This window comes from Amycolatopsis sp. 3B14 (assembly GCF_050958625.1).
Lineage (GTDB): Bacteria > Actinomycetota > Actinomycetes > Mycobacteriales > Pseudonocardiaceae > Amycolatopsis_E > Amycolatopsis_E thermoflava.
The window spans coordinates 1-55,313 of sequence record NZ_JBHZEN010000070.1 but is presented as its reverse complement, the minus strand read 5'-3'; the positions used below and the strand labels follow the sequence as shown (position 1 = coordinate 55,313).

At 72.0% G+C, this 55,313-nt stretch carries 55 protein-coding genes and 1 pseudogene (1 of these 56 running past the window's edge); 34 read left to right on the top strand and 22 right to left on the bottom strand.

Translation table 11 applies throughout. The features are described 5' to 3' along the window. Together ACCP09_RS34285 and ACCP09_RS34280 are read left to right on the top strand one after the other, a co-directional pair. Positions 1-1,323 carry the 3' portion of an AMP-binding protein gene (locus ACCP09_RS34285; protein WP_433752939.1) on the top strand. 309 nt of this gene lie to the left of the window's left edge, so the window shows 1,323 of its 1,632 coding nt (coding positions 310-1,632); its start codon lies off the left edge, out of view; the stop codon is at positions 1,321-1,323. A 10-nt stretch (positions 1,324-1,333) separates the two neighbouring features. Then, positions 1,334-3,703, top strand: coding sequence for a bifunctional salicylyl-CoA 5-hydroxylase/oxidoreductase (locus ACCP09_RS34280; RefSeq protein WP_433752937.1), 2,370 nt, complete (start codon positions 1,334-1,336; stop codon positions 3,701-3,703). 11 nt (positions 3,704-3,714) lie between these two features. On the opposite strand, the gene ACCP09_RS34275 is transcribed toward ACCP09_RS34280, so the two are convergent. Next, positions 3,715-4,890, bottom strand: a complete 1,176-nt coding sequence (locus ACCP09_RS34275; RefSeq protein WP_123686557.1) for a PucR family transcriptional regulator — start codon at positions 4,888-4,890, stop codon at positions 3,715-3,717. 222 nt (positions 4,891-5,112) lie between these two features. Between ACCP09_RS34275 and ACCP09_RS34270 the strand changes: the two genes are divergently transcribed. The 6 genes from ACCP09_RS34270 to ACCP09_RS34245 are packed head-to-tail and all read left to right on the top strand — an operon-like array spanning position 5,113 to position 11,289. Next, the gene (locus ACCP09_RS34270) at positions 5,113-6,459 is read left to right on the top strand and encodes an MFS transporter (protein ID WP_433752934.1); all 1,347 of its coding nucleotides are present in this window, start codon (positions 5,113-5,115) and stop codon (positions 6,457-6,459) included. Beyond that, positions 6,456-7,625, top strand: coding sequence for a CaiB/BaiF CoA transferase family protein (locus ACCP09_RS34265; protein WP_123686559.1), 1,170 nt, complete (start codon positions 6,456-6,458; stop codon positions 7,623-7,625). Before ACCP09_RS34270 ends, ACCP09_RS34265 begins: the two co-directional genes overlap by 4 nt. A 3-nt stretch (positions 7,626-7,628) precedes the next feature. After that, on the top strand, positions 7,629-8,771 hold the full coding sequence (locus ACCP09_RS34260; protein WP_037322312.1) for an acyl-CoA dehydrogenase family protein: 1,143 nt from the start codon (positions 7,629-7,631) through the stop codon (positions 8,769-8,771). Beyond that, positions 8,768-9,985 carry a CaiB/BaiF CoA transferase family protein gene (locus ACCP09_RS34255; protein WP_433752931.1) on the top strand — a complete coding sequence of 406 codons (1,218 nt, stop codon included), beginning with the start codon at positions 8,768-8,770 and terminating at the stop codon, positions 9,983-9,985. The genes ACCP09_RS34260 and ACCP09_RS34255 overlap by 4 nt, the downstream gene beginning before the upstream one ends. After that, positions 9,982-11,124 carry a glycoside hydrolase family 88 protein gene (locus tag ACCP09_RS34250; protein ID WP_433752929.1) on the top strand — a complete coding sequence of 381 codons (1,143 nt, stop codon included), beginning with the start codon at positions 9,982-9,984 and terminating at the stop codon, positions 11,122-11,124. The genes ACCP09_RS34255 and ACCP09_RS34250 overlap by 4 nt, the downstream gene beginning before the upstream one ends. Before the next feature lie 3 nt (positions 11,125-11,127). Beyond that, positions 11,128-11,289, top strand: a complete 162-nt coding sequence (locus ACCP09_RS34245; protein ID WP_157360541.1) for a hypothetical protein — start codon at positions 11,128-11,130, stop codon at positions 11,287-11,289. On the opposite strand, the gene ACCP09_RS34240 is transcribed toward ACCP09_RS34245, so the two are convergent. Then, a complete protein-coding gene (locus tag ACCP09_RS34240) occupies positions 11,259-12,152 on the bottom strand; it encodes an AraC family transcriptional regulator (protein WP_433752927.1) in 894 nt (297 codons plus the stop codon). The genes ACCP09_RS34245 and ACCP09_RS34240 overlap by 31 nt on opposite strands. A gap of 96 nt (positions 12,153-12,248) precedes the next feature. Here ACCP09_RS34240 and ACCP09_RS34235 point away from each other — a divergent pair, with 96 nt between their 5' ends. Beyond that, positions 12,249-13,196 carry an MBL fold metallo-hydrolase gene (locus tag ACCP09_RS34235; RefSeq protein WP_433752925.1) on the top strand — a complete coding sequence of 316 codons (948 nt, stop codon included), beginning with the start codon at positions 12,249-12,251 and terminating at the stop codon, positions 13,194-13,196. Between the two features lie 16 nt (positions 13,197-13,212). Here ACCP09_RS34235 and ACCP09_RS34230 read toward each other — a convergent pair whose 3' ends face one another. Genes ACCP09_RS34230 through ACCP09_RS34190 form a run of 9 tightly spaced genes read right to left on the bottom strand, consistent with a single transcriptional unit; the run spans position 13,213 to position 22,098 of the window. Continuing rightward, the gene (locus ACCP09_RS34230; protein ID WP_123686563.1) at positions 13,213-13,827 is read right to left on the bottom strand and encodes an NIPSNAP family protein; all 615 of its coding nucleotides are present in this window, start codon (positions 13,825-13,827) and stop codon (positions 13,213-13,215) included. Beyond that, the gene (tcuA, locus tag ACCP09_RS34225) at positions 13,817-15,262 is read right to left on the bottom strand and encodes an FAD-dependent tricarballylate dehydrogenase TcuA (protein ID WP_433752923.1); all 1,446 of its coding nucleotides are present in this window, start codon (positions 15,260-15,262) and stop codon (positions 13,817-13,819) included. Before tcuA ends, ACCP09_RS34230 begins: the two co-directional genes overlap by 11 nt. A gap of 13 nt (positions 15,263-15,275) precedes the next feature. Then, positions 15,276-16,205 carry a pyruvate carboxyltransferase gene (locus ACCP09_RS34220; RefSeq protein ID WP_378363487.1) on the bottom strand — a complete coding sequence of 310 codons (930 nt, stop codon included), beginning with the start codon at positions 16,203-16,205 and terminating at the stop codon, positions 15,276-15,278. Further along, positions 16,198-17,820 (bottom strand): AMP-binding protein, encoded by a 1,623-nt coding sequence (locus tag ACCP09_RS34215; protein ID WP_433752921.1) that lies wholly within the window; start codon positions 17,818-17,820, stop codon positions 16,198-16,200. Before ACCP09_RS34215 ends, ACCP09_RS34220 begins: the two co-directional genes overlap by 8 nt. Then, positions 17,817-18,839, bottom strand: a complete 1,023-nt coding sequence (locus tag ACCP09_RS34210) for an LLM class flavin-dependent oxidoreductase (protein ID WP_433752919.1) — start codon at positions 18,837-18,839, stop codon at positions 17,817-17,819. The genes ACCP09_RS34215 and ACCP09_RS34210 overlap by 4 nt, the downstream gene beginning before the upstream one ends. Before the next feature lie 8 nt (positions 18,840-18,847). Then, positions 18,848-19,306, bottom strand: a complete 459-nt coding sequence (locus ACCP09_RS34205; protein ID WP_433752917.1) for a PaaI family thioesterase — start codon at positions 19,304-19,306, stop codon at positions 18,848-18,850. Next, entirely contained in the window at positions 19,296-20,291 is a 996-nt protein-coding gene (locus ACCP09_RS34200) for an Ldh family oxidoreductase (RefSeq protein ID WP_433752915.1), read from the bottom strand. The genes ACCP09_RS34205 and ACCP09_RS34200 overlap by 11 nt, the downstream gene beginning before the upstream one ends. Beyond that, positions 20,288-21,574 (bottom strand): MFS transporter, encoded by a 1,287-nt coding sequence (locus tag ACCP09_RS34195; RefSeq protein WP_433752913.1) that lies wholly within the window; start codon positions 21,572-21,574, stop codon positions 20,288-20,290. Before ACCP09_RS34195 ends, ACCP09_RS34200 begins: the two co-directional genes overlap by 4 nt. A gap of 35 nt (positions 21,575-21,609) precedes the next feature. Continuing rightward, the gene (locus ACCP09_RS34190) at positions 21,610-22,098 is read right to left on the bottom strand and encodes a flavin reductase family protein (protein WP_433752911.1); all 489 of its coding nucleotides are present in this window, start codon (positions 22,096-22,098) and stop codon (positions 21,610-21,612) included. A gap of 78 nt (positions 22,099-22,176) precedes the next feature. Here ACCP09_RS34190 and ACCP09_RS34185 point away from each other — a divergent pair, with 78 nt between their 5' ends. The 14 genes from ACCP09_RS34185 (at position 22,177) to ACCP09_RS34120 (ending at position 36,289) form a co-directional block, all read left to right on the top strand. After that, positions 22,177-22,698 (top strand): MarR family winged helix-turn-helix transcriptional regulator, encoded by a 522-nt coding sequence (locus ACCP09_RS34185; RefSeq protein ID WP_433752909.1) that lies wholly within the window; start codon positions 22,177-22,179, stop codon positions 22,696-22,698. 830 nt (positions 22,699-23,528) lie between these two features. Further along, complete coding sequence (locus ACCP09_RS34180; RefSeq protein WP_378363479.1) at positions 23,529-23,813, top strand: hypothetical protein; 285 nt, start codon at positions 23,529-23,531, stop codon at positions 23,811-23,813. Continuing rightward, positions 23,810-24,574, top strand: a complete 765-nt coding sequence (locus tag ACCP09_RS34175; RefSeq protein WP_433752907.1) for an SDR family oxidoreductase — start codon at positions 23,810-23,812, stop codon at positions 24,572-24,574. The genes ACCP09_RS34180 and ACCP09_RS34175 overlap by 4 nt, the downstream gene beginning before the upstream one ends. Then, on the top strand, positions 24,571-25,344 hold the full coding sequence (locus ACCP09_RS34170) for an SDR family NAD(P)-dependent oxidoreductase (RefSeq protein WP_027929480.1): 774 nt from the start codon (positions 24,571-24,573) through the stop codon (positions 25,342-25,344). The genes ACCP09_RS34175 and ACCP09_RS34170 overlap by 4 nt, the downstream gene beginning before the upstream one ends. Further along, the gene (locus ACCP09_RS34165; protein WP_433752904.1) at positions 25,341-26,345 is read left to right on the top strand and encodes a phosphotransferase family protein; all 1,005 of its coding nucleotides are present in this window, start codon (positions 25,341-25,343) and stop codon (positions 26,343-26,345) included. Before ACCP09_RS34170 ends, ACCP09_RS34165 begins: the two co-directional genes overlap by 4 nt. Next, entirely contained in the window at positions 26,345-27,589 is a 1,245-nt protein-coding gene (locus ACCP09_RS34160) for an acyl-CoA dehydrogenase family protein (protein ID WP_378334207.1), read from the top strand. Before ACCP09_RS34165 ends, ACCP09_RS34160 begins: the two co-directional genes overlap by 1 nt. A gap of 100 nt (positions 27,590-27,689) precedes the next feature. Next, on the top strand, positions 27,690-28,481 hold the full coding sequence (locus tag ACCP09_RS34155; protein ID WP_123686575.1) for an alpha/beta fold hydrolase: 792 nt from the start codon (positions 27,690-27,692) through the stop codon (positions 28,479-28,481). A gap of 30 nt (positions 28,482-28,511) precedes the next feature. Further along, positions 28,512-29,705, top strand: a complete 1,194-nt coding sequence (locus ACCP09_RS34150) for an LLM class flavin-dependent oxidoreductase (RefSeq protein ID WP_433752901.1) — start codon at positions 28,512-28,514, stop codon at positions 29,703-29,705. A 23-nt stretch (positions 29,706-29,728) separates the two neighbouring features. Next, complete coding sequence (locus ACCP09_RS34145) at positions 29,729-31,057, top strand: MFS transporter (protein WP_433752899.1); 1,329 nt, start codon at positions 29,729-29,731, stop codon at positions 31,055-31,057. A 2-nt stretch (positions 31,058-31,059) separates the two neighbouring features. After that, positions 31,060-31,872 carry an SDR family NAD(P)-dependent oxidoreductase gene (locus ACCP09_RS34140; RefSeq protein ID WP_433752897.1) on the top strand — a complete coding sequence of 271 codons (813 nt, stop codon included), beginning with the start codon at positions 31,060-31,062 and terminating at the stop codon, positions 31,870-31,872. 10 nt (positions 31,873-31,882) lie between these two features. Then, positions 31,883-32,845 (top strand): NAD-dependent epimerase/dehydratase family protein, encoded by a 963-nt coding sequence (locus ACCP09_RS34135; protein WP_431908123.1) that lies wholly within the window; start codon positions 31,883-31,885, stop codon positions 32,843-32,845. Positions 32,846-32,864: 19 nt separating this feature from the next. Continuing rightward, positions 32,865-33,842, top strand: coding sequence for an NADPH:quinone reductase (locus tag ACCP09_RS34130; protein ID WP_433752894.1), 978 nt, complete (start codon positions 32,865-32,867; stop codon positions 33,840-33,842). Between the two features lie 13 nt (positions 33,843-33,855). Next, on the top strand, positions 33,856-35,472 hold the full coding sequence (locus tag ACCP09_RS34125; protein WP_433752893.1) for a long-chain-fatty-acid--CoA ligase: 1,617 nt from the start codon (positions 33,856-33,858) through the stop codon (positions 35,470-35,472). Between the two features lie 22 nt (positions 35,473-35,494). Next, positions 35,495-36,289: an MBL fold metallo-hydrolase gene (locus tag ACCP09_RS34120; RefSeq protein ID WP_400988066.1), complete on the top strand. Its 795-nt coding sequence runs from the start codon at positions 35,495-35,497 to the stop codon at positions 36,287-36,289. 65 nt (positions 36,290-36,354) lie between these two features. Here ACCP09_RS34120 and ACCP09_RS34115 read toward each other — a convergent pair whose 3' ends face one another. The 6 genes from ACCP09_RS34115 to ACCP09_RS34090 are packed head-to-tail and all read right to left on the bottom strand — an operon-like array spanning position 36,355 to position 41,661. Beyond that, positions 36,355-37,158 carry an SDR family oxidoreductase gene (locus ACCP09_RS34115; protein WP_433752890.1) on the bottom strand — a complete coding sequence of 268 codons (804 nt, stop codon included), beginning with the start codon at positions 37,156-37,158 and terminating at the stop codon, positions 36,355-36,357. 11 nt (positions 37,159-37,169) lie between these two features. Then, entirely contained in the window at positions 37,170-37,823 is a 654-nt protein-coding gene (locus ACCP09_RS34110; RefSeq protein WP_433752888.1) for an enoyl-CoA hydratase/isomerase family protein, read from the bottom strand. 2 nt (positions 37,824-37,825) lie between these two features. Then, on the bottom strand, positions 37,826-39,055 hold the full coding sequence (locus tag ACCP09_RS34105; RefSeq protein ID WP_433752887.1) for a CaiB/BaiF CoA transferase family protein: 1,230 nt from the start codon (positions 39,053-39,055) through the stop codon (positions 37,826-37,828). Then, the gene (locus ACCP09_RS34100) at positions 39,048-40,022 is read right to left on the bottom strand and encodes an alpha/beta hydrolase (RefSeq protein ID WP_433752885.1); all 975 of its coding nucleotides are present in this window, start codon (positions 40,020-40,022) and stop codon (positions 39,048-39,050) included. Before ACCP09_RS34100 ends, ACCP09_RS34105 begins: the two co-directional genes overlap by 8 nt. Then, positions 40,019-40,741: a Crp/Fnr family transcriptional regulator gene (locus ACCP09_RS34095; protein WP_378363462.1), complete on the bottom strand. Its 723-nt coding sequence runs from the start codon at positions 40,739-40,741 to the stop codon at positions 40,019-40,021. Before ACCP09_RS34095 ends, ACCP09_RS34100 begins: the two co-directional genes overlap by 4 nt. After that, a complete protein-coding gene (locus tag ACCP09_RS34090; RefSeq protein ID WP_433752883.1) occupies positions 40,738-41,661 on the bottom strand; it encodes an alpha/beta fold hydrolase in 924 nt (307 codons plus the stop codon). Before ACCP09_RS34090 ends, ACCP09_RS34095 begins: the two co-directional genes overlap by 4 nt. Before the next feature lie 197 nt (positions 41,662-41,858). Here ACCP09_RS34090 and ACCP09_RS34085 point away from each other — a divergent pair, with 197 nt between their 5' ends. Continuing rightward, positions 41,859-42,374, top strand: coding sequence for a flavin reductase family protein (locus tag ACCP09_RS34085; RefSeq protein WP_433752881.1), 516 nt, complete (start codon positions 41,859-41,861; stop codon positions 42,372-42,374). Then, complete coding sequence (locus tag ACCP09_RS34080; protein WP_433752879.1) at positions 42,371-42,964, top strand: 3,4-dihydroxy-2-butanone-4-phosphate synthase; 594 nt, start codon at positions 42,371-42,373, stop codon at positions 42,962-42,964. Before ACCP09_RS34085 ends, ACCP09_RS34080 begins: the two co-directional genes overlap by 4 nt. A 36-nt stretch (positions 42,965-43,000) precedes the next feature. On the opposite strand, the gene ACCP09_RS34075 is transcribed toward ACCP09_RS34080, so the two are convergent. The 3 genes from ACCP09_RS34075 to ACCP09_RS34065 form a co-directional block, all read right to left on the bottom strand. Then, complete coding sequence (locus tag ACCP09_RS34075) at positions 43,001-44,671, bottom strand: enoyl-CoA hydratase-related protein (protein ID WP_433752877.1); 1,671 nt, start codon at positions 44,669-44,671, stop codon at positions 43,001-43,003. 805 nt (positions 44,672-45,476) lie between these two features. Further along, positions 45,477-46,073 carry a hypothetical protein gene (locus tag ACCP09_RS34070; RefSeq protein ID WP_433752876.1) on the bottom strand — a complete coding sequence of 199 codons (597 nt, stop codon included), beginning with the start codon at positions 46,071-46,073 and terminating at the stop codon, positions 45,477-45,479. Positions 46,074-46,317: 244 nt separating this feature from the next. Continuing rightward, positions 46,318-47,178, bottom strand: a complete 861-nt coding sequence (locus ACCP09_RS34065) for an NAD(P)-dependent oxidoreductase (RefSeq protein WP_433752874.1) — start codon at positions 47,176-47,178, stop codon at positions 46,318-46,320. Positions 47,179-47,244: 66 nt separating this feature from the next. Between ACCP09_RS34065 and ACCP09_RS34060 the strand changes: the two genes are divergently transcribed. The 5 genes and pseudogenes from ACCP09_RS34060 (at position 47,245) to ACCP09_RS34040 (ending at position 50,604) form a co-directional block, all read left to right on the top strand. Beyond that, positions 47,245-47,397 carry a hypothetical protein gene (locus ACCP09_RS34060; RefSeq protein ID WP_433752872.1) on the top strand — a complete coding sequence of 51 codons (153 nt, stop codon included), beginning with the start codon at positions 47,245-47,247 and terminating at the stop codon, positions 47,395-47,397. A gap of 27 nt (positions 47,398-47,424) precedes the next feature. Beyond that, positions 47,425-47,643 (top strand): annotated as a pseudogene (locus ACCP09_RS34055) (SulP family inorganic anion transporter); the annotation flags it as partial. 170 nt (positions 47,644-47,813) lie between these two features. Then, entirely contained in the window at positions 47,814-48,944 is a 1,131-nt protein-coding gene (locus ACCP09_RS34050; protein ID WP_433752870.1) for a sensor histidine kinase, read from the top strand. Next, positions 48,941-49,591, top strand: coding sequence for a response regulator (locus ACCP09_RS34045; RefSeq protein ID WP_027929501.1), 651 nt, complete (start codon positions 48,941-48,943; stop codon positions 49,589-49,591). The genes ACCP09_RS34050 and ACCP09_RS34045 overlap by 4 nt, the downstream gene beginning before the upstream one ends. A 110-nt stretch (positions 49,592-49,701) precedes the next feature. Then, positions 49,702-50,604: an alpha/beta fold hydrolase gene (locus ACCP09_RS34040; protein ID WP_433752867.1), complete on the top strand. Its 903-nt coding sequence runs from the start codon at positions 49,702-49,704 to the stop codon at positions 50,602-50,604. Here the strand turns inward: ACCP09_RS34040 and ACCP09_RS34035 are convergent. Together ACCP09_RS34035 and ACCP09_RS34030 are read right to left on the bottom strand one after the other, a co-directional pair. Next, positions 50,601-51,371, bottom strand: a complete 771-nt coding sequence (locus ACCP09_RS34035) for an alpha/beta fold hydrolase (protein ID WP_027929503.1) — start codon at positions 51,369-51,371, stop codon at positions 50,601-50,603. The two genes, ACCP09_RS34040 and ACCP09_RS34035, sit on opposite strands and share 4 nt — an antisense overlap. Positions 51,372-51,449: 78 nt before the next feature. Next, positions 51,450-51,923: a hypothetical protein gene (locus tag ACCP09_RS34030; protein WP_433752865.1), complete on the bottom strand. Its 474-nt coding sequence runs from the start codon at positions 51,921-51,923 to the stop codon at positions 51,450-51,452. Between the two features lie 332 nt (positions 51,924-52,255). On the opposite strand from ACCP09_RS34030, the gene ACCP09_RS34025 reads away from it, so the two are divergent. The 4 genes from ACCP09_RS34025 to ACCP09_RS34010 all read left to right on the top strand — a co-directional run bounded on the left by ACCP09_RS34025 (position 52,256) and on the right by ACCP09_RS34010 (position 55,282). Further along, positions 52,256-53,311: a lytic transglycosylase domain-containing protein gene (locus ACCP09_RS34025; RefSeq protein WP_433752863.1), complete on the top strand. Its 1,056-nt coding sequence runs from the start codon at positions 52,256-52,258 to the stop codon at positions 53,309-53,311. Between the two features lie 118 nt (positions 53,312-53,429). After that, the gene (gene wecB / locus ACCP09_RS34020) at positions 53,430-54,560 is read left to right on the top strand and encodes a non-hydrolyzing UDP-N-acetylglucosamine 2-epimerase (protein WP_433752862.1); all 1,131 of its coding nucleotides are present in this window, start codon (positions 53,430-53,432) and stop codon (positions 54,558-54,560) included. A 184-nt stretch (positions 54,561-54,744) separates the two neighbouring features. Continuing rightward, the gene (locus ACCP09_RS34015; RefSeq protein WP_433752860.1) at positions 54,745-54,942 is read left to right on the top strand and encodes a hypothetical protein; all 198 of its coding nucleotides are present in this window, start codon (positions 54,745-54,747) and stop codon (positions 54,940-54,942) included. A gap of 127 nt (positions 54,943-55,069) precedes the next feature. Next, the gene (locus tag ACCP09_RS34010; RefSeq protein ID WP_020417108.1) at positions 55,070-55,282 is read left to right on the top strand and encodes a hypothetical protein; all 213 of its coding nucleotides are present in this window, start codon (positions 55,070-55,072) and stop codon (positions 55,280-55,282) included. Positions 55,283-55,313: the final 31 nt, after the last annotated feature.

Genomic DNA, 55,313 nt, shown 5'->3' with positions numbered 1-55,313 from the left:
AACACCCCCGCGCTGGCCGCGTGCTGGCTCGCCGTGATGAAGGCCGGCGCGGTGGCCGTGCCCACCATGCCCCTGCTCCGCTCGGCCGAGCTCACCACCATCGCCGAGATCAGCCAGGTCGGCCTCGCCCTGTGCGACGCGCGCTTCACCGGCGAACTGCTCGCGGCGGACCTGGGCGGCGCGCCCGTGGTCACCTACGGTTCGGGGGCCCCGGACGATCTGGACGCGCGCACCCGCGGCGCGCCGGCCGAGTTCACCGCCGTCGACACCGCGGCCGACGACGTCGCCCTGCTGGCCTTCACCTCGGGCACCACCGGACGGCCGAAGGCCACCATGCACTTCCACCGCGACATCCTCGCGATCGCCGACACGTTCTCCCGGCACGTCCTCAAGCCGCGCCCGGACGACCTGTTCACCGGGACGCCACCGCTGGCCTTCACCTTCGGCCTCGGCGGGCTGCTCGTCTTCCCGCTGCGCGCCGGCGCGGCCACACTCCTGATCGAAAAGGCGACACCGGACGAGCTCGCGGACGCGATCGAGGCCCACGAGGTCACCGTCTGCTTCACCGCCCCGACGGCCTACCGCTCCATGCTGCGCTCCGGCCGGGTCCAGGCGCTGGGCCGGTTGCGCCGCGCGGTGTCGGCGGGGGAGCACCTGCCGGAGTCGACCTGGCGGGCCGTGCACGAGGCGACCGGACTGGCGCTCATCGACGGCATCGGCTCCACCGAAATGCTGCACATCTTCGTCTCCGCCGCCGACGACGACATCCGGCCGGGCGCGACCGGCCGCGCCGTCCCCGGCTACCGGGCCGCCATCCTCGACGACCACGGCGAGCCGCTGCCACCCGGCACACCCGGCCGTCTCGCCGTGAAGGGCCCGACCGGCTGCCGCTACCTCGCCGACGACCGGCAGGCCGCCTACGTGCAGAACGGCTGGAACATCACCGGCGACACGTTCGTCGCCGATTCCGACGGCTATTTCCACTACCTGGCGCGCAACGACGACATGATCGTCTCCGCCGGCTACAACATCGCCGGCCCGGAGGTCGAGGAAGCGCTGCTCGCGCACGACGCCGTGCAGGAATGCGGGGTGGTTGGCGCGCCGGACGAGGAACGCGGGCAGATCGTCAAGGCGTTCGTGGTCCTGCAACCGGGCGTCGCGGGCGACGCGGATCTGGTGGGCGAGCTCCAGGCGTTCGTCAAGCAGCGCATCGCCCCGTTCAAGTACCCGCGGGCCGTGGAGTTCGTGGACAGCCTGCCGCGCAGCGCGACCGGGAAGCTCCAGCGGTTCAAGCTGCGGCAGCGCGCAGCGCAGGCCCGGTGAGGAGACCAGGATGCGGATCGCGGTCGTCGGCGGTGGCCCGGGCGGGTTGTACTTCGCCGCGCTCGCCCAGCAGCTGAGCCCCGGCGACGAGATCGACGTCTGGGAACGCAACGCCGCCGACGACACGTTCGGCTTCGGCGTGGTGTTCTCCGACGAGACGCTCGGCGGCATCGAGCACGCCGACGAGTCGATCTACCGGCAGATGGAGCGCGAGTTCGCCCGCTGGGACGACATCGACGTCCACTACCGCGGCGAGGTGCTCACCAGCGGCGGGCACGGGTTCGCCGCGATGAGCCGGAAACGGCTGCTGCAGATTCTCCAGCACCGGTGCGCCGACCTCGGTGTGCGGCTGCACTTCCGCACGCTCGCCCCGGACGTCGACCGGCTCGCGGCGGACTACGACCTCGTGGTCGCCGCCGACGGGGTGAATTCCGCGGTGCGCGCCCGTCACGCCGCGGTGTTCGGCCCGTCCCTGGAGTCCCGCCGCTGCGCCTACATGTGGCTCGGCACGGACAAGGTGTTCGACGCGTTCAAGTTCTACATCGTCGACACCCCGTACGGGGTCATGCAGATCCACGGCTACCCGTTCGACGCCACCGGCAGCACGTTCATCGTGGAGATGGCGGACGAGGTGTGGCAGCGCGCCGGGTTCAAGGCCTTCGCCGACCGCGAGTTCGCGCCCGGCGATTCCGACGAGAAGTCGATCGCGCTGGTGCGGGAACTGTTCGCCGACGTGCTCGGCGACGCCCAGCTGCTGGCGAACAACTCCCGCTGGATCAACTTCACCACCGTGCGCAACCAGCGGTGGCGCCACGGCAACATCATCCTGCTCGGCGACGCCGCGCACACCGCGCACTTCTCGATCGGCTCCGGCACCAAGCTCGCCATGGAGGACGCGCTCGCGCTCGCCGCGGCGCTGCACGAACAACCGGACGTCGAGCGGGCGCTGGCCGCCTACGAAGCCGAACGGCGGCCGGTGGTCGAGTCGACCCAGCGCGCGGCGCAGGCCAGCCTGGAGTGGTTCGAGAACCTGGGGCAGTACGTGCACCAGGAGCCGGTGCAGTTCGCCTTCAACATCATGACCCGCAGCCGCCGGGTCACCTACGACAACCTGCGCGTGCGCGACCCGGAGTTCGTCGAGCGGGTCGACGAGTGGTTCGCCCGGCACGAGCAGCGGCGCGGCAACGGTGACGGCGACGTGCGGCCGCCGATGTTCCAGCCGCTGCGGGTGCGCGGGCTGGAGCTGAAGAACCGGGTCGTGGTGTCCCCGATGGACATGTACCGGGCGACCGACGGCCTGCCCGGGGATTTCCACCTCGTCCACCTCGGCGGCAAGGCGCTCGGCGGCGCGGGCCTGGTGATGACGGAGATGGTGTGCGTGTCCGCCACCGGCCGCATCACCCCCGGCTGCACCGGGATCTACACCGCCGGGCAGACCCGGGCGTGGCGGCGGATCACCGATTTCGTGCACGCCGAGACCACGGCGAAGATCGGCATCCAGATCGGGCACTCCGGCCGCAAGGGCTCCACGCGGCTGATGTGGGAGGGGATCGACCAGCCGCTGCCGGAGGGCAACTGGCCGGTCGTCGCGCCTTCGCCGCTGCCGTACCGGCCCGGGGTGAACCAGGTGCCGCGGGAACTGACCGTGCGGGATCTGGGGGAGATCCGGCAGCAGTTCACCGACGCGGCCGCGCGCGCCGTCGAAGCCGGGTTCGACCTGCTGGAACTGCACTGCGCGCACGGGTATCTGCTGTCGTCGTTCATCTCGCCGCTGACCAACCGGCGCACGGATCGCTATGGCGGTTCCCTGCGCGCGCGGTTGCGGTTCCCGCTGGAGGTGTTCGCGTCGATGCGCGACGTGTGGCCGTCCGATCGCCCGATGAGCGTGCGGATTTCGGCCACGGACTGGTGCGACGACGGGATCACGGCCGACGACGCGGTGGAGATCGCGGCCGCCTTCGCCGAGGCCGGTGTGGATCTCGTGGACGTCTCCACCGGCCAGGTCCACCCCGACGAGAAGCCCGCGTTCGGCCGGTCCTACCAGACCCCGTTCGCCGACCGGATCCGCAACCGCACCGGCGTCGCCACGATGGCCGTGGGCGCGATCTCCTCACACGACGACGTGAACTCGATCCTGCTCGCCGGCCGCGCGGACCTGTGCCTGCTCGGCCGCGCCCACCTCTACGACCCGAACTGGACCCTGCACGCGGCCGCGGAACAGGAGTTCACCGGCCCGGGCGCGGATTGGCCGCTCCCATGGCGGGCCGGCTCCCGGCGCCCGCAAACCGGTCGCACGGAAGGGCCGAAGCCACGACTGGAACTCATCCGCCACGGCGAACCGGGCACGGCGCACCGCAGGTGGCGGCCTGGACGGGGGTGAGGCGCCGGAGGTCAGCCGCCGCTGTCGCGAAGTCGCCGGGCGCGCGATTTCCATTCGTGCCGCCGGAGCGCCCACCACACCTCGCTGATGTCCTGGGCCGATTCCAGCTTCCGGCCGGACAGGTGTTTCGCCTGGTTGATCCGGTACCGCACCGTGTTCGGGTGGATCACCAGCGCCTTGGCCGCCGCCGCGGTGTTCATGCCGGCGGCGAGGAATGCGTCGAGGGAGGACACGAGTTCCTGCCCGAACTCGCCCTGTGCGAGCAGGGGTCCGAGGATCCGGTCGACCAGGTGGTCGCCGACCCCGTGCTCGGACGCGACCGCCACCCGCAGCGAGAGGTTCTCCAGCGTTTGTGGTCCGGTGCGGCCGAACTCGAGACCGACCTCGATCATCTGGCCCGCGACCCGATGGGATTCGGGGATCTGGGTCAGTTCGACGGCAGGCCCGACGCCGACCGTCGGGCCCTCCCCGGGCAGGCCTTCCCCGGTGAGAATGCCGACCGCCTCGCCCTCCACGACCGCGCCGAACGGCGCCAGCCGGTGCGTGGTGCCCCAGCGCAGGATCGCCTGCAGCAGCTGCGCGGCCGATTCCCCGGTGCCGGGCCGGGCCCGGAACGCGCGGTAGCGGGCGGTGGCGACGAGTCCGAACGAAGCCGCGTGGAGTCCCATGTCGGGCGTGGCGAGTCCATCCCGGAGCAGACGGCGCACGAACTCGACGCGACGGGTCTCCGCGGTGCGCGCCATGTCGAGGTCCTCGTCGCGGTGCGCCACCGCGTACTCGCGGCTGACGAGGTCGTTCACCTCCCACAGGATGCGGACGCCCTCCAGCTGTATCGCGGGTTCGACTCCCAGGCCGGTCGCCGCGCGGATCACGAACTCCCGCAGCGCCTGGAAGGACAGCCGGATGGCGAGCAGGACGTGTTCGATCGGGATTCCGGCGCGGGCCCGTTCCGCAGCCACCGAGACGTCCTGAACCTGCTCGGGGACCTGCCCGTCGGTCAACGAGCGGGACGCGGTCTCGATGTGCTGCCGCAACGACCGGTGCAGCGACGCGCGGGGCACGGCAGCATAGGTCGGCACCTTCTCGACGATTTCGGTGATGATCTCCCCGGCCAGCCGGTCGGCGTTGTCGCGCAGCAGCCGCGCGAGATCGTCGAAGGCGCCGGCTATGCCCGCGGACTCCCTCATCGGACCTTCCTTCCCGAGCAGCCTGTTGTGCGACGGCACAATCAACGGGCTCGTGCGTCAGTGGGTCAGACATGGTTCGTGCCCGAGTGTCGCACCTAAAGTAGCAGCCAGGCCGCATGTGCGGCGGTTTTCGAGGCGACCGGGACGCCATTGCTGATCCCGCTTCGGCAACACCCATTGTCGTGGTGCACAACCACGACCTCATCAAAGGAGATGAGCGCCGTGAGCGACCAACCGACGCAGGTGCCGAGCACGACGCTGGCCCGTGTGGCCATGGCGAGCTGTGCCGGCACGACCATCGAGTTCTACGACTTCTTCATCTACGGGACCGCGGCGGCGCTGGTCTTCCCGACGGTGTTCTTCCCCGCGCTCGGTTCGGCGGCCGGGACCGTCGCGTCACTGGCGACCCTCGGCGTCGCTTTCGTCGCGCGGCCGCTCGGCGCGGTGGTGTGCGGGCACTTCGGGGACCGGCTCGGGCGCAAGAACACCCTCGTCGCCACGCTGCTGCTGATGGGCGTGGCGACCATGGTCATCGGGCTGCTGCCGCCGGCCGGGGTCATCGGCGCCGCCGGGCCGATCCTGTTGACGGTGCTGCGTTTCCTGCAGGGTTTCGCCGTCGGCGGCGAGTGGGCCGGCGCCACGTTGCTCGCCGCGGAGAACGCCCCACCTGGGAAACGCGGGCTGTACGCGGTCTTTCCACAGCTCGGCCCGGCGTTCGGCTTCGCGCTGGCCAGCGCTACGTTCCTGGTCGTCGATCTGGCCGTCGGCTCGGGCAGCCCCGCGTTCCTCTCCTACGGCTGGCGGATCCCGTTCCTGGCCAGCGCCGTGCTCGTCCTCATCGGACTGTACGTCCGGCTGGCGGTCACCGAAACCCCGGCGTTCCGCGAACACCTGGCGGAACTCGAAGCCTCGGGTACGCCGGAAGTGCTGCCGCTGCGGGCGGTGTTCCGGGCGCAGTGGCGGGAAGTGCTGCTCGGCGGCGGTGTGCTGACGATCCTGTTCGCGTTGTTCTACGTGGCCACCGCCTACCTCACCTCGTTCGGCACCTCGCGGTCGGGGGCTGGCCTTACCCGGGCCACCGTGCTGGGGCTGGGCATCGTGGCGAGCATCGCGCTGGCGATCACGACCGTGGCGGCCGGCGTGCTGTCCGATCGGTTCGGCCGCAGGCGCACGATCATCGTCGGCTACGCGTTGACGATCCCGGCCGTCGTCGTGTTGTTCGCCTGGCTGACCGGCGGCTCCGGCGTCGCCTACGCGGTGACCCTCGCGGCGATGATGGGGCTCTACGGCATCGCCTACGGCCCGGTGGGCGCCTACCTGCCCGAGCTGTTCCAGACGGCGTACCGCTACACCGGCGCCGGGATCGCCTACAACCTCGGCGGAATCCTCGGCGGTGCCATCGCGCCACTGGTCGCGGCCGCGCTGGCCGCCGCGCACGGCGTACTCGCCGTCGGCGTCCTGCTCGGCGTGCTGGGCGTGCTGAGCCTGCTCAGCACCGTCGCGCTCCGCGCATCCGGAGCCCGCGATCGCCGTCTCGCCGCCTCGCCGAAGCTGGAGCGAACCCTATGACCAGCTCCCAGGCCCTGGCGGGCATCCGCGTCCTCGACCTGAGCCGTCTCGCCCCGGGGCCCTACTGCAGCATGCTGCTCGCCGACCTCGGCGCGGACGTGGTGATGGTCGGCGGCGGCCGGACCGGTGCCCCCATTCCGGTGCTGCGTCGCGGCAAGCACGCGATCGAGCTGGACCTGAAGACCCCGCAGGGGCGCTCGCTGCTGGACCGCATGGTCGAACACGCCGACGTTCTCCTCGAGAGTTTCCGCCCGGGCGTCGCCGCCCGGCTCGGGGCCGACCACGAGCGGCTGAGCCGGATCAACCCGCGACTGGTCTCGTGCAGCCTGACCGGCTACGGCCAGGACGGCCCGCTCGCGCAGCGGGCCGGGCACGACATCAACTACCTCGCCATCGCCGGTGCCCTGGGCACGTTCGGTGCCACGGGCGCCCCGCCCACCCCGCCGCTGAACCTCCTGGCCGACTTCGGCGGGGGAGGCCTGCTGGCCGCGTTCGGCATCCTCGCCGCGCTGCACGAGCGGGAACGCTCCGGCGTCGGCCAGCACGTCGACGCCGCCATGGTCGACGGCGTGCTGTCGATGATGGCCATGCCGTTCGCCGACTGGGGCACACCGACCCTGCCCCGGCGCGGGGCCGGTGCGCTCACCGGCACCATGCCCGCCTACCGCACCTACGAATGCGCTGACGGGCGCTACGTCGCGGTGGGTGCGCTCGAACCGCGGTTCTTCGCGGCACTGTGGAGCGAACTCGGCCTCGGCGACGACGTGCCGGACCACCTCGACCCCGCCCGGTTCCCCGAGCTCACCCGCACGCTGGAGGCGGTCTTCCGCGGCAAGGACCGCGACACCTGGGCCGCGCACTTCGCCGGCAGCGACGCGTGCGTCACTCCCGTGCTCGAGCCCGGGGAACTGGCGGCGCACCCGCACGTGACCGCCCGTCACCCGGACTTCGCGCTGGACCGGGTGCCCGCCGTACCACGGTTTTCCCGCACTCCCGCCGCACCCGGCGGCGCGCCGGCCCCCGGGGAGACCGCCGCGGTGCTCGCGTCGTTCGGGCTCACCCCGGACGACGCCGCACGGGTCGTGGCCCCGCACGACGCCGCGGCCGGGGACCTGAGCTGGCCCCCGATCACCCGACCCCACCCGCACACGGAGAGGAATTCCTGAGACATGAGCACCATCGAGACCGATGTCCACGCCGATTTCCGGGCGATCGTGCGCAAGCTCGCCACGGAGCGGATCGCGCCCCACGCCGCGGACGTCGACGAGAAGGAGCGGTTCCCGGAGGAGGCGTGGCAGGCGATCGTCGAGGCCGACCTGGCCGGTCTCGCGCACCCCGAGCACCTCGGCGGCTCCGGAGCAGATCTGCTGTCGCAGGTCATCGCGATCGAGGAGATCGCCGCGGCCTGCATGACCACCTCGCACGTGCTCCTGGTGAACTGGGCGGGCACCTGCACGATCCTGTCCCACGGCTCGGAGGAACTGCAGAAGCTCGTCGTGCCGCAGGTGGCGAGCGGGCAGGCCGGCGCGGGCTGGTGCCTCACCGAACCGACCGCGGGATCCGATGTCGCCGGCCTCACCACCACCGCCACCAAGGTCGACGGGGGCTGGCGCCTCACCGGTCTCAAGCGCTTCATCAGCAACGCGCCCTGGGGCACCTGGTTCGCGGTGCTGGCCCGCACCGGCGAGAGCAGCCACGGTGTGTTCATCGTGCACCGCGACGACCCGGGCCTGTCCTTCGGGCCGCACGAACGCAAGATGGGCCTGCGCGGCAGCCCGACCGCCGACCTCGTGCTCGACGACTGCGTCGTCCCCGACGTCCGGGTCGTCGGCGACCCCACCCAGGGATACCGCTACATCATGGCGGAACTCAACGGCAGCCGGGCGCTGATCGCGGCGCAGGCGCTGGGCGTCGCGCAGGGGGCGTTCGACGCCGCCCTCGCCTACACCTCGGAACGGTCGCAGTTCGGCCAATCCGTGTCGCGGTTCCAGATGGTTCGCGGCATGGTCGCCGACATGGCCGTGCGGCTCGCCTCCGCCCGTGCCCTGCTCTACGAGGCCGTGGCGCTGATCGAGGCTGGTCACCCGGACGCGCGCGCCCGTGCGGCCATGGCGAAGCTGCTGTGCAGCGACAACGCCATGTCCGTCACCACCGACGCCGTGCAGCTCTTCGGCGGCTACGGCTACATCCGCGACTACCCCGTCGAACGGATGATGCGGGACGCGAAGATCACGCAGATCTACGAGGGCACCAACCAGATCCAGCGAACGCTCATCGCCAAGGCCGCCTACGCCGGGGTGGGCGCCGCATGAGCCGCGCACTCGAGGGCGTCCGCGTCGTGGAGCTCTGCGAGATCATGCAGGGACCGCTCGCCGGCCAGACCCTCGGCGACCTCGGTGCCGACGTCGTGAAGATCGAACGGGGCGAACGCGGGGACGCGATGCGCACGCTCGACCGGGAGGCCGTGGCGCACGGCCGGGTGTCGTCGTACTTCGTGGCGCTCAACCGCAACAAGCGCAGCATCGCCCTCGACCTGAAGACGCCCGGCGGGATGGACGTCCTGCACCGGCTCCTCGCCGAGGCGGACGTGCTGGTGCACAACTACCGGCCGCACGCGATCCGCCGGCTCGGACTGTCCTATGCGGACCTGGCGCCGCGGTACCCGCGGCTGGTCTACGGCAGCGCATCCGGGTTCGGCGCCACCGGGCCCCTGGCGCACAAACCGGGGCAGGACATGCTGGCCCAGACCGTGAGCGGCCTCGCCAGGGCGGTGGGGAACCGGGAACTGGCGTCCTACCTCAACCCCACCGCCCAGGTGGACTACGCCTCGGGCATGGGGCTGGTGCAGGGCATCCTCGCCGCTCTGCTGGAGCGGGAGCGCAGCGGGCTCGGGCAGGAGGTGAGCGTGAACCTGCTCGACACGGCCGTGGCGATGCAGATGCTCGAAGCGGCGGCGCACACGATGTACGCGCACACGCTGAACTGGGTCACCCAGTGGTACGGCGGCACCTTCCCCACGACTGACGGCGTGGTCACCGTCCTCGGCCTGTTCCGGGACAACGCGGTCCGGCTGATCTGCGATGCCCTGGACATCCCGGACCTCAGCCTGCGTGCCGACCTCGCCACGACCGAGCTGCAGGCGAGGAACAAGGACATCGCCAATCAGATCATCGCCCCGGTCGTCGCCCGGCTCAGCACGGCGGAGGCACTGGAGCGCTTCGAGGCGGCCGACCTGCTGTGCGCCCCGCAGCTCACGCTCGCCGAGGCGCTGCGGCACCCGCAGCTTGCCGTCAACGAGCTCCTGGTCGACGTCGAGGTCCCGGGCCAGGACCGGGCTCGCGTCGTGGGCTTCCCGGTGCGCCTGTCCCGGAGCCGCGCGGACGTGCGCCGGGCGGTCCCGCGGCTGGGGGAGCACACCGCGGAAGTCCTGGGCGAACTCGGATACCAGCCGGACCGGATCGCGGAACTCGCGAGCCAGGGCGCCGTCCGCCCCGGCCACGTCGAGCACGAGGAGGTTCACCGATGACCGCCGGATCGCACACCGAGGCCGCAACGTTCGCGGCCGCCCGCGCCCGCATGCAGGCAAGGGTGGACCAGACGGTCGACGCCGGCCTGCCCGGGCTGCCGCACCACGCCGACGTCCGCACGGGGGAGTGGACGACCACCCCGGACGGGGACTGGACCGGCGGGCACTTCGTCGGCCAGCTCTGGCTGGCCGCCCGCCGGGGCGGCCGCCACAGGGAAGCCGCCCGCGCGTACTCGGCCCGTCTCGACGGGCGGGAGCACTCGCCGACCATCTTCCGCGGCTTCCTGTTCCACTACGGTGCCGCGCTCGGCGGTCACCTGCTCGGCGACGGGGCCGCGTGGGAACGCGCCGAGCGGGGAGCGCGGGGGCTGGCCGGCTCGTTCAATCCCGCCGCGGGAATCATGCCCCTGGGCACGGCAGCCGAGGAGGCGCACAGCGTCGGGGACGCCGAGACCAGCATCGACGCGGTCGGTGCCGTGTCGGCGTTGCTCTCCGCGGTCGCCGACCGCACCGGTGACCACCGGATGCGCGACGCTGCGGTCGCGCACGCCCGACGGCACATCGAGATCTGCGTGCGCGACGACGGTTCGGTGTGCCAGTCCGGCACAGTCGATCCGGTGACCGGGCAGCTCGTGCGGCGGTACAGCCACAAGGGCCACTCGCCGTCGAGCACCTGGGCGCGCGCCCAGGCGTGGGCCATGCTCGCGTTCACGATGTCGGCGCACTGGTTGCCGGGGCACCCGGAATTCCTCGACACCGCGGTGACCGTCGCCGACTGGTGGGCGGCGCATGTGCCGGAGGACCTGGTCACCTTCTGGGACTTCGACGACCCGGCCGTCCCGCACACCTTCAAGGACACCTCGGCGACCGCCATCGCGGCGGCCGCGCTGCTCAAGCTCGCCGCGCTGCTGAGGGACGGCCGGAAGTACCGGGACCTGGCGCGTCGCACGGTCGACGCGCTGGTCACCGGGTACCTGCGTCCGGTACCCGGCCTGCCCGGGGAGATCGCCGTGCTGACCACCGGCTGTTACAACAAGCTCCTGGGACTGGCCACGGCGGACGAGCTGGTCTGGGGCGACTACTACTTCACCGAAGCCCTCGCCGTGCTCGACGGGGACCTCGACCCCCTGGCGGTCTGAGCCATGGCCGAGGTTCTGGTGGTGCTGATCGAGGGGATGGACGACGGCCGGGAGATCACGGTGCGGGTGGCCGGGAACACCCGCACCGGGGTGGTGACCTCGCCGCGGGCATCGCGGGCCGGGTGCGCCGCGGGCTACCCGCTCCCCGGCGAACTGGACGAGTGAGCGCGGTAATGCCCCGGTGCGACCCCGAATTCACGTTTGAACGCGTGCGAGAACGCGAACGGCGAGGCATACCCGACGCGCTGCGCGATGGACGCCAGCCCCAGGTCGGTTTCCCGCAGCAGCCGGGCCGCGAGCGTCATCCGCCAGTGCGTCAGGTAGGTCATCGGGGCCTGCCCGACCAGATCCGTGAACTTCCGGGTGAGCGTGGTGCGGGACAGGCCCGCCTCCGCGGCCAGGTCCTCGATCCGCCACGGCCTGCCGGGGGTGCGGTGCATCGCTTCGAGGACCGTGGTGATGGCGGGATCGCGGAGTGCCCGGGGCCAGCCGAGGTGGCCGTGATCGTCGAACCAGGCGCGGATCAGGTAGACGAGCAGGAGATCGAGCAGGCCGGCCAGCGCGGCGTCCCGCCCCGGACGCCGGGTGGTCGTCTCGGCGGCCAGGAGGTCCAGCGCCCCGCGCAGGTGGCTGTGGTCGCCGACGCGCGCGGGCAGGTGCACGAGGTCCGGAAGCGCGGCCAGCAGCGGGTGGGTGTGCCGCCGGTCCAGCCGGTACTTGCCGCAGAGGAACTCGACGCTGCCCCACGGATCCGCCACGGCGTGTTCGAACGGCACGGCGCCGGCCCCGTCGCGCGAGCCGGACAGCACGTGCCCGTCACCGGCGGGCAGGAGCACGACGTCCCCGGGCCCGAGCTGAACCGGGTCCCGGCCCTGCATCAGCAGCCAGCCGGACCCGCGCACGAGTACGTGGAAACCCGCGCCCTCGTACGGCGCGAACCGGTACGACCACGGGAGACCCACCCGCATCCGGTTCGCCGCGGGCCGTCCGGTGCGCATCACCCCGATGATGTCGCTGAGCAGATCCACACCGTCGACTCTATCGCTCACGCACTGGGCCGGACGCGTATGCAACTGCGCCGATCGATCATTCACTGGCTCACCCGCGGTGCCTAGCCTGGGCTCATGGCTGATTTCACCATCGGCGCGGTCGAAGTGACGAAAGTGCCCGAATGGACCGGCGAGATCGCACCGGCCCGCTTCATCATCCCCGACAGCGCCCCGGAGATCTGGCGGGACAACGAGTCCTGGCTGGCGCCCGATCACTGGAACCCGGACACCGGCGCCTACCGCGGCGCGGTGCAGACCTGGGTCCTGCGCAGCGAGGGAAAGACCGTGCTCGTGGACACCGGGGTGGGCAACGGCCGCGACCGGCCGCAGATCCCGCTGTTCGACCACCTCGACACCGATTTCCTCGACCGCCTCGCCGCCGCCGGTGTCCGGCCGGACGACGTGGACGTCGTCGTCAACACCCACATTCACTACGACCACGTCGGCTGGAACACCCTCGGCGGCGAGCAGGGCTGGGAGGCGACGTTCCCGAACGCGACCTACCTCATCCCGGCCGTCGACGCGCGCTACTTCGCGCCCAAGAACGCCGGACGCCGCCCGGCGCCCCGAGACGACTACGAACGCCTGCGGCGGAAGGGAAGTCTCCTCGTCTACGCCGACAGCATCGCGCCGGTGCTCGGGCGCGCCACGCTGTGGGAGGACAGCTACCGGGTGGACGGCAACCTCACCCTGGAAGCGGCGCCCGGGCACACCCCGGGATCCTCCGTGCTGCGCGTGCGTTCCGGCGGCGACAAGGCCGTCTTCGTCGGCGACATCCTGCACAGTCCCGTGCAGATCCTGGAGCCGACCTGCAACAGTTGCTTCTGCGAGGACCGCGAGCAGGCGGCCGCGACCCGCAGGCGCCTGCTCGAACAAGCCGCGGACGAGGTGGAGATCGTGATCCCCGCGCACTTCGCGGGCGCCGGAGCGGCCGAGGTGAAGCGCGACGGCAACCGGTTCCGCATCGACCGCTGGATCGGCGCCGACGAGGCGGACCGCCCACCAGCCGACGTGCGCCGGTGACCACATCGGAGTGGCGTCACCGCAGCGGGGAGAACGGCACGGGGATCGCGATGGTCGACGTGGCGTGGGCGATGTTCTCCGGGCCGTTCTCCGGTGGCCAGATCCCGCGTTCGTAGGACTCGCGGCGGATGGCCAGCCGCTCGTCGAGGCTGGGGAACGGCCAGATGTGGGTGATGCGGGGTGCGCCGTCGAGGGCGTACATCGCCGTGGTGAGCGGGTAGAGCTTCGTCCGCTCGGGCAGGGCCGCCTCCCAGCCTGCCATCGTGGGGCCGAGGCCGCCGACCTTGAGCCGGTAGGTGCGGAACTCGTAGACGCCGCCGAACTGTCCGGTCCGCACGGGCGGCAGGAACGGGAACGGCGCGTAGCTGCAGACGCGGAACGATTCCAGGTGCTCGCCGATGCCGAACGGGTCGGAGCTGGTGAGGATCCGCTGCCGTTCGGCGGCGAGGGTCCCGGCGTCGGCGAACTCCCGCAGCAGCAGCAACCGGCCGACGATGACGCCGTGCTCGGTCTCCCAGCAGCCCAGCAGCGTCCCGCCCGCGGCGCTGTCCGTGGTGTAGGACTCCAGCGCCGGCAGCGCCTCCGGCACCGCGCGGAGCTTGAGCGCCAGCTCGGTCAGCTCATACAGCATCGTCGATCCTCTCCGTCGCCGCGGTGTGCCCGGCCGCCCGGCCGAAGACCGCGGCGCGCATCAGGGCCGCCCCGCCCGGGTAGTCGCCGGAGAACAACCCGCCGGTGGCTTCACCGGCCGCGTACAGCCCGGGCACCGGTGCGCCGCCGGCGTCGAGCGCCCGCCCGTCCGGGTCGATGCCCACCCCGCCGAAGGTGAAGGTCAGGCCGGTGACGGCGTGGTAGGCGACGAACGGTGGTGTGTCCAGCGGCGTGGCCCACTGGGATTTGGGCGGGGTGAGACCAACGGTGCGCCCGTCGCGGCAGGCGCGGTTGAACTCCTCGACGGTGCGTGCCAGCCGGTCGGCGGGCACCCCGATGCGCTCGGCGAGGGCGGGCAGGGTGGGCGCGGTGACCGGCACGGCGTGCCCGGCGAACTCGTCGGCCACCCGGGTCGCGGTCCGCTGGTCGAAGATCTCGAACGCCTCGCTCCCGGGCTGCCGCCTGATCGCCGCACCCATCTTCGAGTAGTTCCGCACCCACGGTCCTGGCCCCTCGTCGACGAACCGTTCGCCGTCGGTGTTGACGAGCACGCCGAGCCAGAACCCGTGCAGCGGGAACGGTGGCGGCGCGGCGCTACTGCCGGGTGAGGGCTGGGACGGGTCGACCGCGGCCGAATGACAGCGCGACCAGTCACCCGCGGGCGTCGCACCCGCCTGGATCGCGGCGGTGATCCCGTCCCCGGTGGCCAGCCGGGTGCCGCGTAGCCGCGTGGTCGACCAGTCCGGCCCCAGGTGGCGCAGGCGGAGCTCGGGGGAGGCCTGGAACCCGCCGGTGGCGACCACCACGGCACCGGGCACCACACCCGCGCCGGTCACCGCGCCCGTCACCCGGCCGTTCTCCCGGACGAGGCCGGCGAGCGGCGTGGACCAGCGGATCTCGACGCCGAGGCGCTCGGCGTGCCGCAGCAGCGGCTCGATCACGGCGAACCCGCGGGACATCCCCGCACCGGCGCAGGTCAGGACCTGCCCGGGTGGCACGTGCAGCACGCCGTCGCGCACCTGCGCGCCGAGCGTCCGGTTGAACACGAACCGCACGCCCCGGCCGGCCAGCCAGCGCACGGTGTCCAGGGACCGCTGCGCGAGCGCGCCGACCAGCGCCGGGTCCGCGCGGCCACCGCTCATCGCCATGAGCTCGGCGGTGTAGGCCTCGGCGGTGTAGGGCGGGGCCTCGATCCGGTCGTGTTCCAGCCCGGGCTCGACGTCCGTCGTGATGGATGCGAGGTCGTCCGGGCCGTCGTAGCGGAACAGGAACAGCCCTCCGGAGAAGGCGGCGTTCCCGCCGACGTCCTGGCGGCCGCCCTTCTCCAACAGCACGACCCGCGCGCCCGCCTCGCGCGCGGCGATCGCGGCGGACAGCCCGGACAGGCCGGCTCCGGCGACAACGACATTCGTCACTGGTCCTCCTCGGTCACCACGTGAAGGAGAGTGGTGCGGCGGACTCACCGGCACGCGGCACCGGGCCGGTGTGCCGGACGAAGCCGCGGCCGCGCACGCCGATCTCGCCGACCAGCCAGTTGGCGGTGCCGATCAGCCGCGGCAGGTCGATCCCGGTGGTCACACCGGACAGTTCGAGCAGCTGGACCGCGTCCTCCGTGCACAGCCCGCCGCCGCGGCCGCCGGGGACCGCGGGATGCCCGCCGCTGCCTGCGAGCGCGGTGTCGATGCGGCGGACGCCGAGTTCGACCAGCGGGAGCAGGGCGGCCAGGCCCATCCCGCGGTCGTCGTGGATCTGCACCGTCAGGTTGTCGGCGGGCACGTGCGCGAGCGCGGCGGAGACGACCTCGCGGATCTGCGGCGGCGCCGCGTAACCGGCGGAGTCGGCGAGGATCCACCGGTCCACCCCGATGTCGAGCAGCCGCCGGGCCAGCAGGCCGAGGTCGTCCGCGCCGCGCGCGGGCCCGGTCGGGCCGCCCCAGGCGAAGATGACGTAGGTGGCGAGCTCGATGTCGTGGCCGTCGGCGAAGGCGGCCATCCGCTCCAGCTCGGCCAGCGAGTCCGAAGTGGAGCGTCCGGTGTTGGCGCGGGCGAACTCCTCGTCGGCCGACAGCAGGAACGCCGCGGTGTCCGCGCCGGCCTCGATCGCGCGGGCCAGGCCGCGCGTGTTGCCCACGCAGCAGCCGAGTGTGAGCCCGCTCCGGCGTGCCTGCGCGAACACCTCGCCGGCGTCGGCGAGACCGGGGACGAGATCCGGCCGCACGAAGGAGGACAGCTCGAACGCGCGCACCCCGGCCTCGGTCAGCCGCCGCACCAGCTCGATCTTCACGTCCGTGGGCACGAGGTGGTCCTGGAAGGTCAGCCGCGGTGAGATCTCGCGGATGAGCACGCCGGGCTCAGGCATGGCGGGTCGGGGTCAGTCCCGCGGCGTGGGCGTCCCAGGCGTCGCGGTGGCCGTGGTCGCGCAGGTCGGTCTTACGCACCTTGCCGGTCGGGGTGACCGGCAGCCGGTCGACCACCCGGTAGTAGCGGGGCACCATGAAGTGCGGCATGGACCGGTCGCAGTGCGCGAACAACCCGGCCAGGTCCAGGCGTTGCCCCGGCTCCGGCTGCACCACCGCCAGCACCTCGTCCTCGCCCAGCTCGGAGGGGGTGCCGACCGCGGCCGCGGCGACCACGCCGGGGAAGGCGAGCAGCACCGACTCGACCTCGTGCGAGGAAATGTTCTCCCCGCGGCGGCGCAACGCGTCCTTCTTGCGGTCGATGAAGTAGAAGTAGCCCTCCTCGTCGCGGTAGCCGAGGTCGCCGGTGTGCCACCACAGGTCCCGCATCGTCGCGAGCGTCGCTTCCGGATCGCGGTGGTAGCCGGAGAACATCACGTGCGGCTCGCGCGGCCGGTACACGATCTCCCCGGCCTGGCCGGGTGCGGCGGACCGGCCGGTCTCGTCGTGCACCTCCACGACGGACGACGCGGTCGGCAGCCCGATCGAGCCGACCTTGCGCTCCCGCAACGGGTTGTAGAGGACGTTCTTGATTTCGGTGAGCCCGTAGCCCTCCACCACGTGCACCCCGAACCGCTCCTCGAACGGGTGCAGCACCTGCGGCGGCGCGGGCGCGGCGAAGACCTTGCGCGCCTCGTGGTCGCGGTCCCGCGGCGACGGTGGCTGCGCGAGCAGCATCGGCAGGATCGAGCCGAGCGCGTTGAACTGGGTGATCCGGTGCGCGCGCAGCTCCTCCCAGAAGCGGCTCGCGCTGAACCGCCGCCCGATCACCACCGTCGCCCCGGCGTGGAGGCCGTGCATGGTGATGTTCACCTGCGCGGCGCCGTGGAACAGCGGTAGGCAGGTGTAGAGGCGCTCGTCCGGCGTGGTGCCCATCTGCTCGGCGCACTCGCGCCCGGCCACCACCTGCATCCGGTGCGGCATCACGACACCCTTGCTGCGCCCGGTGGTGCCGGAGGTCAGCATGATGGCCACCGGATCGGCCGGGCCGACGCGGGGGAGCGGGACGGCCGGATCACCGCCGCCGAGCAGGTCGCTCCAGGTCAGCACCCGCACCCCGGGCGGCACACGGCGCGGCGCGGCGGCGTCGACCAGGACGACGGTGTCCAGCGTGCCGGGCGGTTCCGGCAGGTCGGCGACCAGTTCCAGCAAAGCCGCCTCGGTGACCAGGATCCGCACGTCCGTGCCGCGCAGCGCGTGGTCCAGGAACTGTCCCTTGTAGGCGGTGTTGATCGGGACCTCGACCAGTCCGGCGCGTGCCGCGCCCAGCCACGTGAGCACGTACTCGGCGCGGTTGGGCAGGAGAATGCCGACCGACTCGCCCGGCGCGGCGCCGAGCGCGACCAGACCGCGGGCCACCCTCGTCACGGTCTCGTCCAGCTCGGCGTAGGTCAGCTCGGTGTCCCCGCACACCAGCGCGGCCCGGCCGGGATGGGCCCGGGCGCGCTCGGCGACGAGCGCGCCGACCGTGGTGTCGGCTAGTTCCGCCGAGCTGCCGCGCGCGAGTGTTCCGGTCATGCCAGCTCCTTCTTGGCCCGGGCCAGGAAGTCCTCCAGGGCCGGGTCCCAGGTCGCCTCGGCGCCCGTCGTCACGAGGAACGCGCCGATGCCGAGGTCGCGGTAGGTGCCCAAGGTGTTCAGGATGCGCTCCTCGGTGCCGACCAGCGCCTGCGAGTTGGCGAAACCACCCAGCAGTTTCGTCAGCCCGGTCCAGAAGCAGTCGTCGTGCAGTTCCTCCTCGGTCAGCGCGAGCGCCCGCTGGCGGCCCACCGAGGTGTCGGCCGAGGACGAGCGCAGGAACTTGCCGGACGCCTCGGCGATCTGCCGTTCCACGGAGCGGGCGAGGGCCCAGGCGTCGTCGTCGGTGTCGCCGAGGAACAACCGCAGGCTCAGCGAGAACCGCATGTCGCGATCGTGGCGCGCGGCTGCCGCCCGGACCCGGTCGATGCGTTCCTTGGTGCCCGCGAACGGTTCGCCCCACAGCATGTACAGGTCGGCGTGGCGGGCGCCGAACTCGACGGCGTCGTCGCTCTCGCCGCCCATGAAGATCGGGACCTGCCCCTGCACGGGTTTGGTCAGGATCTTCACCGCCTCGGCCGTGTAGTACTCGCCGTGGTGGTCGAACGGCTCGGCGGAGGTCCAGGTGCGGCGCACCACGTCGAGGTACTCGGTGGCGCGGCGGTAGCGCTCGCTCTTGGGCAGGGCGTCGGATTCGCGCCGGAGGTCCTTGTCCGACCCGCCGACGACCACGTTGATCGCGAGCCGGCCGCGGGCCAGCACGTCGAGCGTGGCGAAGTAGCGGGCGGCGGCCACCGGCGGCATGACCCCGGGCCGGTGCGCGACGATCGGCGCGAACTTCTCGCTGGCGGCGAGGGCGAACGGCGCGGTGGCGTGGTTGTGCGGCCAGGTCGAGGAGTAGCCGACGAGGACGCGGTCGACGACCGCGGAGCGGTCCAGCTCCCGGACCCGGGCGAGCATCCGGTCCGGGTCGGTTTCGCCGGATTCGAGGGGCTGCAGCCCGGTGAAGAATTCGACCATCGTTCCTCCTAGTTGTGCGAGGCCAGCCACGCTTCGTGGCGGGCGTAGTGATCGGGGCGGCGGGTGCGCAGTTCGGCGTGCGCGGTGGCCAGCGGTGTCCCGGCGAGGGACATCCGCGCCGAGACCGTCCAGTCCCGCCCGGCATGGTGGTCGATGCGCGCGGTGACCTGCAGTGGACGCTCGACCGGGACGGGCCGCAGGTAGGACACGGTCAGGGACTTGGTCACCAGGCGGGGCTCGGTGGACAGGGCGGCCAGGTTGAGCACTTCGTCGAACACCGCGGCCGTCCAGCCGCCGTGCGCCACTCCCGGCCCGCCCTGCCAGTGCGCGGGGCAGACGACGTCGAAGCGGGTCGCGTCGACGGCGGCGATGCCCAGTCGGCACCGGTCCTCGGCGGCGCAGCCGCCGCACAGCAGGCGGCCGGAGGCCGACGGGGAGATCGCGAAGGCGTCGGGGTCATCCGGCATGCCCGGCCTCCCTTCGCAGGGCGGCGACCACGGTGCCGGGCACGTCGATCGCGCCGCGCCGCAGTGTTTCGGCGCGGCGGGCCACGGACCGGTCGAAGGGCACCCGGACCGGGTCGCCGCCCGTGACGGGCCTGGTCGCCCTGATCGAGGCGGCGTACTCGGTGACCCGGCGGCGGTAGCCGGCGGCGTCGGTGAGGGAGCCGGGATCGACGAGCAGGACGAAGAACCCGCAGTCCGAGATCCCGGGCGGTGCGGCGGCCGCGCCGGTCATCATGCCCAGCAACTGGACGACCAGCGCCAGGCCGGAGCCCTTGTGCCCGCCCCACACGCCCAGCGCCCCCGCCAGCGCCGCTTGCGGGTCGAGGGTGGGCAGGCCGCCGGAGTCGTAGGCCTGGCCGGGGTCGAGTTTCTCGCCGAGCCGGGCCTTGAGCACCACCTCGCCGTGCATGACGGCGGAGGTGCCGATGTCCCAGATGACCGGGCTCGGTTCGGCGGGGAACCCGAACGCGATCGGGTTGGTGCCGAAGCGGCCCTCGGTGCCGCCGTGCGGGGCGACCACGGCGGGCCCGCTGCCCGCGATCATGCCGGCGAACCCGGCGTCCGCGGCCTTTTCGAGGTAATAGGAGAACATGCCGGTGTACCAGGTGTTGCGGGCGCCGACGACGGCGATGCCGTGGGCTCGCGCTTTGTCCATCGCGAGTTCGACGGCGCGCATCCCGGCGAGGTAGCCCACCTGGTCGCCGGCGTCCACAGTGGCCGACACCGGCGTCTCGGCCACCACCCGCATGGGCCGCGGCGGCGCCGGGGTGGCCCTGATGCGCTCCACGATGGACAGTGCGCGGGCCAGGCCGCCGAAGGCCAGCCCACGCAGCTCGCAGTCGAGCAGGTGGTCGGCGATGATCCCGGCGTCGGCGGGGGAGTGCCCGGCGCGGGTCATCACAGCGGTCACGAGGGTGCGGGCCTCGGACAGGGACAGGGTGGTCATGAACCGGCCTCCGTGGCGAGTTCGGCGATGGGGGCGGGCTCCGGCTCGCGTGAACGGGCCAGTGCGAGTGCGGCGATCGCGCTGACCGCCGCCGCGGCCAGCAGCAGGTAGGCGGGGGAGCGCCGGTCACCGGTCAGCTCGACCAGGGCCTGGCAGATGAAGACCGCCGAGCCGCCCAGGACGGCGACGGCGATGTTGTAGGTGAGGCCGACGACGCTGCCGCGCATCCGCACCGGGACGAGCTGCACGTAGGCGATCGGTGCGGCGCCGGAGTAGAACGCCGGTCCCGCCGACAGCAGCAGCGTGCAGAGCACGGCCAGCCACAGCGGCGGTGCGGTGGCGAGGACGGCGAACAGGGGATAGGTCACCACCAGCACGGCGACCGAGGCCACGAGCAGCGCGCGGGGCTTGCCCAGCCGGTCCGCGGCCCGGCCGCCCGCGGCCACCAGGAACACGCCGGCGAGCAACGCGAACGCGATCACCGCGGTCGCCGTGGCGGGGGACAGGCGCAGCTGGATGAGGTAGCTCTGCACGTAGGTGTAGACCATGTAGATCCCGACGATGTGCAGCACGGACACGCCGATGAGCAGGAAGACCCGGGACCACTGGCGGGAGGACGGCGCTGTGGCCGGCCGGCCGCGCGTGGCCAGGAATTCCGGTGTTTCGCCGAAGCGGCTGCGCAGGTAGAGCCCGATGACGCCGATGGGCAGAGCCAGGAGGAACGGGACCCGCCAGCCCCAGTCGAGCATCTGCTCGCGGCTGAGCGCGGTGTTCAGCGACAGCACGACGACCGCGCCCAGCAGGAAACCGGCGAGGCTGCCGACCTGCACCCGGCTGGACAACGCGCCGCGGCGGTGCGGCGGGGCGAACTCGGCGACATAGATGATCGCGGTGGTGAACTCGCCGCCCGCGGCAAGGCCCTGCGCGAACCGCAGCAGCACCAGCAGGATCGGCGCGGCGATCCCGACGACCGCGGTGGTGGGCAGGACCCCGATGAGCGTGCTGGCCACGGCCATCAGCAGCAGCGACGCCACCAGCGCGGGGCGCCTGCCCAGCCGGTCGGCCAGCGGCCCGAAGACCAGTGCGCCCGCGGGCCGGGCGAGGAAGGCCGAGCCGAACACGGCGAACGACGACAGCAGCGCCGTGCCGGGGCTCGCGGCCGGGAAGAAGACGGTGGCCAGCACGGTGGCGAGGAAGCCGTAGACCGCGTAGTCGTAGGTCTCCACCGTGTTCCCGACCGACGCCGCGAGTGTGGTGCGCCTGACCGTCGCAGGTGTGGTCATGACAAGCCTCTCCGTTGAGGTGGGTGTGCGGGGTGTCAGGCCGCGAGGTGGTGGTAGCGGCTGCGGAAGAACAACAGGGGCGCCGCGGCGGTGCCCGCGGCGAGGTCGTCGACACGGCCGAGCACGATGTGGTGGTCGCCCGCGTCGTGGACGGACTGGATCGTGCAGGCGATCCAGGCGGCGACGCCGTCGAGCACGGGATCGCCGTGCGGTCCGGGCCGCCACGACAGGCCGGCGAACTTGTCCCCACCGGGAGTGGCGAGCGCGCGGCACACGTCCTCCTGATCGGCGGCGAGCACGTTGACGCAGAACGTGCCGCGCTCGGCGATGCGGGGGAACGTCGAGGAGGTCTTCGCGGGCAGGAACGCCACCAGCGGCGGGGACAGCGAGACCGAGGTGAAGGACGAGACCGCCATGCCCACCGGCCGCCCGTCGCCGTCCAGCGCGGTGATCGCCGCGACGCCGCTGGGGAAGTGACCCAGGACGGACCGGAACCGCGCCGGGTCGATCGGTGATGTAAGCATGCTTAGACCATATAAGCGTGCGTAGATGAGCGCAAGCATGCTTACACCTTGTTCGCGCTCGACCACTACGCTGCAGGGGTGACCGATCAGCTGCCCTACATCGACCCGTTCGACGACGGTCGCGCGCCCGCCCGGACCGTGACCGACATGGACGAGGCCTCGTCGCTGATCGACGCGGCGTTCCGGTTCGAGCGCGCCGTGACCCGGATCGGCAACGCCCGGCTGCGGCCGTGGAACATGACGCTGTCGAGCTACTCGGCGCTGCGGATCCTGGCCAACCGCCCGAACCTGACCCTCGCCCAGCTGGCCCGGCGTTGTTATGCGCGGCCGCAGACGATGACCAGGATCGTCACGCAGCTGGAGAACCGCGGGTTCGTCGCGCGGAGCGCCCACCCGGAGAGCGAGCGCGCCCTGTCGCTCGCGGTCACCGACGCCGGCCGCGCCGCGCTGGAGGAGATGGGCACGGAGGTGCTCAAGATCAGCGAGACGCTGAACTCCGTGCTCGGCCGGGAGGACATCGTCGCCGCCGACCGGCAGCTCCGCAAAGCGGCGGTCGTCGTCGAGGGCGAACTGAAGGACATGGAACGCGCCGAGAAGTGAGCACAGCGCAGCTACGTGCGACGCGGCAAGGTCCGGCGCCGGCCGGCAGGCGGGCGCTGCCAGGGAATGACGCGGAAGCGCATCGTGCCGACGAACGGGCGGAGCCGGCCGGCGATCCAAGCACCGTGAGTGCTCGTCGTGCTCGGCGGTTCCCCCGGCATCGCTCGGCCACGCACGACGGCGTGCGGGCTCAGCGCGTCGAAGGTTCCACCAGGTCCTTGACGCGGCGCAACGCGTCAGGCTGGACCGCGGGGGCCCGCTGGACGAATCGTGCCGTCGCCGGGAGGCAGACGCTGTAATAGCCGATCACGGCGACCATCCGGCGCTCAGATCGGCGACGACGCCCAGGCCGGGGGACAGGACGTCCCAGCCGGCCAGCCGCACCGGCCGCTGGCAGAACGGGTTCGTGAGCTCGACCGGATCACAGGCTTCGGCGCCGAGGTAGCTGATCGAGGCGCCGCCGACGGCGACTGCCAGGGCGAACGTCGCGATCGCTCCGCTGAGGGGGTGCTGGATTTCGCGGAGGACATCGGGCTGTCCGGCGCGCCGGGGTGGCTGCTGGCGAGTTTGATCTGCGGAGCCGCGGTATGCCGGCCACCCAGCTCCACCGCTCGACGCTCTGCCACACGATCGGTGAGCCTACCGTCCGGGATCTCCGTTCCGGCCGGAGCGGAAACCACGCCGTCCCGTCCGGTTTGTCCGGCGTCAACTCACGGATCCAGGTCACAGTCACCGTCCCGGTGGGACACCAGACTCCTGCTCACGGAACTGGACCGGAACGGCGAGGGTGAGCGGAGATGGTGGTGTACGTACCCGACGGTGGACCAGCGGTGCCACAGCTGTGCAGGGCCGAGGATCTGAGCGCGCTGTCGGTCCGCGCCGCGGCGGAGTCGCCTCGGTGGGGGCTCCTGTCGCGGGCACTGGGTGCCGCCGGCGCGGGCGAGGTCGCCGGCGATCACGTCTGGCTCGACGTCTCCTGGTTGCGCTCCGCCGCTGGTGATCGCGATCAGGACTGGCACGACGGGTTCACCCGCATGCTCGACCACGCCGCACGCCAGGGCTGGGTCAGCGCCGACGGTGGCCGGGTCCGGGCGCACGTCGAGTGGGGGCGGTGACCGTGCCGGGGAAGTTCGACGGCAGGACCGCGATCGTCACCGGGGCCAGCCGCGGCATCGGGTTCGCCATCGCCGAACGACTGGTCGCCGAAGGAGCGCGGGTGGTGATCACCGCGCGCAAACAAGAGGCGCTGGAGGAGGCCGTCGCTCGCCTCGGGGGCCCGGAGGTGGCGCTCGCCGTGGCCGGCAAGGCCGACGACACCGCGCACCAGGCGGACGCCGTCGGTCAGGCCGTGGAGCGGTTCGGCAGCCTCGACATGCTGGTGAACAACGCCGGCGTCAACCCGTGGTACGGGCCGATGGTCGAGCTCGACCTCGCAGTGGCCCGCAAGGTCGTCGAGGTCAACTGCATCGCCGCGTTGTCCTGGGTCCAGCACGCGCACCGCGCGTGGATGGGCGAGCACGGCGGAGCGGTCGTGAACGTCGCGTCCCACTCGGCGATCTCCCCGGCGCCGGGCGTCGGCTTCTACGGCGCCAGCAAGGCCATGCTCGTCGCGATGACCAGGTTGCTGGCCGTCGAGCTGGGCCCGCGGATCCGGGTGAACGCGGTCGCGCCCGCGGTGGTGAAGACGAAGTTCGCCGCGGCCCTGTACGAGGGCCGGGAGGAGCAGCTGGCCGCGGCCTACCCGCTCAAGCGCCTGGGCGAGCCGGACGACATCGGTGGGGCCGTCGCGTTCCTGCTGTCCGCGGACGCGTCGTTGCTCACCGGCCACCTGCTCGTCGTCGACGGCGGCGTGACCCTGGCCGGGGTGACCGCATGACGGTCGCGGGTGAGGGCGTCGTCGTCACCGGCGCCGCGGGCGGGATCGGCAAGGCGCTGGCCGCGCGGCTGGCCGCCGGGGGCGCGCGCGTCGTGGTGAACGACCTGGATCCCGTCGCGACGGAGGCGGCGGCCGCGGAGATCGGCGCGCTCGCCGTGCCGGGCGACGCCGCGTCCGTGGCCGGGGCCGTGGCCCTCGTCTCGGCCGCGCGCGATCACCTGGGCCAGGTCGACGCCTGGTTCGCCAACGCCGGCGTCGTCCGCGGCTACGGGCTGGACGCCAGCGAAGCGGCTTGGGCGGCGAGCTGGGAGGTCAACACCATGGCGCACGTCCGCGCCGCCCGGCTGCTGGTCCCGGAGTGGCTGGAGCGCGGTCGCGGGCGGTTCGTGGTGACCGCGTCCGCCGCGGGGCTGCTGACCGCGCTCGGCACCGCGACCTACTCGGTGAGCAAACACGCCGTGGTCGCCTTCGCCGAATGGCTGTCCGCGACCTACCGGCACCGCGGGATCGTGGTCCAGGCGATCTGTCCCCAGGGGGTGCGCACCGGCATGCTCGCGGCCAGCGGGCCGATGCGGTCGGTGCTGGCCGGCGGCGCGGTGACTCCCGAGGACGTGGCCGAGGTGACGTGGCAGGCGCTGCACGACGACCGCTTCCTGATCCTCCCGCACCCCGAAGCGGCGGACCACTACCGGCACCGCGCCGCCGACACCGACCGCTGGCTCGGCGGGATGAACAAGCTGCAGCGGCACCTGGAACAGGCGGCCCGGTGAGCCACCTTCCGGGCCTGGATCTGACACGGCTGGCCGAGTGGCTCGCGGCCGAGCGGACGCTGTCGGCGCGCCTCATCGCGGGCGGCCGGTCGAACCTGACCTACGAGGTCGGTGACGGCGAGCGCGCCTGGGTGCTGCGCAGACCACCGGTCGGGCACGTGCTCGCCACCGCTCACGACGTGGCGCGCGAGTACCGGGTCATGGCCGCGCTGGCGGGCACCGGCGTGCCGGTGCCCGCGATGTACGCGCTGTGCACGGACGACTCGGTGATCGGAGCGCCCTTCTACCTCATGGAGAAGGTCGACGGGACCCCATTCCGGAGGGCGGCGCAGCTGGCGCGGCTCGGGCCGGACCGGGTCCGCCGGATCTCGCTCCGCCTCGTCGACACGCTGGTGGCACTGCACGACGTCGACCCGGCCGAGGTGGGGCTGGCGGACTTCGGTCGCGCCGACGGGTTCCTGGACCGGCAGGTGCGGCGCTGGAGCGCGCAACTGGCGGCAGCCGGCAGCGGCGACCTGCCGGCGGCCGAGGAACTGCGCTCCCGGCTGGCGTCGAACGTCCCGGCCCAGTCCCGGCCCGGCATCGTGCACGGCGACTACCGCCTCGACAACGTGCTCGTCGACTCCGCCGATCGCCTGACGGCCGTGATCGACTGGGAGATGGCCACCCTCGGCGATCCACTGACCGACCTCGCGCTGCTGATCGCCTACCAGAAACTGAGCCGGCTCCCCGGCGGGCACCTCGTCACCGACGCCGCGTCGGCGCCGGGACATCTCACCGAGGACGAGGTGCGAGGCCGGTACCGCTCGCGCAGCGGCCGCGACCCCGCGCACTTCGGCTTCCACCTCGGGCTCGCCTGCTACAAGCTGGCGGCGATCGTCGAGGGGATCCGCCACCGGCACCTGCACGGGCAGACCGTGGGTGCCGGGTTCGACGGGATCGGCGCGCTGACCGAGCCCCTGCTGGACATCGGGCTGGCTGCCCTGAAGGAGGACGGCTGATGCACTTCGCCTACGACGATCGCACCGAGGACCTGCGCGGGCGGCTCCTGGAGTTCATGGAGACGCACGTGCACCCGGCGGAGCCGGTGTTCGAACGGCAACTGTCCGAGCTGGACGATCCATGGGCGTGGGACTCCGCGCCCGTGCTGTCCGAACTGCGGGCGGAGGCGCGCGAGCGCGGGCTGTGGAACCTGTTCCTCCCGGGGGCGCACGGCGCCGGTCTCACCAACCAGCAGTACGCGCCGCTGGCCGAGATCACCGGCCGGAGCCCGCACCTGGCGCCCGCCGCGCTCAACTGCGCCGCACCGGACACCGGCAACATGGAGCTGCTGTCGCAGTTCGGCACCGACGCTCAGAAACGCCAATGGCTGGAACCGCTGCTGTCCGGACGGATCCGGTCGTCGTTCGCGATGACCGAACCCGATGTCGCCTCCTCCGACGCCACCAACATCGCCACCCGCATCGAGCGCGACGGCGACCACTACGTGATCAACGGGCGCAAGTGGTGGATCACCGGGGCGATGAACCCGAACGCCGCGATCTTCGTCGTCATGGGCAAGACCGATCCGCACGCCGAGCGGCACCGCCAGCAGTCCATGATCCTCGTCCCACGGGACACGCCCGGCGTCCGCGTGACCCGCGCGATGCGCGTCCTGGGCTACGACGACCACGAACACGGCGGACACGCCGAACTGCGGTTCGACGACGTCCGCGTGCCCGCCACGAACCTCATCGGCGGCGAAGGCGACGGCTTCGCGATCGCGCAAGCCCGGCTCGGCCCTGGCCGCATCCACCACTGCATGCGCGCCATCGGGGTGGCCGAACGCGCGCTCGAACTGATGTGCGCCAGGGCGGAGGAGCGCGTCGCGTTCGGCAAGCCGTTGTCCGGCCAGGGCGTCGTCCGCGACTGGATCGCCGAGTCCCGCGTCCGGATCGAGCAGCTGCGCCTGCTCACCCTCAAGGCGGCCTGGCTGATGGACACGCGGGGCAACAAGGCCGCGCACACCGAGATCCAGGCGATCAAGATCGCGACCCCGGTGACCGTCCAGTGGGTGCTCGACAAGGCGATCCAGCTGCACGGCGGGGGTGGGTTGTCGCAGGACTTCCCGCTCGCCTACGGCTACGCCCTCGCCCGCATGCTCCGGTTCGTCGACGGTCCGGACGAGGTCCACAAGGACGCCCTCGCCCGCCGCGAACTGCGCAGGGCCGCCGCGGCCCGGCGACCGGAGCCGGCGCAGCGGTAGGGAGCCCGCCGAAGTCCCGGACCCAGGTCACAGTCTTCGCCGCCGCCGGGCGGCAGGCTGCAATCACCAGGCCCTGTTGAGGGCATTGTTGGGAGGCATTGTGCAGACGCTCGATCTTGTCAGCGCCGAAGCCGGCGTCGAGTTCGGAGCCGGCGTGCACCTCGACGCTCGCCGCGCGGGCAACGGCAGCCGGGTCGCCCTGGTCCTGCCCGGCGCCGAGCGGGCCGAGGAGAACGCCGCGTTCGTGGCGGCGCTCGCGAAGGACTACTCCGTGGTCGCGCCGACCCACCCGGGCTTCGGCCGTTCGCCCCGGCCGGACTGGTGCACCTCCGTCGACGACCTCGCCTACCTCTACCTCGACTGGCTCGACCGGTCCGGGCTGACCGACGTCACCGTCGTCGGCCTCCAGTTCGGCGGCTGGGTCGCCATGGAGATGGCGGTGCGGAGCTGCGCGCGGATCGGCCGTCTCGTGCTCGTCGACTCGGTGGGGGTCAAGCTCGGCGGGCCGCTCGACCGGGAGATCGCCGACCTCTTCGCCACCCCGCGGACCGAGCTGGACAAGCGCCTCTACGCGGACACGAGCTTCGCGCTGGGCGACCTCGCGCACGCGCGGGACGAGGACGTCCTCGAGGTGGCGCGCAACGAAGAGGCTCTCGCGTTGTACGGCTGGGAGCCCTACCTGCACAACCCGCGGCTGCACCACTGGCTGTGGCGGATCCGCGTGCCGTCCCTGGTGATCTGGGGCGGGCAGGACGGCATCGTCGCGCCCGGCTACGGACGCGGGCTGGCCGCGCGGATCCCCGGCGCACGTTTCGAGTGCCTCGACCGGGCCGGCCACCGCGCACAGGTGGAATGCCCGGCGGAGATCGCCGAGCTGATCTCCGCCGCCTGACCCCCACCAACCAGAAAGGGAGCGTTCCCCGTGCAGTACTGGCATTTCAGCGAGGCGGCCTACCCGTATCTGCCGGACCCCGCGACCTATGAATCGGTGCGGGTCACCCTGCCCAACGGCGTCATCGACCCCGCTCGCGCGGCGGACCTGTGGGACCGCTACCTCCGCGAGTGGCAGGTCGCGGACGAATGCGGGCTGAACGTGATGGTCAACGAACACCATTCCACCGCGACGTGCATGAACTCCGCCGCTCCCGTGATCGCCGGCGCACTCGCGCGGCTCACCACCAACGCGCGGATCCTGATTCTGGGCAACCCCGTCGCGAACCGCACCGACCCCGTGCGCATCGCCGAGGAAATGGCCCTGCTGGACCTGCTCAGCCACGGCCGTCTCGAGGTCGGATTCGTGCGGGGCGTGCAGTACGAGGTCGCTGCCACCAATTCCCGGCCGGTGCGGATGTCCGAGCGCATGTGGGAGGCGGTCGAGCTCATCACGCGGGCGTGGTCCACCCACGACGGACCGTTCAACTGGGAGGGCGAGTTCTTCCACCACCGCCAGGTGAACATCTGGCCGAGGCCCCACCAACAGCCCGCCCCGCCCGTGTGGGTCACCGCGGTGAACCCGGCCAGCGTGCCGAGGATCGCCGACCACGGCTACCGGGTCGGCACCTTCCTGTCGGGATTCGACGGGACCAGGGCGGTGTTCCAGGCCTACCGCGACCACTGCGCCGCGACGGGCAAGCCCGCGCCCGGCGACGAGATGTTCGGCTACGCGGCGCTGGTCTACACCGGACGGACCGACGAGGAGGGCTTCGAAGGGGCCCGGAAACTGCTCTGGTACCTGCACAGCAACAAGGTGGCCAGGCAGTTCGCCTACCCGCCGGGATACCTGCCCTACCACGTCCGGGCCGTGGGCCTGCGCGGGCCGCTGACGTCGACGCCCGGTTCCCCGGCGTCCTCGCCGATCCCCGACGTGACCGCGATGTCGCTCGCCGAGCTCATCGAACGCGGAATCGTGTTCGCCGGCAGCGCCGCCACCGTCGCCGGGCAGATCGAGCGCTTCTACGAGCACGTGGGCGGGTTCGGGCACCTGCTGCTCATGGGCCAGGCCGGTCACCTCGGGCACGAGGACACGGTCCGGGGGATCGCCAACTTCGCCGAGGGTGTCGCGCCCTTGGTCGACCGCGTGACGGGCGGACTCGCCGTTCAGTCGAATGTAGGGTAACTGCTGCCTATCGGAGGACAACGATGTCCCAACCATCCCCACTGGATTCGGAAGACCGGGTTTCCCCGGGAACGGGAACGCCGCGGCGCGCTCCTGTCGCGCGCCGGTCGATCGTCGCCGCCGGCTCGGGAAACGCTCTCGAGTTCTACGATTTCGCGATTTTCGCGTCACTGACACCGGTCATCTCGAAGCTGTTCTTCCCCTCGGGTGAGCCGCTCGCCGCGATCCTGTCCACGTTGGCGTTGTTCGCGGTCGGCTTCGTCATGCGGCCGGTGGGCGCCGTCGTGTTCGGGCGGCTCGCGGACCGGCGCGGGCGCAAGGTGTCCCTGACGATCGCGGTGCTGATCATGGGCGTGACCACCGTGCTCATCGGCGTCATGCCGACGTATCCGCAGGCGGGGATCGTCGCACCGGTGCTCCTGTGCGTCGCGCGGCTGCTCCAGGGGTTGTCGGTGGGCGGGGAGTTCGGGACGTCGGCCAGCTTCCTCGTCGAGCACGCGCCCCCGCACCGGCGTGGGCTGTACGGGTCCTTCGCCTTCTTCTCCTCGACGCTCGGCAGCGTGCTCGGCGCCGTCGTGGTCCTGATCATGACGGTGTCGCTGTCCCCGGGCGAGCTCGACAGCTGGGGCTGGCGGATCCCGTTCCTGCTGGGGTTCCCGCTGCTGGTCATCGGCCTCTACCTGCGCTACCGCATCGCGGAGTCGCCGGAGTTCGAGGAGATCAAGGCGGGCAACGCCCAGGAACGCAGCCCGCTGCGCACGTTGTTCACCCAGCACTGGCGGGCGTTCCTGATCGTGATCGGAATCTGCGTCGGCTTCAACATCGCCTCGTCCACGGTCCAGGTGTTCGCGCTCACCTACATCCGCAGCGTCGTGGGACTGTCCGCGGTGCAGGCGCTGACCACGGTCATCATCGCCACCACCGTCGGGATCTTCCTGGTGGTCGCGTTCGGGCGCCTCTCGGACACCTACGGCAGGAAGCCGGTCCTGGTCTTCGCGTGCGTACTGGCGGTGGTCCTGCCCTACCCGAGTCTGCTCATCATCGGCCTGACGGGGTTCGGCCCGGCGCTGCTGGGACAGCTCGTCCTGTGGGTCCCGGTCGCCGCGTTCGGCGGCGCCATCCCGGCGCTGTTCGCGGAGCTGTTCCCGACGAAGGTCAGGGCGTCCGGGTTCGGGATCGCCTACGGCTTCGGTTCGGCGATCTTCGCCGGTACCGCGCCGTTCGTGGCGACCCTGCTGATCGAACTTTCGGGGAACAAGACGTCGCCGGCCTGGTACATGGTCGCGGCGGGCGTCGTCACCTTGGTCGTCGTGATCGCGTCGGTGGATCGCCGGGCGCGCGGGAGGAGTTGAGCATGGGGTCTGCCGCGGGGCGGCTGACGGGCAAGTCAGCGCTGGTGACAGGTGCGGGTTCGGGTATCGGAGCGGCGACGGCGGAGGTGTTCGCCCGGGAAGGCGCGAAGGTCCTCGTCGTGGACGTGGACAAGTCCAAGGCGTCGACGACGGTGGACCGGATCCGGGAGGAGGGTGGTGTCGCCGAGCCGTTCGCCGCGGACGTCTCGGACGAGGACCAGGTCGCCGGTGCCGTCGAGTTCGCGGTGGAGCGCTTCGGCGGGGTGGACGTGCTCCAGAACTACGCCTCCGAACGGAGTCTGGTGGCCGAGGACGTCTTCGTCGCCGAGGCCGACCTGTCGGTGTGGCTGGGGCAGCTGCGGGTGGATCTGCTGGGCTGCGTCCTGACCGCCAAACACGTCCTGCCGCACATGGTCCGCGCGGGAGGGGGCAGCATCACCAACGCTTCGTCCCTCGCCGCCTGGCTTTCCCTCGAAGGCCGCCCGGCCTACGCGACCGCGAAGGCCGGGGTGATCGGGTTGTCGAAGTCACTGGCCGTCGAGTACGGCAAGCAGGGGATCCGGTGCAACGTTCTCGCGCCGGGGCACATCGTGTCGCCCGCGACCGAGAAGATGTTCTCCGCGGCGCAGACCGAGGTGCTGCTGGATCACGTCGCGACGCCGCGGCTGGGCAGGCCGGACGACGTCGCGATGGCCGCCCTGTTCCTGGCCTCACCGGAGTCGTCGTTCATCAACGGGCAGGTGCTCGTCGTGGACGGCGGCATGTCCGCCTACGCGCCCATGGTCCCGTCGTTCCGGCGCCTGGCCGCACAGTGAAGGAGTCGGCATGCGTTTCCTGGTGACGGGCGGGCTGGGCGTCAACGGCGCCTGGGTGGTCCGGGAGCTGCTGGGCCGCGGCCACGAAGTGGCCGTGTTCGAAAGCCGGGACGACACGTCGCTGATCGAGGACGTGGCGGACCGGGTCGAGCTCGTCGTCGGCGACATCCGCGACGCGGAGGGCTTCACCGGCGCCGCCCTGCGGCTGCGGCCCGACTGCGTCATCCACCTCGCGGCTTTCGTCGACTGCGAACGGGATCCGCACACCGCGATCGCGGTGAACGTCGGCGGCACTGCCACGGTGTGCGCCGCCGCGGTGGCGGCGGGTGCGCGCCGCGTCGTCTACACCAGCTCGAAGGCGGTGTACGCGCCCGCGACGGGCAAGCGCGGGTTTCCCACCTACGAGTCCGTGCGCGAAGACGACGAGCTGCGGCCGACCGGCATGTACGGGATCACGAAGGCGGCCGCGGAGAACGTGGTGGCGTGGTACGGGCGCAACTCCGACGTGGAGTGCGTCAGTCTGCGGTTCGCCACGATCTTCGGCCCGGGCAGGCTGCAACGGCACGCCGGCCCGATCAACACCTACAGCTCGATGGTCGAGCTGCCGGCCTCGGGCCGCGGGTTCACGATCGAGCAGGGCGGGGACGAGCGGGACGGCATCATCTACGTCCTCGACGTCGCCGACGCCATCGCGTGTGTCGCGCTGGCGCCCGGGCCGCTGCGCCACCAGGCCTACAACGTGGCCGGTGGGCCTGCGGTGTCGATGCACGACTTCGCGGACGCGATCCGCCGCGTCATCCCCGGCGCGGCGCTCGACGTGGGGCCCGGGCTGAATCCCATGCAGATGCCGGACAGCTACTACATGGCGCTGGACGGAACCCGGATGGAAGAGGAGTTTGGATGGCAACCCCGCTACGACCCGGACCGTGCGATCCGGCACTACTACGAGCTCGTTCGAACCCGGCTCGCGTGAGCGAACAGGCGGTGCGGGCATGAGAGCAGCGGTCTACCGCCGTCCTGGTCGCGCCGCCGAGGTGCTCGAAGTCGTCGAGATCGAGGTGCCCGAGCCCGGTCCCGGCCAGGTCCGGGTCCGGATCGCCACCTCGGGTGTCAACCCCACCGACTGGAAAACCAGGGCGGGATTCGCGGGGCGGACCCCCGACTGGTTCCAGGTGCCGCACCACGACGGCGCCGGTGTCGTGGACGCGGTGGGCGACGGCGTCACCGGCCTCCAAGTGGGGCAGCGGGTGTGGCTGTACCTGGCGGCGTTCCACAACCGCTACGGGACGGCGGCCGAGTTCGCGGTCGTCCCCGCGGAGCGGGCGGTGCCGTTGCCCGACGGCGCATCCGACGACCTCGGGGCGTGCCTCGGGGTTCCGGCGCTGACCGCCGCGCACTGCCTGGGCGGGAATCCCGCGGCGCTGGCGGGGCGCACGGTCCTCGTCGCCGGGGGAGCGGGCGCGGTGGGGCATTTCGCCATCGAGCTGGCCAAGCACGCCGGCGCGCGGGTGGTGGCCACGGTGAGCTCCGACGAGAAGCGCGCACTGGCGGAAAAGGCCGGAGCCGACTTCGTCGTCCGCTACACCGACGCGGACGCGGCCAGGCGCATCCGTGACTTCGCCGGGCCCGTCGACCGCATCGTCGAGGTCGCGCTCGGGGCGAACCTGGAGCTGGACATGGCCGTGCTCGGCGCCCCCGGCGCCATCGCCGTCTACGCCGCGGAGGGGGAGCTGTCCCTGCCCGTGGGCGAGTTCATGAAGGCGAACACGACGCTGGAGTTCGTGTTGCTCTACGGGGTGTCCCCGGAGCGGCTGGCCGCCGCGATCCGGTGGACTTCCGCTGCGCTCGCGCACGGTGCGCTGTCCGCTCTGCCGGTGCTGCCGCACGGCCTGGACGAGGTGGTGCGGGCGCACGAGGTGGCCGAGCAGGCGCCGACGGGGAAAGTCGTCCTGCGCGTGGGCGCGCACTGAAGGGGGCACACGGATGGACACCGGGATCACCCAGCTGACGCCGCTGTCGTTCCTGCGGCGGTCGGCGAACGTCCACGCCGGCAAGGTCGCCGTTGTGCACGGCGACGAGGCCTGGACCTACCGGGAGTTCGCTGCGCGCGTGGAGCAGCGGGCGCGGATGCTGCGCGCCGCCGGGGTGCGGCCGGGCGACCGCGTCGCCTACCTGATGCCCAACGTGCCGGAGATGCTGGCCGCCCACTTCGCCGTGCCGCTGGCCGGTGCGGTGCTGGTCGCGATCAACACCCGGCTGGCGCCTGAGGAGGTCCGCTACATCCTCGATCACTCCGGCGCGACCGTGCTCGTCGTCGACGCCGAGTACGCGGCCACGATCGCGCCGATCGCCGGGTCGCTGGACACGGTGCGGACGATCGCCGTGGCGGCCGACCCGCTCGGCCCCGGGGCGACCGTCGAGGTCCCCGGCGCGGTCGCGTTCGCCGACTTCCTCGCCGGCGCCGCTGGCGATGGAGGAGAGCTGGTGTGGGCGGTCGACGACGAGCGAGCGGCGATCTCCATCAACTACACCTCGGGCACCACGGGACGGCCCAAGGGCGTGGTCTACACCCACCGCGGCGCGTACCTGAACTCGTTCGGCGAGATCTTCCACTCCGGACACGACGCGGACAGCGTCTACCTGTGGACGCTGCCGATGTTCCACTGCAACGGCTGGTGCACGACGTGGGCGCTGGTCGCGGCGGGCGGGACCCAGATCTGCCTGCGCGAGGTGCGCGGGGACCGGGTGTGGGAGCTCATCGACCGCCACCGGGTCACCCACCTCAACGGGGCGCCCACGGTCGTCACCACGATCATGCGGGCCGAGTCGGCCCACCAGCTCGGCCACCGGCTCGTCGTCACCACGGCGGGAGCGCCGCCGAGCCCCACCACGATCCTGCAGATGGAGCGGATGGGCTTCCGGATCGTGCACGTGTACGGCTTGACCGAAACCTACGGCCCGTACGCGGTGAACGAGTACCAGCGGGCGTGGGACGAGCTGGCGCCGGAGGACCGGGCGAAACTGCGAGCCCGGCAGGGGGTGGGGATGCTGCAAGCGGACGAGATCCGCGTGGTGGACGAGCGCTTGCACGACGTTCCCCGGGACGGGCGGACCATGGGTGAGATCGTCATGCGCGGCAACAACGTGATGCAGGGCTACTTCAACGATCCCGAGGGCACGGAACGGGCGTTCGCCGGTGGCTGGTTCCACTCCGGGGACCTCGGGGTGATGCATCCGGACGGCTACGTGGAGCTGCGGGACCGGGCCAAGGACGTGATCATCTCCGGCGGCGAGAACATCTCGACCATCGAGGTCGAGCACGCCATCGCCGCGCACCCCGACGTCCTCGAGGTCGCCGTGATCGGCGTCCCGGATCCGCGGTGGGGCGAGCGGCCCAAGGCGTTCGTGGTGCCGCGGCCGGGGAGGAACCCTTCGGAGAGCGAGCTGATCGCGCACGTGCGGTCGCTCATCGCCCGCTACAAGGCGCCGCGCGAGGTCGAGATCGTCGCCGGACTGCCCAAGACCTCCACCGGGAAGGTGCAGAAGTACGAACTGCGCGAACAGGAATGGTCGGGGGAGGCCCTGCGCGTCCGCGGCTGACCGAAGTGACTGGAAGGAACTGATGAAGGTAGGAAACGTCGACATCGTCCCGATCCTCGACGGCACCGCCCGGTTGCCCATCGGGAACACCGTGACCCACCGGCGGGACGCGCGGTGGGACTGTGCGCACCAGCCGCTGGACGAGCACGGCCGGATCCACATGGACATCGGGGCGTTCCTCGTGCGGCTGGGGGACCGGACGATCCTGGTCGACGCCGGAGCGGGTGACGACTTCGTGCACGAAGGGTTCGTGACGGGCTGGCTGCCGGCGAACCTGCGCCGCGCCGGGGTCGCGCTCGACGACGTCACCGACGTGGTCTTCACGCACCTGCACCCGGATCACGTCGGCTGGGCCACGGTCCGCGGCGAAGTGACGTTCCCGCGCGCGACGTTCCGGGTGCACGAGGCGGACTGGGCGTACTTCATGACCGCACCCACGGCCGATCCCGTGCTGCAGGAAACCCTGGCCCCGATCGAGGGGCGGCTGGAGATGTTCGACGAGGAGACCGAGCTGGTGCCCGGTCTCCTCGCGCGGCCCGCGCCAGGGCACACCCCCGGCTCGACCGTCTTCGTGGTGAGCGACGCCGGCGAGCGCGCGCTCCTGCTCGGCGACGTGGTGCACACCGTCGGGGAGCTCACCGACCCGGAATGGGAAGGGATGTTCGACGTGGACCGGGCCGCGGCCAACGCCATCCGCGAACGGATCGCCGACGAGCTGGCCGCTTCGGGCGACCCGTTCGCGCCCGCGCACTTCCCGGAGCTGTCCTTCGGCCGCCTGATCACGGCCGACGGACTGCGCCGGTTCTCCTGGGCGTAGTACTGGTGGTGCCGCCCACGGCCATGGGCGGCACCACCAGCCGGCAGCTCAGCCGTGATCTCGGTCTAGTAGTGCACCGCGCCGCGGTTGCCGCCCGCCACGGACACCGCGTCTCCCGTCACGGCGGCGGCCCTGGGCGAGCACAGGAACACGACCACGTCCGCGACCTCCTCCGCGGTGACGAGACGTCGGAGGCTCGTCGTCGCGGCCAGCTGGGCGCGGACCTGCTCCTCGGTGAGCCCGCCGGCCGCCGCCCGGTCGGCCACGAGCCGTGGGGTGCGTTCGGTCTCCACCAGGCCCGGGTGCACGACCGTGACCCCGACGCCGTGCGGGCCGAGCTCGTCGGCGAGGTTCGCGGTGAGGGCGGCGACCGCCACGTTGCGGATCGTCCCGGAGACGGACCCGGTGCGGCGGGTGTTCAGACCGGAGATGTTCACGATCCGTCCCCACCCCTGCCGGGCCATGTGCGGCGCGAGGGCGCGGGCGCACCGGAGGTACCCGAGGACCTTGGTGTCGAAGTCCGTCAGCACCTCGCCGTCGCTGAGATCGGCCAGCGGCGGGGGAGCGGAGGCAAAGGACGGCTGGGCGGCGGCGTTCACCAGCACGTCGACACCGTCCCACGCGGTCACGACCTGCTCGGCCATGGCCTGGACCGAGGAGTCGTCGGTGGTGTCCGCCGGGACGGCGAGGACCTCGGCTCCCGCCGCGCCGGAGCGGAGGCCGTCCGCGGCGGCGCCGAGCCGCTGCGCGTCCCTGGCGACGAGCGCCACCCGGGCACCCTCGGCGAGGAGCCCCCGCGCGATGGCCAGCCCGAGCCCGCGGGATCCTCCCGTGACGACCGCCCGGGCGCCCTTCAACTGCAGATCCATGGTGACCTTCCCTACCGGGACCGCGTGGCGGTCCTGATGGACATCGCCGTCGAGACGATGTCTTCGACATTCGCGCCGCGCAGCCAGGTCAGGATCTGCCCGACCGCGGCCGCCGGGTCCGGCGCGCACTTGTCGACCAGGCCGTAGGCGGCGGCCTGGTCGGCGTTCCAGCGTTCCCCGCCGTAGAGCAGCAGTCCCGCCGGGCCGGGGCCCACCGCCTGCACGAGGCGGCGCACGAAAACCGGCTCGTAGGTCAGGCCGTGACCGAGCGCGGGTATCCGGAAGTGCGCCGCGGGCGAACAGATCCGGACGTCGCAGGCGAGCGCGAGGCTGCAGCCCGCGCCGAAACACGGTCCGTCGATCTCCGCGATCTTGGGTGGCGTGAGCTCCGTCAGCGCCAGGACAGCGGTCTCGGCCAGGTGCCGGTAGGCAGCGACGTGGTCCGGATCGGACGAGCTCAACTCGGCGAGGTCCCCGCCCGCGGAGAAACTCCCTCCGGAGCCCCGCAGCACGACGGCGACGATTCCGGGTGTCTGTCCGATCCGGCTGACGTGCCGGAGCAGTGCCTGCCACATGTCGCCGGACATCGCGTTCCGCTTCTCGGGCCTGCTGATCGTGAGCCGGGCGACCCGGTCCACGATGTCCAGACGCGTCGAACCGCTCATCCTCAGCCGGCCTGCGCGTCCGGGGCGGGCGCCGCGGCGACCACGCCGTCTCGCACGAGGGCCCGGACCTCGTGGTCGCCGATGCCCAGCTCGGTCAGCAGGTCGACCGTGTCCTGCCCGATCCCGGGTGCTCTCCGCCGCGCGCGGGGTGCGCCGTCGGCGATGAGCGGCGTGTTCACCACGCGGCGGTGCCCGAACCGCTCGACGTCGCTGGGGAACATCTCGCGGGCCGCGTACTGGGCATCGTCCAGCATCTCCGGAACGGTGTGGACCGGTCCGCACGGCACGCCCGCTTCGCGGAGCCGCTCGATCCAGTGGTCCCTCGGCGCCGTCCGGAACCGGGCCTGGAGCAGCCCGGCGAGCTGCTCGCGGTGGACGAAGCGGTTGTACTCGCCGCGGAAGCGCTCGTCGCCGGAGAGATCGAGGTCGAGTACCGCGCAGAAGTCACGCCACGAGCGCTCGGTCACGCCGATCACGAGCATCGCGTCGTCGCCGCAGGTGAACGCCTCGTACGGGGCGGTGAGCCGGTGTGCGGTGCCCAGTGGGCCCGGTGGCTCGCCCGTCCCGGCGAAATCGGCGACCTCCCACAACGACCATCCGGCGATCGTGTCCGCGAGGGACACGTCGATGTGGGAGCCGCCGTGCCCCGCGCGGACGCGGTGCAGCGCCGCCAGCACGCCGATGGCGCCCCACATCCCGGTGCCGAGGTCGCCGATGGGGTAGCCCGCTTTCGCCAGCTCGCCACTTGTGCTTCCGGTGACGCTGAGGAGACCGCCGTAGGCCTGGGCGACGAGGTCGATGCCTTTCGCGCTCCGCATCGGCCCGTACTGGCCGAAGCCGGAGATCGAGCAGTACACGAGGTCCGGGCAGTCGTCCTTCAGGTCCTCGTAGGACAGTCCCTGCCGCGCGAGCGCGCCGACCCGGAAGTTCTCCACCAGCACGTCCGACCGGCGCGCCAGAGCCCGGACCAGGTTCTGCCCGCGCTCGGTCTTGATGTCGACGGCGAAGCTGCGCTTGTCGCGGTGGATCAGGTCGAACGGCAGCGGGCGCTGTTCCGGCCCGACCAGACGCCGCCGGAGCGAGTCCCCGTCCACGGGCTCGACCTTGATGACCTCGGCGCCGAGGTCGGACAGGATGGTGGTGCAGTACGGGCCGGCCAGTGCGCCGGTGATGTCGAGGACCCGCACGCCGCTGAGGAAGTGCTGTCCCGTCATCATGCTCGCCTCAGACATGTGCCCGGTTCCCCTCGTCGTCTCGCGGTGCGGCTGGTTGTCCAGGCCGTTCCAGGACCTTGCGCAGCACCGCTACCTCCTCGGACAGCTCGCGCCGGCTCACCGCCGCTTCCCGTACCGCCCCGGAGCCGTGGTAGGTGCCGGGGAACAGGTGCAGTTCGACGGGCACCCCGGCCGCCAGCAGTGATCGCGCGAAGTCGATTCCTTCGTCGCGCAGCGGATCGAACTCGGCGACGGAGACGTACGCCGGGGGCAGGTTCGTCAGGTCCGTGGCGCGGGCGGGCGCGGCGTAGGGCGACACCGCGCCGGCCGCCCGGCCGAGGTAGGCGGACCAGCCGATCTCGGCGTCCCGGCGGGTGAGCGCGGGCGTGTCGGTGAACCGTCTGCTGCTCGCCGTCCGGAGCCGGTCGTCCAGTGCCGGTGATTTGAGGAACTGGAAGCGGACCGGTGGCCCGTTCCGGTCGCGGGCCAGCAGGGCGGCCGCGGCCGCGAGCGCGCCGCCCGCGCTCACCCCGTGCAGGACGATCAGGGAGGGATCGATCCCCAGCTCGCCGGCGTGTTCGCGCAGCCAGAGCAGTCCACTGTAGACATCTTCCAACGGTGTCGGGAAGGGCCACTCCGGAGCGAGCCGGTAGGCCACGGCGACGACGACCGCACCGGTTTCCCGTGCGAGTTCGGCGTTCCGGAGGTGACTCATGTCCGGATCACCGAGGATGAATCCGCCGCCGTGGACGTGGTAGATCGCGCCACTGCTCGTGCGGCGGGACGGTCGGTACACGCGGAGCGCGATGACGTGCCCGTCCGCGGCGGTGCAGGAGCATTCGTGAACACTCACGCCCTCGACCGAGCCGGTCCTGGCGTACCGGCTCGACACGATCCGGCGGGCTTCCGCGACGTCGGTGCGGTCGACCGCGGGCAGGGCGGCGATCGACTGCACCAGCTCCTCGTCCATCCGGTACTGGCTCAACTGTCCCTCACTTCGGGCAGGCGACGGCCCCGCAGGTCCGTCGACGCGAACGACCTCAGCAGCGCCGGGTCCTCGATCCAGATCTGCCGCCGGTAACGGCGGATCGCCCCGATGTCGTCCAGCTTCTTGAGCGCGCGGGCGACGACCTCGCGCACCGATCCGATGGTGTGCGCGAGATCGGTTTGGTCCGTCTGCACCAGCAGCCCGTTCACGGTGGGGGTGGCCATCTCGAGCAGGTGCCGGCTCAGCCGCTGCTGGACGGAGTTGAACAGGTTGTCCTCGAGGTAGGCCACAGTTTCGTAGGTGGACTCCGCCAGGTAGACGGCGACCTGGTAGGCGAGTTCGGCCCGGGTCCGCATGAGGCGGCGGAAGGTGTTCGGGTTCAGCACCGACACCTCGCACATCGTCACCGCTTCCAGCGACGACGGCGCGCCGTCGGTGAGCATCGCGGGCAGGGCGGTGAAGTGCCCTGCCGTCGCGTACCGCGTGGTGACCTCCCGCCCGTCCCAGGACGTCACCTTCGCGCGAATCCGTCCCTTGTGGACGAGTGTCACCCGGTAGTCGGAGTTCCCGCGGCAGATGACGGTGCCCGCCGAGTAGGTCACCACGCGGCTGTCCGAGAGGAGGGCGTCGCGGATCTCCGGATCCTGTCCGGACAGGAAGCTCTTCGACCACGCCTGGAGCGCCGCGGGCGGGATCGGTGCGCCGTCGCGGTTCATTCCACTCTCACCGGCTCCCCGGACTCGAGCTGGTCGAGTCCGAACTGCGAGGTGAGGCGCGACCGCGGGTCCCGTCGGGGCCACCGGCCCGAGTCGACCGACCGGAAGAAGCCGCGGGCGATGTCGTTGAACTGCTGCGGGTTCTCCAGGTTGGGGACGTGCCCGCTGTTGGGCAGCACCAGCATGCCGCACGCGGGCGCGGTCCGCTTCAGCATCAAGCCGGTGGACAGGCACGCCTCGTCCTCGTCACCGTTGACGACCAGGAGGGGGACCGGGAAACGCCGGAACTCGCCGGCCAGGTCGTGCAGGGACGGCCGGCGGCCCTGGATCTCGAGGACGGTGAGCGCCAGCCCTTCCACGGAATGTTCGGCGAACTGTTCCACGAACTCGTGCCACGCGGGCTCGTTGTGGTGCTTGAGCTGCACCCGGCTGGGGCCTTCGGCGAACTTGCGTCCGACGAACCCGGCTCCCCGCGATCGGAGCTGCTCCGCGACGATCCTGGTCTCCGCCAGGTAGGCCGGCCGGGTGGCCGGGTCGGAGCCGGACCCGACGCTGACCGCCATGACCGAGCGCACCCGGCCGGGGTGGCGCAGCGCGAGCTGGACGGCGGTGTAGCCGCCCATGGACAGTCCCACCACGTGGGCGGCCTCGACCCCCAGCGCGTCGAGCACCGTCAGCGCGTCGTCGACGGCCCGTTGCCAGGAGTAGGCCGACGGGCTTCCCGGGACGTCGGAGGGCGGGTAGCCGCGCGCCGCGTAGGTGATGCACCGGTGGCCGTCCTGGAGATCGGCCACCTGCCGCGACCAGCTCCGGTGGTCGCCCGCGTACTCGTGGAGGAAGAGCACCGGAACGCCGTTCCCGGTGTCGGTCACGTGCAGCCGGACACCGTCATCGGTGTCGACGGAACGGCCCGCGTTCATGGCTTCTCCTGCGTCGTTGCATCCACTTTGATGCCTTCCTGCCGTGTCTCGGTCCGCGACCCGACCGATCCTTTCCAGGAAGGACGATCGTGTCTGTGACTTGCGTCCGTCAACCGCGGGTCCGGTGCCCGGACGTGGGTCACAGACAGGGCCGCGTCGTGCGGAGAGCATGCGGTGATCCGGCTCGAGGAGTTGACGTGAGAACACTCTTCCTTCCCCCGTTGTCCGTGGACCAGGCCGAGCGCAGGCGCGCGCTGCGGAACGCGTTCGCCCGGTTCCCGAGCGGCGTCACCGCACTGTGCGCGCTCGGGCGAGAGGGGCCCGTGGGCATGGCCGCCAGCTCGTTCACCTCGGTGTCGCTGGAACCCGCACTGGTGTCGGTCTGCGTCGGACACGGCTCCACCACGTGGCCGCGGCTGGCCGCCGCCGGACGGGTCGGCATCAGCGTGCTCGGTGGCGAGCACGCCGAGCTCAGCGCCGCCCTCGCCGCCCCTGGCGTCGACCGTTTCGCCGACGCCACCTGGGAGGCGTCGCCCGAGGGCGCGGTGTTCCTCGCCGGCGCCCCGCTGTGGCTGGACTGCCGGGTCCACCGGACCGTGCCCGCCGGGGATCACGACATCGTCCTGTTCGAGGTGCTGGGCGCGCGCACCGACGACAGGTTCGGCCCGCTGGTCTTCCACCTGAGCGCGGTGCGCGCGCTGGAGACGCGATGAGCACCGCCCTGCGCGCGATGGCGCTCGGCCGCCCGATCGTCGTGGTCACCGCCGGCGGTCCCGGACCGCGTGCCGAGCTGGTGCTCGCTGCCGAGCGTGCCACCGCCCACGCGGTGGCCTTCCTCGTTCGCCACGGCGCGGGCTTCCTCCGCGTGGCGCTCAGCGACGACGACGCCGACCGGCTCGACCTGCCCGTGATGTACCCGCCTGGCAGCCGGGGCGCGCTGGAACGCGACTGCGTCGCCGTGGACGCCGCGCACGGGACGACGACGGGTATCTCCGCGGCCGACCGGGCCCGCACGATCAGCCTGCTGGCCGCGCCCACGAGCACGCCCCGCGACTTCACTCGCCCGGGGCACGTCATCCCCGTGCGGGCTGCCGCGGACCCGACCGGCGGCACGCTCCCCGCGGCCCTCGCGCTGGCCTCGCGAGCCGGACTGCGCCCTGTCGTCGCGAGCTGCGCGCTCGTCAGCTCCAGTGACCCCGTCCTGCTCGCCGGTCCGCGGGAAGCCCGCGAGTTCGCCGCCCGCACCGGCCTGGCCGTCGTCCGCGCCGCGGACGTGCTGGCCACCGCGTCGCTGCGGACGTGACCAGCGGCTTCGCCTCGTATCCGGGAGGCCGGCGAGTCATCCGCCGCTGAGCAGCGCCGGGCGGCGGGCCGCCGGTGCGGGGGCCGCCGGGTGGAGGAAGGCGCGTCTGGCCGCGGCGAAGCCGTGCCGGTCCTCGAAGATGTCGTGGCTCATCTCCGCGAGTTCCCGCACCCGGTAGGTCTCCAGCGGCCGGCGCTGCTCGTCGGCCTCCCGGTCGGCGCGCTTGCGCTGCAGGAGCGCATCCGACCCGGCGGCCAGTTCGGCGGCGCGCTCCAGCACCGCGCCGGGAAAGCGTTGCCGGTCGGCCGGCAGGACCTCGTCGACCATGCCGAGCGCGGCCGCCTCGCCCGCGCTGACCGGCTCGCACCGGCTGGTCAGCAGCCGCGACTGCGCCTCGCCGACCCGGCGCGGCAGCACATACGTCCAGTACTCCGAGCCGTAGAGGCCCATCGTCTCGTAGTGCGGGTTGAGCACGATCCCGTCCCGGGCGAGGACGACGTCGGCGCCGAGCGCGAGCATCACGCCACCCGCGCCGGCGCCCCCGGCGAGCGCGGACACCACGACCTGCCCGGTGCAGGTGATGATCTCCCGGCACAGGTCGTTGATCGCGGTGATGTTGCGCCACGCCTCCGCCGCCGGGTTCGGGTGCGCCTCGATCAGGCCGAGGTGGATGCCGTTGGCGAACACCTCGCCGCCGGCCAGCACCAGGACCCGGGTGTCCTGGGCGGCGGCGTACCGCACGGCCGCGGTGAGCCGTCGGCACTGCGCGGTGGACATCGCGCCGTTGTAGAAGTCGAACCGCAGCAGGCCCACGTCGTCCAGCCGCCGGTAGGCGATCTCCCGCGGGCCTGGCGGCTGCTCGGCCGCCAACGGTTCCAGCACCTCGGGCACCCCCGCGAGGACGCGCCCGAGAACCGTGGCGGCGGGCAGTTTCACCGGCGGGCCGGGAGACAGGCGCCGGGCGTGCCCGACCCACACCGCGCCGTCGCCGGTGCGGACGAGCACCGCCCCGTGGCGCCGCGCCGCGATCGTCCCCGGTTCGCCGGGCGTGGCCGTGCCGGGGTGGGCGTCGAACACCGCGACCGGCACGCCGGCCAGCGTGGTGTGCACGCCGGGGCGGCCGTCCGCGGCGCGGATGCGGCGCAGGACGTGCCCGGTCTCGTCGTCCCAGGAGAAACCGCGGTCCGGCTGGCGCACGGGCGGCCGCGACCGCCCGGCCTGGTCGTGGTCCTGCGGCGCGAACCCCGGGTCGCCGGCCTTGGTCACCACCTCGGCGATCAGGTCCACGGCGGCGTCGGCGACCTCGGCGTTGTAGAGGGTGCTCTTGCGTGGCGGCTCGGCGGGCATGGGGAAGGACCGCGACCCCCAGACCGGGCCGGCGTCCAGGTCCGCGGTCGCCTGCAGGGCCGTGACGCCCCACTGGCGCTCCCCGTCCATGATCGCCCAGTCCAGCGACGACGGGCCCCGGTCGCCCGGGGGACCGGGGTGGATGATGATCGTGCGGTAGGCGCGCCACACCGCGTCGGGCACCCGCCGGCGCAGGAACGGGCAGACGATGAGGTCCGGCCCGGCGGCCGCGGCCGCGCCGGGGATGGTGTCCGGGTCGTGCACCACGTGCACGGTGACGTGGTGACCGCGGGCCCGGAGCGTGGTCCACGCTCGCTGGCTCAGGCCGTTGAAGGCCGAGCACAGAAGGAGAATTCGCACCGGGCCTCCGCTCGTCAATCGCCCGACGGTACCTGCCGGATCCGCGGCGCGGTACGGCCGACCGGGGAACACGCGTTGGGCTGACCGGCGCAATTCCTGCCGCCAAGATCGCCACCCCGCGTTACTGCATTAGGTGGTGATCTCCGGACGGTCGGGACCCTCGGGCGCAGCTGTCGGCGAACTCGCTGGCCACCGTCTTCGGCCTGGGCGTGCTGATCGCCCTTGCCCGGCGCGATCTCCGGTGCGCACGTCAACCCCGTCGTCACGCTGCCCAGATGTTCGCCCCGCGGTTGGCGGCACGCCGCCCGCGACCGGTTCGCCGCACATCCAGGGCTCGGCGAGATGTGGCCACCGCCGGGCTGATTCTGCTCATCCGCGCCGGGCGCGCGCACGTCGCCCAGCTCCCGGTAGCCCCGCTCAGGGTCGCCCGTGCTCGGTGCTCCCTCGGGGTCTTCGTCCGCTGGCGGATCGGGAAGGCCGCTCAGTGCGCGGCTTGTCCGGGCGGCGCGGATGATCGAGTCCGCCAGTTGCTGGTGTACGCGGTAGCCGAGCGCGACGCGGGCGGCTTGGGGTTCAAACGGGCGGCAGAGGGTCCGTTGGCGGCGGTGGATCATGCCGGGGAAGTTGAGGGAGCGGCGGCCGTGGATGCTTGCGCAGCCAGAAGCGCCGGCGCAACCGCCACAGCGGGTCGCTCCGGTCCCAGTCGGGCTCCGTGTCGTCCTCCGCCATGATCACTCCTCCTCGGCCTGCGCGCCGAAAGTGCGCGCGCGTGGTCTGGGCGAATGCCGCCCAGATGCCGGCTGGACTATTTCGCCGGATACGACCATTGCCAGCCTTCGCCCTTGAGCAGTGGGTTGTTCTGGATCAGCGTGCCGTTCGCCTCCGGCACGATCAGTGCGACTGTGCCGGTGAGCTGCTGGTTCAACTGGTACGGCACCGGCAGTGGTTGGCTGTGGGGTTCGGAAGATTTGCACAGCGAGGGCGAGGCCTGGATCGCCGTGCCGTTCTTGCCGGGTTCGGCGAACGACGTGTACCTGAACGCGTCGGGGATCTGCTCTGCGGCGTATTTGTCCGGGCCGCTGTCGGCCCGCACATGCAGCACGAGAACATGCCCGGTATCGCTTGACCCGTTGCGCCCGCTGCATGGCGGGTCGATCTCGATCTTCTCGATCGTCCACGTCGCGGGTTTGCTGCCGTCGACTTCGGCGCTCAGCTCGGCTGTGTCGCCGAGCTCCAGCGGAACGTAGCCGCTGGCGCCGGTCTGGCTGCTCGTGCCGGTCTGGTTGCTGGTGGGGGCCGTCAGCGTCGGCTGCTCGGGGAGGCTGCCGGAACGCTGCGGGGTCGTCGTTGAGCAGCCGGTCAGCAGGAGCGCGATCGCGGCGACCGGAAGGTAGCGGCGCATGGTGTTCCCCCTTGGGTGTGGCGGTCGAGGCGTCCACCTGTTCTATCGGATCTTTTCGCCGTTGTCTCCGAGATCAACCAACCCCATCGTGGTGTGTCCAGGGAATATCTTGGCGCGATTAGCGTATGACGTACTCCTACGGGTGCGATCCTTGACCGCTACTTCGGGGTCACCCGGGATCTGACGGGAGGGGGCTGACTCCGCGGGGACGACGGGGATCCGCCGCCCCCGGCCCGGATCCGTGCTAGCTCAACAGCTCGAACACGCTCGAGAAGCCCTGTCCACCGTGACCTTCGGCGATCCGGCGCGTCATCAGCTCCTTGGTCTCCCGCATGCGGACGGCTTCCACACCGGCCGACTCGCGGTGGCCGATCAGATCGTCCATCAGCGCGACCTGGACGTCGAGCGGGCCCAGGTCCGGCGGGTACTCGCGGTTCTCGACGGCCTTGGCGATCGAGGTCAGCAGCGGCTGGTAGGCGGTCAGCGAAGCGGCGAAGCGCTCGGCGAACCCGGTCACGTCGGCGCCTTCCGCCTGCACGAGCTTGAGGGTGTGCAGGAAGCCGAGGAGCAGTTCGTACCCCATGGCGACGTGGGCCAGGAACTCCACGGCCGCCGCGCCGGGTTCCTCGCCGTGGTAGGTGACTGCCCCCAGTTCGCGCAGCACCTCCTCGTGCTCGCCGAACGCGGTGCCGCTGAAGAGGAACCGGGCGTTCGGGGTGCCCACGTAGGGCGGGTCGCCCATGATCTTGCCGTCGACGTAGCGGGCGCCGTGCTCGTGCGCCCACCGGTCGTTCGCCCGGGCCTGGCCCGGCGAGCCGCTCGTGACGTTGACCAGCACCTTGCCCTGGACGGTGTCCGCAATGGACGACAGCACGCCGTCCACCGCCGCGCCGTCGAGCAGGCACACCACCACGAGCGGGCTCGCCGCGACGGCTTCCGCTGCCGTCGGGGCCGCGGTGGCTCCGGCCTCGACCAGAGGCACCGCCTTGCTCGCGGTGCGGTTCCAGATCGTCGTGCGGTACCCGCGCTCCAGGAACACCCTGGCGATCGCCGAGCCCATCTCGCCGAGGCCGAGCACGGTCACCGCATCGGTTTTCGTCGTCATGTCGTGACGATGCAATCTCCAGTAAGGTCGAGGTCAAGGGATCGTGGACCGGCTGTGATCATGTGGATGAAGCCGCTGGGTTCCCAGCTCGACGAGATGCGCGAGGTCCTGGCGATCATCGACCCCACGCCGGACGCGCCCCGCATCGAGGACCCCGCGGGCAGGCCGGCCGAGCTGACGCGGACCGCGGACGAGCGGAGGTGCGCCGCAAGCCGGTGATCGCCGAGGAGTTCGCGGCCACCTTGCACGATGGCCGTGGTCATCGCGATCGCCCCACCGGCCTGTGAGCACGGGCTGGGGCACCTGGTCGCGACGGTCATCCTGGGCGGGATCTTCCAGATCGTGCCCGGCTCGCTCGGGGTGGCCCGGCTGATGCGGTTCGTGCCGGGCAGCGTGATGGTCGGCTTCGTCAACGCGCTGGCCATCCTCATCTTCCTGGCGCAGGTGCCCGGGCGGATCGACGTGCGCGATGATCGGCCAGACGATGATCAACGTGCGGGCCGGGGGCGCGCACCCGGCCCGACATTCCTGGCCGGGGTGTTGCTGATGGTCCTGTGCCTTGCACGCCCGCCTGTACGGCGAACTCGCCGGCAGCCAGTGAACGACGTCATCCCGGGGGCCACTACTCTCCTCCCGTGATCGTCGTCCGACGCAGTGCGGATCGGTGGTGGCGCTTCGACGTCACGGTCCGCGACGCGCCGCTCGCGCTGGTGCTGCTCCTGCCGTCGCTGATCCCCGCGCTGCAGAACAACGGCACGCGGCTCGGCGACGTGCCGGACCGTCCGATGGACGCGCTGGGCCTCGCCGTGGTCGCCGTCGAATGCCTACCGCTGATCGTCCGCAGGCGCCTCCCGGCCGCCTGCCTCGCGCTGGTGTCGACGGGGTTCGCGCTCGACCAGCTGCACGGCTACCACACGGTCGCGGGCACCGCGCTGCCGATCGCGCTGATCAGCGCCGGGGCGCACCTGGACCGGTGGCGGTGGACGACCGCGATCGTGGCGTCGGCGGCCTACGTTCCGCTGGCCATCGCCCTCTCCGGTCCCGAGCCGGCCGAAGGCGTCGCCGGGTTCGTGTCGTTCTACCTGGCCCTGGTTCTGCTCTGGGGAATCGGCAGCAGGTTGCGCCAATCCCGCGCTGCCGAGGCGGAACGCCGTCTGCACGCTGCCGAAACCGCCCGCATCGCCGAGCGCACCCGCATCGCCCGGGAACTGCACGACGTCGTCACCCACCACGTGACGGCGATGGTCGTGCAGACCGAGGCGGCGCGTTACCTGACCGGTGATCGCCTCGACCAGGCGCTGTCCACCGTCACCGATTCCGGCCGCCGGGCCATCACCGACCTGCGGCAGCTGCTCGACGTGCTCGATCCCCAGCACGACACCGGGCAGGGGAGCGATGTGCGCGCGCTCGTGGAGCAGGCCCGGCAAGCCGGGCAGCCGGTGGAGTACACCGAGGAAGGCCGCCCGCCCACCGGCACCGCGGGGGCGACGGCATACCGGGTCGTGCAAGAGGCGTTGACCAACGCGCTCAAGTACGCCCACGGCAGCCGCACCAGTGTCCTTGTGCGGCACGGGAACCGGGAGATCACGGTCGAGGTCGCCACCGACAGCGCGGGCTCACCCACCGCGCCGGTCGGCGGCAGCGGACGGGGACTGGCCGGGCTCCGCGAACGGGTCGGCGGGCTCGGCGGCGAGTTCCGGACAGCGCGGCAGGAGGACGGCGGATTCGTGGTGCACGCCCGGATTCCCGCCGGCAGTGCGTCGTGACCCGCGTCCTGGTGTGCGACGACCAGGCGCTGATCCGCGCCGGGTTCACCACGATCATCGACGCCCAGCCCGATCTCGAGGTCGCCGGCGAATGCGGTGACGGCCGGACCGCGGTCGACCTCGCCGCGCGGCTGCGGCCGGACGTCGTGGTGATGGACGTGCGGATGCCGGTCCTCGACGGCATCGAGGCGACCCGTCTGCTGGCCGGCGCGGGGGTGGCCCAGCCGGTGAAGGTGCTCGTGGTGACCACGTTCAACCTCGACGAATACGTCTACGAGGCGCTGCGGGCCGGCGCCAGCGGGTTCCTCCTCAAGGACGCCCCGCCGGCACAGCTGCTGCACGGCATCCGCACCGTCGCCACCGGAGCCGCTTTGGTGGCCCCGGAGGTGACCCGCCGGCTCATCGGCCGGTTCGCCGCCCGGATCCGGCCGCCGCAGGACACCGACGGCGAAACCCCGCTGACCCCGCGCGAGCTGGAAGTCCTGCGCCTGATCGCCGACGGCCTGTCCAACAGCGAGATCGCCGCGACCCTGGTGCTCAGCCCCGAAACCGTCAAGACCTACGTCTCCCGGATCCTCACCAAGCTCGACCTGCGCGACCGCGTCCAGGCCGTCGTCTACGCCTACCGCCACGGCCTGGCCCGCTGAGCTGTCCCCCGTGCGAGCTACCCGCGAATGTCCACCCCGCGGGGATCTTTCGGACCGCGCCGCTCCTCTAGCGTGCGTGGCGCTGATCGAGAATCCCACTGGAGAACTGAATGTTCCGCAACATCAAGTCAACTGCAGTCGCCGCGCTGCTGTGCGCCGTGGCCGCGCCGGTGCTGGCCGCGTGCGACGAGGCCGCCGAGTCGTCGGAGGCCCCGGCGTCGTCGGAGGCCCCGGCGTCGGCGGCCGCCGGTCAGGAGCCGATCTCCGGCACCGCGAAGATCACCGTCGACGGCCGTTCGGTGAACGTGTCCTGTTCCGGTACCGAGATGGAAGACCGGCCGGTCGTCGTGCTGCTGGCCGGTCTCGGCGATGGTCTGGACAAGCTGGCCGCGTTCCAGCAGACGCTGAGCACCAAGGGGCGGGTCTGTTCCTACGACCGGCTCGGCGAGGGCGCGAGCGACCAGCCGGCCGGTCCGCAGACGTTCGACAGCGCCGGCCGGATTCTGACCGGGGTGCTGGACCGCGTTGCCGGTGACCAACCGGTGGTGCTGGCCGGGCATTCCCTGGGCGGGCTGATCGCCGCCCGTTACGCGCCCGCCCACCGCGACCGGGTCGCGGGTCTTGTGCTGATGGACGCCACGCCGTCGACCATCATCGGCGACACCACGGCGGCGATCCCGGAGTCGGCCACCGGCCCGGCGGCCGAGCTGCGCGCGCAGAGCCTCGCGGTCTACGGCGGGGAGAACCCGGAGATGCTGGCCATGCAGGACGGGGAGGTGGGCTACGCGGGGGACATCCCGGTGGAGGTGATCCGGCACGGGCAGCCGTACCTGGCCGCCGTGCCCGAGTACGGCGCCGCGCTGGAGCAGGCGTGGGCCGCGGGGCAGGACAAGTGGCTGAAACTGTCGAGCGACAGCAACCCGGTCACGGCGGCGAACAGCGGCCACTACATCTACGTCGACCAGCCCGACGTCGCTGTGCAGGCCATCGAGCGCGTCGCCGCTGACGCCTAGCTCGCCGTGGTGAGGAAGTCTTCGACGAGGGTGCTGGCGTGGGGGCGGCATTCCTCGAAGTAGGCGTGGCGTGCTGCGGGGAAGAGGTGCAGGCGGGCGCGGGGGATGCGCTGGGCGAGCAGGGTGGCGTTGACGGCCGGGGTGAGCCGGTCGTCCTCGCCGTGCAGGACGAGTGTGGGGGCGGTGATCCGGGGCAGGGCGTCCCAGGCGTCGTGCTGGTCGCTGGCCCGCAGGTGGTGTTTGCGGGCGTGCGGGGGCATCGACGGGTCGCCGAGCGTGCGGTACGGGCCGGGGTGGGTCGCCCGCCACCCCGGCGTGTACATCAGGTCGGCCAGCGTCTCGCGGGCGTCCGGCCGCAGCAGGGCGCGGCGCACCTCCGCCGACCGCTCGACGGCATGGCGCCCTCCCGGTGAGGTGCAGCCCAGCACGAGCCGGCGCACCCGGTGCGGGTGCCGGATCGCCAGCCACTGCGCCACCCGGCCGCCCATCGAGGTGCCGTACACGTCGGCCTGTTCGATGCCGAGCCCGTCCAGCACCGCGACCACATCGTCGGCGAACAGCGGGGTTGAGTAGGGCACGTCGGGCTTGCCGCTCGCGCCGGTGCCGCGGTAGTCCATCGTGATGGTGGTGCGGGCGAAGTCGCCGCGGGCGGAGTCCCACCAGGTGTGGTCGTTGGCCTGGCCGGCGAGCAGCACGAGGGGCGGCCCACTGCCCCGGCGCTGCACCGCGAGCGGAGTACCGTCCGGCGCGATCACCCGGTCGTCCATCGCCCTCCGTTCGCGCCGAGTAATGCCGCTGGTGGCCGCCTGGCCTCCGGAGAGGACTGTATCTCGCCGGACGTGTCGTCAGGGGCAGAACGTGATGAAGTAGATCGGGTCCCAGCGTGCGGGGTCCCGGCGTCCCGGCGGGAAGATGGAGTTGGTGCGGAAGTACTGGTCCTGCAATTCCGCCGTGTCGGTGCTGTGGTTGTGCGTGTCCCAGCGCCCGAGGAAGTTGGACAACCGCACGGTGGTGCACACGTAGATCGACGGGCTCATTTTGAAGACCTTGTAGAAACGCCCGCCGGAGGAATTCTGGATCGTGCAGAAAGCGAAAGCGCAGGAGTCGCCGCTGTGCACGTATTCCTTGGCGCGCCGAAGGCCGTCCGCGGTGTGGACGAAAGCGATCTCGCTGATCGTGACGTCGTCATCGGGTGAGAACGGCACCGCCGAGGGTTCCGCGGCGATGGCGGGCGCGGCCCCGGCAGTGGGCGTGACCGCGGTGGACAGAACCATGATCACCGAAACCGCGAACAACGCGGCCCGTCGAAGCAATCTCATCTTTCCCCCTTTTCGGACGAGATCGTGCCGAGGTCGAAGCCTATGACCGGCGGGTGATCGATGTGGCGCGAACCACACTTCGCCACACGAATGGAGCACAGGGGCAGCGCAGAGCCGAGCGCCTGGCTGCCCCAGCGCGGCGGAACCTGCGCGCCCGGCGGCCGGGGCACGAGCACCTGGACTCGGGCAGCTCACCCGATTGGAGGTGGTGCGCGTGATGCCGCGGCGAGTGGTCCGGTCCTCTCATCGAAAGCCGGAGCGGGACCGCCGCTGCCGGTGGATGCCACGGGGCACCGCGGCAAGCAGCGGACGTACGAGGGGCGAGCATCGGTATGAAACACGTGACCCGCGCCGCCGGCCTGCTGGGCGCCGGGCTGGCCCTGGTGGGTGTGACCGCCCTGCCGGTGGACGGCTCCGGCGCCGGGACGGCCGTGCCGCAGGCGCTGTCCCTGCGCGAACCGCCCCGCATCGACGACCTTGGGCGGCCGTATGAGGTGGCCGCCCAGCCGCCGCGCCTGCCCGCGCCGCCGACTTTGCCGCCGCCGACCTCGCTGCCGTCTCCCGGCCCGCGGGTCAGGGCGTCGCCGGTTTCGCTGGGCGTCGGGGTTCCGGCCGCCGCGCTGGCGGCTTACCACCGGGCCGCGGACGCGGTCGCCGGGTGCGGCCTCAGCTGGACAGTGCTCGCCGCGATCGGACGGGTGGAGTCCAACCACGGCCGCCACGGCGGCTCCCAGGTGTACGAGGACGGCTCGGTGGCGCCGCGGATCCGTGGTCTGGCACTGGACGGCACGGGCGGCACCGCGTCCATTCCGGACACCGACCGCGGCGCACTCGACGGGGACCCCGTCCTGGATCGCGCGGTCGGGCCGATGCAGTTCATCCCGTCGACGTGGCGCGCCTACGCCGCGGACGGCAACGGCGACCGCAGAGCCGATCCGGACAACATCTTCGACGCGGCGCTCGCGGCGGGACGGTACCTGTGCGCGGGCGGTGGGAACCTCGCCGATCCGGCGCAGCTGCGGGCGGCGGTGTTCCGCTACAACCACTCCGACGCCTACGTCGACCTCGTGCTCGCCCTCGCCGACGCCTATGCCCGCGGCGCGGTGGCGGCCATCGCGGTGCCGGCCGTCGCGCCCGCGCCGCCCCCGGTGACCACCCCGCCGCCTCCTCCGCAGGTGACCGAGGTTCCCGCGCCGAGCACGACGGCGCCGGCCACGAGCACGACGCCCAGCATGAGCACGACACCCAGCACGGGCACCAGCAGCCCGGCCACGTCCAGCTCCAGCACCACCAGCTCCACGCCGTCGCCATCCTCGTCGCGACCGTCGTCGAGCTCGGCTCCCAGCAAGACCAGGTCCAGCACGGCAACGACCACCACCACCGGATGAGGGGTGTTTCCTCCTCGCGGTGGGGGAGATCACCGGAAAAACCCGCTCCTGCCGTGAAGTTCGGGCCCCGCGAGAGGTCTTCCGGGTGACGAGACATCTTCCTGCGGAAGGAAACCCAGTGACCACAACGGACAGAGTCAGCGCGGAGACCGCGGCCCTCCCCGACGGCGGGGTGGCGGTGGTGCTCGGCACCCGGCCCGAAATCGTCAAGCTCGCCGGGATCATCCGGCGACTCGGTCCGAAGGCGCGGATCGTCCACACCGGACAGCACTACGACGAGGCCATGTCCGACGTGTTCTTCACCGAGCTCGGGTTGCCGCTGCCGGACGTCCGGTTCGCGGTCGGCGGAGCCACCAGGGCGGGGCAGATCGCCGCGGCGCTGGAGGCGCTCGATCTCTTGTTCGCCGACGTCACCCCGGCCGCCGTCGTCGTGCAGGGCGACACCAACGCGACCGTCGCCGGAGCGCTGGCCGGCAATGCCCGGTCGGTTCCCGTGGTCCACGTCGAAGCCGGGCTGCGCAGCTTCGACCGCACCATGCCCGAGGAACACAACCGGATCGTCACCGACCACGTGTCGGACCTGCTCTGCGCGGCCACCGACGACAACGTCGGCAACCTCGCCCGGGAGGGCATCACCGGCAGCTCGGTGATCCGCACCGGCAACACCGTCGTCGAAGCCGTCCTCTCGCAGCTGCCCCATCCCGCGCGACGCGAGCAGCTCCTGGCCGAGCGGGAGCTGGTCGCCGACCAGTACGTCCTCGCCACCATCCACCGGCCGGAGAACACCGACGACCCCGCCGCGCTGGCCACCATCCTGGCTGAGCTGAACCGGATCCCGTGCCGCGTCGTGCTGCCCCTGCACCCCCGTACTCTGCGGGCGGTCGAACAGCACGGGCTGGCGCACCACCTCGACGGGCTCGCCGTCACCGGACCGCTCGGCCCGTCGGAGTTCCTCGGACTGGCGGCCCACGCGGCGCTGCTGGTGTCCGACTCCGGTGGCCTGCAAGAGGAATGCACCGTTCTCAAGCGGCCCCTGATCGTCGTGCGCCGCTCCACCGAGCGGCCGGAAGCGATGCGTGATTTCGCGGTGCTCGTCTCGCCAGGACCGCTGATCAGCAAGACCGCGGCCAAGTGGCTCGACGATCTGCCCGGCCTGCACGCGCAGCTCGCCCGCGCGTCGTCCCCGTTCGGCGACGGCCGCGCCTCCGAACGCATCGTCGCCGAGATCGCCCGCCGGTTCGCCTCCTGAGCTGCTGGCACCTTGGCCCGACTGCCGGGGTCGGGCAGAACGGGTTCGCCAAACTGGGCACCGATTTCGACACGGCCCCGGGCACGAACACCACACCCGGCATGCCCGTCGGCGGCGCCCAGACCCTGGAGACCACCGTCGAGGTCCCGGCGGCGGACCTCGCCGCCGGTAACGTGAAGTACTCGTGCCGGCCGGTACCGACGCGGTGACCGTGACCAACACGGCGCAGGTGAGCGGGAACGAAACGGATCCGGACACGGCCAACAACACCTCGGCCGCGATCGTGACGGTGAACGTCCCGATGATCGCCGGTGGTGTGGGCGCCGCGCTGGCATTGGGCGGGGCCGCGGTGTGGCTGGTCCGCCGACGCGTCGCGGCCTGACCTCCCGCACCGCAGCCCACGGGCGGCGCAAATTCACCATGGCCGCCCGTTCCCAGAACTCGCGACATGTTCGCGCGGCTCGCCCGGTCTTCAGGGCGGAGTCGCGAGACGGAAAGGACGGATCGAGATGTACGCAGGTGGAATCGGTCCCCACACCGGCGGCACGGCCGGCGGGATGGGGGCCCTGGCGGCCACCGGGTCGCCGGTGCTCGGGTTGCTCGTCGGGCTGGGGGCGGTGCTGCTGTTCGCCGGGATGACCCTCGTGCGGAAGAACGTGGTGGCCCGCAACCTCGCCGCGCTCGGTGGCACCGCGCCCCGGCCGTTCGGCGGAGCAGTCTGACGGGCGCGGTTCCGCGTTCATCCCGGTGCGG

Bases quoted from the DNA above. Each gene is read 5' to 3' on its own strand.
- ACCP09_RS34280 (WP_433752937.1), top strand. From the start codon at position 1,334: ATGCGGATCGCGGTCGTCGGCGGTGGCCCGGGCGGGTTGTACTTCGCC.
- ACCP09_RS34275 (WP_123686557.1), bottom strand. From the start codon at position 4,890: ATGAGGGAGTCCGCGGGCATAGCCGGCGCCTTCGACGATCTCGCGCGG.
- ACCP09_RS34265 (WP_123686559.1), top strand. From the start codon at position 6,456: ATGACCAGCTCCCAGGCCCTGGCGGGCATCCGCGTCCTCGACCTGAGC.
- ACCP09_RS34260 (WP_037322312.1), top strand. From the start codon at position 7,629: ATGAGCACCATCGAGACCGATGTCCACGCCGATTTCCGGGCGATCGTG.
- ACCP09_RS34255 (WP_433752931.1), top strand. From the start codon at position 8,768: ATGAGCCGCGCACTCGAGGGCGTCCGCGTCGTGGAGCTCTGCGAGATC.
- ACCP09_RS34250 (WP_433752929.1), top strand. From the start codon at position 9,982: ATGACCGCCGGATCGCACACCGAGGCCGCAACGTTCGCGGCCGCCCGC.
- ACCP09_RS34245 (WP_157360541.1), top strand. From the start codon at position 11,128: ATGGCCGAGGTTCTGGTGGTGCTGATCGAGGGGATGGACGACGGCCGG.
- ACCP09_RS34235 (WP_433752925.1), top strand. From the start codon at position 12,249: ATGGCTGATTTCACCATCGGCGCGGTCGAAGTGACGAAAGTGCCCGAA.
- ACCP09_RS34230 (WP_123686563.1), bottom strand. From the start codon at position 13,827: ATGCTGTATGAGCTGACCGAGCTGGCGCTCAAGCTCCGCGCGGTGCCG.
- ACCP09_RS34220 (WP_378363487.1), bottom strand. From the start codon at position 16,205: ATGCCTGAGCCCGGCGTGCTCATCCGCGAGATCTCACCGCGGCTGACC.
- ACCP09_RS34215 (WP_433752921.1), bottom strand. From the start codon at position 17,820: ATGACCGGAACACTCGCGCGCGGCAGCTCGGCGGAACTAGCCGACACC.
- ACCP09_RS34210 (WP_433752919.1), bottom strand. From the start codon at position 18,839: ATGGTCGAATTCTTCACCGGGCTGCAGCCCCTCGAATCCGGCGAAACC.
- ACCP09_RS34205 (WP_433752917.1), bottom strand. From the start codon at position 19,306: ATGCCGGATGACCCCGACGCCTTCGCGATCTCCCCGTCGGCCTCCGGC.
- ACCP09_RS34200 (WP_433752915.1), bottom strand. From the start codon at position 20,291: ATGACCACCCTGTCCCTGTCCGAGGCCCGCACCCTCGTGACCGCTGTG.
- ACCP09_RS34195 (WP_433752913.1), bottom strand. From the start codon at position 21,574: ATGACCACACCTGCGACGGTCAGGCGCACCACACTCGCGGCGTCGGTC.
- ACCP09_RS34190 (WP_433752911.1), bottom strand. From the start codon at position 22,098: ATGCTTACATCACCGATCGACCCGGCGCGGTTCCGGTCCGTCCTGGGT.
- ACCP09_RS34170 (WP_027929480.1), top strand. From the start codon at position 24,571: ATGACGGTCGCGGGTGAGGGCGTCGTCGTCACCGGCGCCGCGGGCGGG.
- ACCP09_RS34160 (WP_378334207.1), top strand. From the start codon at position 26,345: ATGCACTTCGCCTACGACGATCGCACCGAGGACCTGCGCGGGCGGCTC.
- ACCP09_RS34145 (WP_433752899.1), top strand. From the start codon at position 29,729: ATGTCCCAACCATCCCCACTGGATTCGGAAGACCGGGTTTCCCCGGGA.
- ACCP09_RS34140 (WP_433752897.1), top strand. From the start codon at position 31,060: ATGGGGTCTGCCGCGGGGCGGCTGACGGGCAAGTCAGCGCTGGTGACA.
- ACCP09_RS34135 (WP_431908123.1), top strand. From the start codon at position 31,883: ATGCGTTTCCTGGTGACGGGCGGGCTGGGCGTCAACGGCGCCTGGGTG.
- ACCP09_RS34130 (WP_433752894.1), top strand. From the start codon at position 32,865: ATGAGAGCAGCGGTCTACCGCCGTCCTGGTCGCGCCGCCGAGGTGCTC.
- ACCP09_RS34125 (WP_433752893.1), top strand. From the start codon at position 33,856: ATGGACACCGGGATCACCCAGCTGACGCCGCTGTCGTTCCTGCGGCGG.
- ACCP09_RS34120 (WP_400988066.1), top strand. From the start codon at position 35,495: ATGAAGGTAGGAAACGTCGACATCGTCCCGATCCTCGACGGCACCGCC.
- ACCP09_RS34115 (WP_433752890.1), bottom strand. From the start codon at position 37,158: ATGGATCTGCAGTTGAAGGGCGCCCGGGCGGTCGTCACGGGAGGATCC.
- ACCP09_RS34110 (WP_433752888.1), bottom strand. From the start codon at position 37,823: ATGAGCGGTTCGACGCGTCTGGACATCGTGGACCGGGTCGCCCGGCTC.
- ACCP09_RS34105 (WP_433752887.1), bottom strand. From the start codon at position 39,055: ATGTCTGAGGCGAGCATGATGACGGGACAGCACTTCCTCAGCGGCGTG.
- ACCP09_RS34095 (WP_378363462.1), bottom strand. From the start codon at position 40,741: ATGAACCGCGACGGCGCACCGATCCCGCCCGCGGCGCTCCAGGCGTGG.
- ACCP09_RS34090 (WP_433752883.1), bottom strand. From the start codon at position 41,661: ATGAACGCGGGCCGTTCCGTCGACACCGATGACGGTGTCCGGCTGCAC.
- ACCP09_RS34080 (WP_433752879.1), top strand. From the start codon at position 42,371: ATGAGCACCGCCCTGCGCGCGATGGCGCTCGGCCGCCCGATCGTCGTG.
- ACCP09_RS34070 (WP_433752876.1), bottom strand. From the start codon at position 46,073: ATGCGCCGCTACCTTCCGGTCGCCGCGATCGCGCTCCTGCTGACCGGC.
- ACCP09_RS34065 (WP_433752874.1), bottom strand. From the start codon at position 47,178: ATGACGACGAAAACCGATGCGGTGACCGTGCTCGGCCTCGGCGAGATG.
- ACCP09_RS34060 (WP_433752872.1), top strand. From the start codon at position 47,245: ATGAAGCCGCTGGGTTCCCAGCTCGACGAGATGCGCGAGGTCCTGGCG.
- ACCP09_RS34040 (WP_433752867.1), top strand. From the start codon at position 49,702: ATGTTCCGCAACATCAAGTCAACTGCAGTCGCCGCGCTGCTGTGCGCC.
- ACCP09_RS34035 (WP_027929503.1), bottom strand. From the start codon at position 51,371: ATGGACGACCGGGTGATCGCGCCGGACGGTACTCCGCTCGCGGTGCAG.
- ACCP09_RS34030 (WP_433752865.1), bottom strand. From the start codon at position 51,923: ATGAGATTGCTTCGACGGGCCGCGTTGTTCGCGGTTTCGGTGATCATG.
- ACCP09_RS34025 (WP_433752863.1), top strand. From the start codon at position 52,256: ATGAAACACGTGACCCGCGCCGCCGGCCTGCTGGGCGCCGGGCTGGCC.
- ACCP09_RS34010 (WP_020417108.1), top strand. From the start codon at position 55,070: ATGTACGCAGGTGGAATCGGTCCCCACACCGGCGGCACGGCCGGCGGG.